Origin of the sequence: Nostoc foliaceum FACHB-393 (genome assembly GCF_014698505.1) — a bacterium.
GTDB lineage: Bacteria > Cyanobacteriota > Cyanobacteriia > Cyanobacteriales > Nostocaceae > Nostoc > Nostoc foliaceum_A.
Window position 1 is genome coordinate 115,343 of record NZ_JACJTD010000010.1, and the last position, 57,671, is coordinate 173,013.

At 41.7% G+C, this 57,671-nt stretch carries 57 protein-coding genes and 1 riboswitch (2 of these 58 running past the window's edge); of the genes, 34 read left to right on the forward strand and 23 right to left on the reverse strand.

Features of this window, described 5'->3' with window-relative positions; translation table 11 throughout:
- A protein-coding gene (locus H6G92_RS11150; RefSeq protein WP_190893763.1) for a vWA domain-containing protein crosses the window boundary here: on the forward strand, positions 1–837 show its 3' portion. The gene continues 1,011 nt to the left of window position 1, outside the view; the window shows 837 of its 1,848 coding nt (coding positions 1,012–1,848); the start codon falls outside the window, past its left edge; it ends in the stop codon at positions 835–837.
- Positions 838–885: 48 nt separating this feature from the next.
- Here the strand turns inward: H6G92_RS11150 and H6G92_RS11155 are convergent, their stop codons facing one another.
- The 3 genes from H6G92_RS11155 to H6G92_RS11165 all read right to left on the reverse strand — a co-directional run bounded on the left by H6G92_RS11155 (position 886) and on the right by H6G92_RS11165 (position 2,587).
- Positions 886–1,584 (reverse strand): DUF6745 domain-containing protein, encoded by a 699-nt coding sequence (locus H6G92_RS11155; RefSeq protein WP_190893764.1) that lies wholly within the window; start codon positions 1,582–1,584, stop codon positions 886–888.
- Positions 1,584–1,925, reverse strand: coding sequence for a hypothetical protein (locus H6G92_RS11160; RefSeq protein WP_190893765.1), 342 nt, complete (start codon positions 1,923–1,925; stop codon positions 1,584–1,586). The genes H6G92_RS11155 and H6G92_RS11160 overlap by 1 nt, the downstream gene beginning before the upstream one ends.
- 77 nt (positions 1,926–2,002) lie before the next feature.
- Complete coding sequence (locus H6G92_RS11165; RefSeq protein WP_190893766.1) at positions 2,003–2,587, reverse strand: hypothetical protein; 585 nt, start codon at positions 2,585–2,587, stop codon at positions 2,003–2,005.
- 350 nt (positions 2,588–2,937) lie between these two features.
- On the opposite strand from H6G92_RS11165, the gene H6G92_RS11170 reads away from it, so the two are divergent.
- Positions 2,938–4,926, forward strand: coding sequence for a S8 family serine peptidase (locus H6G92_RS11170; RefSeq protein WP_190893767.1), 1,989 nt, complete (start codon positions 2,938–2,940; stop codon positions 4,924–4,926).
- Positions 4,927–5,110: 184 nt separating this feature from the next.
- On the opposite strand, the gene thiC is transcribed toward H6G92_RS11170, so the two are convergent.
- On the reverse strand, positions 5,111–6,484 hold the full coding sequence (gene thiC, locus H6G92_RS11175; protein ID WP_190893768.1) for a phosphomethylpyrimidine synthase: 1,374 nt from the start codon (positions 6,482–6,484) through the stop codon (positions 5,111–5,113).
- Positions 6,485–6,491: 7 nt separating this feature from the next.
- Positions 6,492–6,588, reverse strand: a riboswitch (TPP riboswitch).
- A gap of 442 nt (positions 6,589–7,030) precedes the next feature.
- On the reverse strand, positions 7,031–7,510 hold the full coding sequence (locus tag H6G92_RS11180; RefSeq protein ID WP_190893769.1) for a beta-lactamase hydrolase domain-containing protein: 480 nt from the start codon (positions 7,508–7,510) through the stop codon (positions 7,031–7,033).
- Between the two features lie 494 nt (positions 7,511–8,004).
- Between H6G92_RS11180 and H6G92_RS11185 the strand changes: the two genes are divergently transcribed.
- The 6 genes from H6G92_RS11185 to H6G92_RS11210 all read left to right on the forward strand — a co-directional run bounded on the left by H6G92_RS11185 (position 8,005) and on the right by H6G92_RS11210 (position 13,128).
- Positions 8,005–8,721, forward strand: a complete 717-nt coding sequence (locus tag H6G92_RS11185; RefSeq protein WP_190893770.1) for a DJ-1/PfpI family protein — start codon at positions 8,005–8,007, stop codon at positions 8,719–8,721.
- Positions 8,722–8,847: 126 nt separating this feature from the next.
- Positions 8,848–9,345 (forward strand): GNAT family N-acetyltransferase, encoded by a 498-nt coding sequence (locus H6G92_RS11190; protein ID WP_190893771.1) that lies wholly within the window; start codon positions 8,848–8,850, stop codon positions 9,343–9,345.
- A gap of 121 nt (positions 9,346–9,466) precedes the next feature.
- Positions 9,467–10,108, forward strand: a complete 642-nt coding sequence (locus H6G92_RS11195) for a TetR/AcrR family transcriptional regulator (protein ID WP_190893772.1) — start codon at positions 9,467–9,469, stop codon at positions 10,106–10,108.
- Positions 10,109–10,444: 336 nt separating this feature from the next.
- Positions 10,445–10,894, forward strand: coding sequence for a hypothetical protein (locus H6G92_RS11200; RefSeq protein ID WP_190893773.1), 450 nt, complete (start codon positions 10,445–10,447; stop codon positions 10,892–10,894).
- A 186-nt stretch (positions 10,895–11,080) separates the two neighbouring features.
- Positions 11,081–12,100 (forward strand): Npun_R2821/Npun_R2822 family protein, encoded by a 1,020-nt coding sequence (locus H6G92_RS11205; protein WP_190893774.1) that lies wholly within the window; start codon positions 11,081–11,083, stop codon positions 12,098–12,100.
- A gap of 80 nt (positions 12,101–12,180) precedes the next feature.
- Entirely contained in the window at positions 12,181–13,128 is a 948-nt protein-coding gene (locus H6G92_RS11210; protein ID WP_190893775.1) for a glycosyltransferase family 2 protein, read from the forward strand.
- A 262-nt stretch (positions 13,129–13,390) separates the two neighbouring features.
- Here the strand turns inward: H6G92_RS11210 and H6G92_RS11215 are convergent, their stop codons facing one another.
- Both H6G92_RS11215 and H6G92_RS11220 read right to left on the reverse strand, forming a co-directional pair.
- The gene (locus H6G92_RS11215; protein WP_190893776.1) at positions 13,391–14,119 is read right to left on the reverse strand and encodes a ParB/Srx family N-terminal domain-containing protein; all 729 of its coding nucleotides are present in this window, start codon (positions 14,117–14,119) and stop codon (positions 13,391–13,393) included.
- Entirely contained in the window at positions 14,119–15,489 is a 1,371-nt protein-coding gene (locus H6G92_RS11220; RefSeq protein WP_190893777.1) for an AAA family ATPase, read from the reverse strand. Before H6G92_RS11220 ends, H6G92_RS11215 begins: the two co-directional genes overlap by 1 nt.
- 259 nt (positions 15,490–15,748) lie before the next feature.
- On the opposite strand from H6G92_RS11220, the gene H6G92_RS11225 reads away from it, so the two are divergent.
- The 8 genes from H6G92_RS11225 (at position 15,749) to H6G92_RS11260 (ending at position 21,090) form a co-directional block, all read left to right on the forward strand.
- Complete coding sequence (locus H6G92_RS11225; RefSeq protein WP_190893778.1) at positions 15,749–16,120, forward strand: zinc ribbon domain-containing protein; 372 nt, start codon at positions 15,749–15,751, stop codon at positions 16,118–16,120.
- 745 nt (positions 16,121–16,865) lie between these two features.
- Positions 16,866–17,615: a serine O-acetyltransferase gene (cysE, locus tag H6G92_RS11230; RefSeq protein ID WP_190893779.1), complete on the forward strand. Its 750-nt coding sequence runs from the start codon at positions 16,866–16,868 to the stop codon at positions 17,613–17,615.
- 71 nt (positions 17,616–17,686) lie between these two features.
- A complete protein-coding gene (locus tag H6G92_RS11235; RefSeq protein WP_190893780.1) occupies positions 17,687–17,956 on the forward strand; it encodes an Asr1405/Asl0597 family protein in 270 nt (89 codons plus the stop codon).
- A gap of 306 nt (positions 17,957–18,262) precedes the next feature.
- Entirely contained in the window at positions 18,263–18,460 is a 198-nt protein-coding gene (locus H6G92_RS11240) for a DUF2949 domain-containing protein (RefSeq protein ID WP_109012176.1), read from the forward strand.
- Positions 18,461–18,831: 371 nt separating this feature from the next.
- Positions 18,832–19,965: a homocitrate synthase gene (nifV, locus tag H6G92_RS11245; protein ID WP_190893781.1), complete on the forward strand. Its 1,134-nt coding sequence runs from the start codon at positions 18,832–18,834 to the stop codon at positions 19,963–19,965.
- Positions 19,952–20,239: a nitrogen fixation protein NifZ gene (locus H6G92_RS11250; protein WP_012407236.1), complete on the forward strand. Its 288-nt coding sequence runs from the start codon at positions 19,952–19,954 to the stop codon at positions 20,237–20,239. Before nifV ends, H6G92_RS11250 begins: the two co-directional genes overlap by 14 nt.
- Positions 20,214–20,417 (forward strand): putative nitrogen fixation protein NifT, encoded by a 204-nt coding sequence (gene nifT, locus H6G92_RS11255; RefSeq protein WP_114083693.1) that lies wholly within the window; start codon positions 20,214–20,216, stop codon positions 20,415–20,417. Before H6G92_RS11250 ends, nifT begins: the two co-directional genes overlap by 26 nt.
- A 130-nt stretch (positions 20,418–20,547) precedes the next feature.
- Positions 20,548–21,090, forward strand: coding sequence for a (2Fe-2S) ferredoxin domain-containing protein (locus tag H6G92_RS11260; protein WP_190893782.1), 543 nt, complete (start codon positions 20,548–20,550; stop codon positions 21,088–21,090).
- 792 nt (positions 21,091–21,882) lie between these two features.
- On the opposite strand, the gene H6G92_RS11265 is transcribed toward H6G92_RS11260, so the two are convergent.
- Complete coding sequence (locus H6G92_RS11265; RefSeq protein WP_190893783.1) at positions 21,883–22,581, reverse strand: response regulator transcription factor; 699 nt, start codon at positions 22,579–22,581, stop codon at positions 21,883–21,885.
- Between the two features lie 105 nt (positions 22,582–22,686).
- Here H6G92_RS11265 and H6G92_RS11270 point away from each other — a divergent pair, with 105 nt between their 5' ends.
- On the forward strand, positions 22,687–24,075 hold the full coding sequence (locus H6G92_RS11270) for a sensor histidine kinase (RefSeq protein ID WP_190893784.1): 1,389 nt from the start codon (positions 22,687–22,689) through the stop codon (positions 24,073–24,075).
- 7 nt (positions 24,076–24,082) lie between these two features.
- Here the strand turns inward: H6G92_RS11270 and H6G92_RS11275 are convergent, their stop codons facing one another.
- Positions 24,083–25,465, reverse strand: coding sequence for a 1-acyl-sn-glycerol-3-phosphate acyltransferase (locus H6G92_RS11275; protein ID WP_190893785.1), 1,383 nt, complete (start codon positions 25,463–25,465; stop codon positions 24,083–24,085).
- A gap of 150 nt (positions 25,466–25,615) precedes the next feature.
- Between H6G92_RS11275 and H6G92_RS11280 the strand changes: the two genes are divergently transcribed.
- Both H6G92_RS11280 and H6G92_RS11285 read left to right on the forward strand, forming a co-directional pair.
- Positions 25,616–27,430: a proline--tRNA ligase gene (locus H6G92_RS11280; RefSeq protein ID WP_190893786.1), complete on the forward strand. Its 1,815-nt coding sequence runs from the start codon at positions 25,616–25,618 to the stop codon at positions 27,428–27,430.
- A 404-nt stretch (positions 27,431–27,834) separates the two neighbouring features.
- On the forward strand, positions 27,835–28,446 hold the full coding sequence (locus H6G92_RS11285; protein WP_190893787.1) for a GerMN domain-containing protein: 612 nt from the start codon (positions 27,835–27,837) through the stop codon (positions 28,444–28,446).
- A 71-nt stretch (positions 28,447–28,517) separates the two neighbouring features.
- On the opposite strand, the gene H6G92_RS11290 is transcribed toward H6G92_RS11285, so the two are convergent.
- From H6G92_RS11290 to efp, 3 genes are all read right to left on the reverse strand, one after another.
- Complete coding sequence (locus H6G92_RS11290) at positions 28,518–28,865, reverse strand: ArsR/SmtB family transcription factor (protein WP_190893788.1); 348 nt, start codon at positions 28,863–28,865, stop codon at positions 28,518–28,520.
- A gap of 76 nt (positions 28,866–28,941) precedes the next feature.
- Complete coding sequence (accB, locus tag H6G92_RS11295; RefSeq protein ID WP_190893789.1) at positions 28,942–29,499, reverse strand: acetyl-CoA carboxylase biotin carboxyl carrier protein; 558 nt, start codon at positions 29,497–29,499, stop codon at positions 28,942–28,944.
- A gap of 108 nt (positions 29,500–29,607) precedes the next feature.
- Positions 29,608–30,165 carry an elongation factor P gene (gene efp, locus H6G92_RS11300; RefSeq protein WP_114083704.1) on the reverse strand — a complete coding sequence of 186 codons (558 nt, stop codon included), beginning with the start codon at positions 30,163–30,165 and terminating at the stop codon, positions 29,608–29,610.
- Between the two features lie 204 nt (positions 30,166–30,369).
- Between efp and H6G92_RS11305 the strand changes: the two genes are divergently transcribed.
- Complete coding sequence (locus H6G92_RS11305; protein WP_190893790.1) at positions 30,370–31,476, forward strand: peptidylprolyl isomerase; 1,107 nt, start codon at positions 30,370–30,372, stop codon at positions 31,474–31,476.
- A 39-nt stretch (positions 31,477–31,515) separates the two neighbouring features.
- Here H6G92_RS11305 and H6G92_RS11310 read toward each other — a convergent pair whose 3' ends face one another.
- The gene (locus H6G92_RS11310) at positions 31,516–32,103 is read right to left on the reverse strand and encodes a Uma2 family endonuclease (RefSeq protein ID WP_190893791.1); all 588 of its coding nucleotides are present in this window, start codon (positions 32,101–32,103) and stop codon (positions 31,516–31,518) included.
- A gap of 89 nt (positions 32,104–32,192) precedes the next feature.
- On the opposite strand from H6G92_RS11310, the gene thiL reads away from it, so the two are divergent.
- Positions 32,193–33,215 carry a thiamine-phosphate kinase gene (gene thiL / locus H6G92_RS11315; protein WP_190893792.1) on the forward strand — a complete coding sequence of 341 codons (1,023 nt, stop codon included), beginning with the start codon at positions 32,193–32,195 and terminating at the stop codon, positions 33,213–33,215.
- Between the two features lie 102 nt (positions 33,216–33,317).
- On the opposite strand, the gene H6G92_RS11320 is transcribed toward thiL, so the two are convergent.
- On the reverse strand, positions 33,318–34,331 hold the full coding sequence (locus H6G92_RS11320) for a type I glyceraldehyde-3-phosphate dehydrogenase (RefSeq protein WP_190893793.1): 1,014 nt from the start codon (positions 34,329–34,331) through the stop codon (positions 33,318–33,320).
- Positions 34,332–34,447: 116 nt separating this feature from the next.
- Complete coding sequence (gene nadD, locus H6G92_RS11325; RefSeq protein WP_190893794.1) at positions 34,448–35,074, reverse strand: nicotinate (nicotinamide) nucleotide adenylyltransferase; 627 nt, start codon at positions 35,072–35,074, stop codon at positions 34,448–34,450.
- Positions 35,075–35,477: 403 nt separating this feature from the next.
- On the opposite strand from nadD, the gene murC reads away from it, so the two are divergent.
- From murC to H6G92_RS11345, 4 genes are all read left to right on the forward strand, one after another.
- Positions 35,478–36,941 (forward strand): UDP-N-acetylmuramate--L-alanine ligase, encoded by a 1,464-nt coding sequence (gene murC, locus H6G92_RS11330; protein WP_190893795.1) that lies wholly within the window; start codon positions 35,478–35,480, stop codon positions 36,939–36,941.
- 124 nt (positions 36,942–37,065) lie between these two features.
- Positions 37,066–38,064, forward strand: a complete 999-nt coding sequence (gene murB / locus H6G92_RS11335) for a UDP-N-acetylmuramate dehydrogenase (RefSeq protein WP_190893796.1) — start codon at positions 37,066–37,068, stop codon at positions 38,062–38,064.
- Positions 38,065–38,257: 193 nt separating this feature from the next.
- On the forward strand, positions 38,258–38,605 hold the full coding sequence (locus H6G92_RS11340; RefSeq protein ID WP_069070420.1) for a YbaB/EbfC family nucleoid-associated protein: 348 nt from the start codon (positions 38,258–38,260) through the stop codon (positions 38,603–38,605).
- Between the two features lie 62 nt (positions 38,606–38,667).
- Positions 38,668–39,153, forward strand: a complete 486-nt coding sequence (locus tag H6G92_RS11345) for a low molecular weight protein-tyrosine-phosphatase (RefSeq protein WP_190893797.1) — start codon at positions 38,668–38,670, stop codon at positions 39,151–39,153.
- Positions 39,154–39,221: 68 nt separating this feature from the next.
- Here H6G92_RS11345 and H6G92_RS11350 read toward each other — a convergent pair whose 3' ends face one another.
- Positions 39,222–39,905 carry a response regulator transcription factor gene (locus H6G92_RS11350; protein WP_190893798.1) on the reverse strand — a complete coding sequence of 228 codons (684 nt, stop codon included), beginning with the start codon at positions 39,903–39,905 and terminating at the stop codon, positions 39,222–39,224.
- A 646-nt stretch (positions 39,906–40,551) separates the two neighbouring features.
- On the opposite strand from H6G92_RS11350, the gene smpB reads away from it, so the two are divergent.
- Both smpB and H6G92_RS11360 read left to right on the forward strand, forming a co-directional pair.
- Positions 40,552–41,019: an SsrA-binding protein SmpB gene (gene smpB / locus H6G92_RS11355; RefSeq protein ID WP_190893799.1), complete on the forward strand. Its 468-nt coding sequence runs from the start codon at positions 40,552–40,554 to the stop codon at positions 41,017–41,019.
- 181 nt (positions 41,020–41,200) lie between these two features.
- A complete protein-coding gene (locus tag H6G92_RS11360; protein ID WP_190893800.1) occupies positions 41,201–41,482 on the forward strand; it encodes a WGxxGxxG family protein in 282 nt (93 codons plus the stop codon).
- Between the two features lie 62 nt (positions 41,483–41,544).
- On the opposite strand, the gene H6G92_RS11365 is transcribed toward H6G92_RS11360, so the two are convergent.
- Positions 41,545–42,963, reverse strand: a complete 1,419-nt coding sequence (locus tag H6G92_RS11365) for an IctB family putative bicarbonate transporter (protein WP_190893801.1) — start codon at positions 42,961–42,963, stop codon at positions 41,545–41,547.
- A 270-nt stretch (positions 42,964–43,233) separates the two neighbouring features.
- Positions 43,234–44,787, reverse strand: coding sequence for a GAF domain-containing sensor histidine kinase (locus H6G92_RS11370; RefSeq protein WP_190893802.1), 1,554 nt, complete (start codon positions 44,785–44,787; stop codon positions 43,234–43,236).
- Positions 44,788–45,340: 553 nt separating this feature from the next.
- Between H6G92_RS11370 and H6G92_RS11375 the strand changes: the two genes are divergently transcribed.
- The 5 genes from H6G92_RS11375 to H6G92_RS11395 all read left to right on the forward strand — a co-directional run bounded on the left by H6G92_RS11375 (position 45,341) and on the right by H6G92_RS11395 (position 52,202).
- A complete protein-coding gene (locus H6G92_RS11375; protein WP_390625495.1) occupies positions 45,341–46,534 on the forward strand; it encodes a DegT/DnrJ/EryC1/StrS family aminotransferase in 1,194 nt (397 codons plus the stop codon).
- Between the two features lie 103 nt (positions 46,535–46,637).
- On the forward strand, positions 46,638–47,534 hold the full coding sequence (crtB, locus tag H6G92_RS11380) for a cyanoexosortase B (RefSeq protein WP_190893820.1): 897 nt from the start codon (positions 46,638–46,640) through the stop codon (positions 47,532–47,534).
- A 106-nt stretch (positions 47,535–47,640) separates the two neighbouring features.
- Positions 47,641–48,363, forward strand: coding sequence for a cyanoexosortase B system-associated protein (locus H6G92_RS11385; protein WP_190893803.1), 723 nt, complete (start codon positions 47,641–47,643; stop codon positions 48,361–48,363).
- 212 nt (positions 48,364–48,575) lie between these two features.
- Positions 48,576–49,934 (forward strand): polysaccharide biosynthesis/export family protein, encoded by a 1,359-nt coding sequence (locus H6G92_RS11390; protein WP_190893804.1) that lies wholly within the window; start codon positions 48,576–48,578, stop codon positions 49,932–49,934.
- 93 nt (positions 49,935–50,027) lie between these two features.
- Entirely contained in the window at positions 50,028–52,202 is a 2,175-nt protein-coding gene (locus H6G92_RS11395) for a GumC family protein (RefSeq protein WP_190893805.1), read from the forward strand.
- A 282-nt stretch (positions 52,203–52,484) separates the two neighbouring features.
- Here H6G92_RS11395 and H6G92_RS11400 read toward each other — a convergent pair whose 3' ends face one another.
- From H6G92_RS11400 to H6G92_RS11410, 3 genes are all read right to left on the reverse strand, one after another.
- A complete protein-coding gene (locus tag H6G92_RS11400; RefSeq protein WP_190893806.1) occupies positions 52,485–53,156 on the reverse strand; it encodes a rhomboid family intramembrane serine protease in 672 nt (223 codons plus the stop codon).
- Positions 53,157–53,282: 126 nt separating this feature from the next.
- Complete coding sequence (locus H6G92_RS11405; RefSeq protein ID WP_190893807.1) at positions 53,283–54,002, reverse strand: rhomboid family intramembrane serine protease; 720 nt, start codon at positions 54,000–54,002, stop codon at positions 53,283–53,285.
- Positions 54,003–54,095: 93 nt separating this feature from the next.
- Positions 54,096–54,884 (reverse strand): SDR family oxidoreductase, encoded by a 789-nt coding sequence (locus tag H6G92_RS11410; RefSeq protein ID WP_190893808.1) that lies wholly within the window; start codon positions 54,882–54,884, stop codon positions 54,096–54,098.
- A gap of 167 nt (positions 54,885–55,051) precedes the next feature.
- Here H6G92_RS11410 and H6G92_RS11415 point away from each other — a divergent pair, with 167 nt between their 5' ends.
- Positions 55,052–55,672: a tetratricopeptide repeat protein gene (locus H6G92_RS11415; RefSeq protein ID WP_190893809.1), complete on the forward strand. Its 621-nt coding sequence runs from the start codon at positions 55,052–55,054 to the stop codon at positions 55,670–55,672.
- Positions 55,673–55,870: 198 nt separating this feature from the next.
- On the opposite strand, the gene H6G92_RS11420 is transcribed toward H6G92_RS11415, so the two are convergent.
- Together H6G92_RS11420 and H6G92_RS11425 are read right to left on the reverse strand one after the other, a co-directional pair.
- Complete coding sequence (locus H6G92_RS11420) at positions 55,871–56,224, reverse strand: hypothetical protein (RefSeq protein ID WP_190893810.1); 354 nt, start codon at positions 56,222–56,224, stop codon at positions 55,871–55,873.
- A 352-nt stretch (positions 56,225–56,576) separates the two neighbouring features.
- Positions 56,577–57,374 carry a dienelactone hydrolase family protein gene (locus tag H6G92_RS11425; protein WP_190893811.1) on the reverse strand — a complete coding sequence of 266 codons (798 nt, stop codon included), beginning with the start codon at positions 57,372–57,374 and terminating at the stop codon, positions 56,577–56,579.
- Positions 57,375–57,661: 287 nt separating this feature from the next.
- Here H6G92_RS11425 and H6G92_RS11430 point away from each other — a divergent pair, with 287 nt between their 5' ends.
- A protein-coding gene (locus H6G92_RS11430; RefSeq protein ID WP_190893812.1) for a DUF2267 domain-containing protein crosses the window boundary here: on the forward strand, positions 57,662–57,671 show its 5' portion. 530 nt of this gene lie beyond the right edge of the window; only the first 10 of its 540 coding nucleotides appear in the window; its start codon is at positions 57,662–57,664; the stop codon falls past the right edge of the window.

Genomic DNA, 57,671 nt, shown 5'->3' on the forward strand with positions numbered 1-57,671 from the left:
AAAGAGACTGCCCTGAATTTAGCTGAATGTGGCAGACATCAGGAAGCGGAAGAAACCCTCCGTACCCTTGTGAATGATCTTCGGGATAAAGGGTTAAACGAGAATTTTGAAATTGCTGAGGAGATCGATCAGCTTGAGTATTTCGCGGGTCGAATCGCCCAAAAAGCTCTAGGTAATGCCGGACGTAAAGAACTGCGAGATCAGAGTTACCAGACGATGAACCGCAATCGTAGCGATCTGGTGGGTCGCGGTGTCACGGCTGGCGATGAAGTGTACGCGATGCCGATTGTTAATGAAGTCGGTTCAGGTGTTGAATTATACTGCACTCGTGAAGGAGGTAAACTCCGGGTCAAAGTCATTTCCGAAGGCTACGATTCAACCAAGAATGTCCAGTTTCCCCGCGCCATTCGTGCCGAGGGAGCACGCTATGTTGTTGAAGGGCTAGAACTCTCAAGTGAAGGCACTTTCTATCGTGTACGTGGTAATATTAACCGTTTTGCTCAACCCGGTGAAGCAGATATCTTTGTTGCGCCTAGACAATCGCATCTAACTAATACAGGCAAAGCCTCTAAAGGCCCTGCCAGTGCCGCCGATCTTCCCACAACTGATATTGTCGGGGAGAGCATTTTAGTTCAGTGTGTCAAAGATGGCAGCAAGCTACGTGCTAGGGTGGTTTCCGATGGATATGAACCAGATTGGAACATGCGTTTTCCGCGATCGGTTCGTCAGGAAGGGATGCTTTACGTCGTTGATGAAGTCAAAACAGCACCTGATGGCAAATCTTATATTGCGTGTGGTGAAATTAAACGATTTGTCCAACCCAGCACTAGTAATTGAGTTGAAGTTAACCGAACCGTAGTGAACTGACCAACTGCCTCCTTGACATTACGCCTCGATCGCAGGGTTATAATCATCTGGGTTATTAAACCCTGCAATCCAGGCGGCTGCCTGATGACAACTTCGCATGTGAGGGGGAACGCGCAAAATATGAATATGTCCTGTGGATGGACAGGTGACTTTCAAGACCATCAACGGCTCGTCATCCTCAAAAGGAATGTAGACTAGTTGACGTTCTCCACCAGCGTCTCGATCGCGATCGCGGATCAATCCTCCCACTTGCTGCAAAAATGTCTCGTATCCCAGACGCTCAATCAGTACGCGGCGCAACTCAACATTCTCTATATTGAGGATATCCTGCCCCGTTATAGACTGAGATTCAAAGGCAATTTTATCTGTCACCTGCACGCCTCGCCAGCGCCAGACAAAACCATGCCCCGCAGATACACTGCTAATCCCACTTCCGGCCAATTCGATCCAATAAGTGACGTGGAGTCCTGTGGGAAGGGTAGTGAGGTTTACACAGTCGCTGATATCAAGACTTTCACAAGTGAGATTTTCAGGTAGATTGTAAAGATCCAATGCACCGCTTAAATCCAGATGACCCAAAACGCGCATTCCATCCCAAGCGCGATGCTCAAGGATGAGTTTTCGAGCATGTTCAGCCGATACAGGCTCGTGGCTTTGGTTTGGGCGTTGCTGAACTGGTTTATTCGGCACACGTCCATTCGACATGATTTTGAGCATTAGTCCATCACCTCGACGTAAGCATCAGGGCGATATTCACGTTGTTTCCAGACGCGGTAAAGCCCTTGGGGTAATTCAATCGCCCGATGTTCCTCATGAACTAGAGTGGCACTTGGTTCTTTAACCTCAAGAAAAAGGTCACTACCATGTGCCCACAACTGAACAGCATTGGATTGCTGAATGCGATGGCTATGTCCTGTGATTTCACCATGAGCGAGAGTAGCACCTACACGCCTCTGAACACCGACAGGTAAGCTAGAAATACGTCTGATTAGAACGTCGCCATGTCTGTAGAGAACATTAGCTTGGTTAGCCTGGGAGTTATTGCTGTTGTTAAACATCTTGATTTATCGGCTCATCAAATAATTACGAATTACGTTAGCGTAGCGGGGCGAAGCCCATTACGAATTACGAATTATTAACGTCCTAGCCTCAAACCTCTTTCCATAAGCATCTGAGGTTCAATATTCTCAACTTTAGGTATTGCTTCTAACCGAGGAATCCCAGCGATCGCATCAGCAATTTTACCTGATTGGGCACGCAACCAAGCTGTGTGAGGTGCATACTCAAGGCTTCGTGTTATTTCGTAACCGGCTTGATTAATTACCTGACGCTGAGACTCTACATCAACGCCTTCAGCAAAACGGATGAAAACCAGTCCAGTTGGTACTGCTAGGGAACCATTGGGTTGTAGTGTATAAATTGGACTCAGTTTACCCTGCTCTGATTGATTGGGTTCGCCTGGAAAAACTGCGTAGGTGTAGCCCGTCGTAGACATCGCACCGTCGTTAAGTTGTAAAATTGCTCCTGATGCCGCGGTGCTGGGTTGATTGTAATGTATTGCATAGTACCCAGGCTTACGAGTATAAGATACAGCAGTGCTATCGCTGCCAACCCGAATTTGTTCAGGATACTCAGAAAAATAATCGTTTTGAAATTTCACTTCAGCAATCAGGGGTAAAGAATACGCCTGTAGAAAATACTCAGCCGGAAAATAAAACATTTTTCTCAAGTTCTAATTATGTTATAGCGTTTTTCAGTGGTATTGATTACAAATCTTTCATCGGGATGCAAGCTATACGCCTCTATTGATAGTGAAGATTCTTAAAGCAAGCTGACTTTGAATCCCCTCTTTTCTGGAAAGACGAATCAAAGGCTTGTATGAACTTAGAGAGATTAAATTCTGTTTAAACTGTATATTTTTGATGGCGTAATACACATATAGCACATGAGATAAAAAGTATGCATAAACTAAACATAAACTCAGGCTGCGTATAGCAAGCTTTAAAAGTAGTGCATAATACGGTTTCCCAATGCTCAATTTTCAAGACAAATATCCCAGGAGATTAAATTATGGTTCAGGTTCGTTATGGTGGACAGAACGGTAAACAGTATGAACTTGCTATTAGTGATGAACATGTTGTAGTGCGTACCGAAAGCCGCAGTGCTCTTCTCGGTGTAAGACCGTTTGAAGTCGCACCTGTATCACCTACAGCTCGTAGCATTCTCAATCAATTCGAGTTAGCAACGCGGTTTCGGCAAGCGGGTGTAGAAATTTTGCGAGTGAAAGTTCCGGCTCAGGGAGTCGCTTTGCGCGATCGCGCCCGGGAAATTCTCAACCAAGAGTCTGAAGTCCAATTTGCCGGACGTGTCCTTATAGATCCAGTATCCAAACAACCTGTAATTTATACAGAAAACCTCTTCGTTAAATTCGATAACGAAGAAGAGTCAAGGGTCTGCCAAGAGGTCTTAGGACGTTACGGCTTAACAATTAAACGTCAACTTGAATATGCACGAAATGCTTACTTTGTCAGTACACCTGCAAATACTGGTATAGCCGTCTTTGAGATAGCCGAGAGACTTCTGAATGAAGAATCAGTTGAACTGTGCCATCCTGAACTAGTGCGTGAATTACGCCAACGTCAGGTTTTCCCACAGCAGTGGCACTTAAAGCAAACAACAATTAATGGTAAGGTAATTAACGCCCATGCCAACGTTGAGGCAGCTTGGAAGTTGAGCGATGGCACAGGGACGATTATTGCAATTATCGACGACGGTGTGGATCTCGATCATGAAGAGTTCCGTTCCTCTGGAAAAATTGTTGCCCCGCGTGATGTCACACGTAAAACTGACAATCCCAGACCAGGAAACGACAATAACCACGGGACAGCTTGTGCCGGAGTAGCTTGTGGAAACGGTAACTTTGGTGCATCTGGTGTGGCACCTGGTGCAAAGCTCATGCCGATTCGTTTAGCTTCGGCGCTGGGGTCACAGGATGAAGCAGATGCTTTTATTTGGGCGGCTCAAAATGGAGCTGATGTCATCTCTTGCAGCTGGGGGCCAACAGATGGTGTTTGGTTTGAGCCAAACGATCCTGTACACAACCAGAAAGTACCTTTGCCTGACTCCACACGACTTGCTATGGACTTTGCAATCAATAAAGGGCGCAACGGCAAGGGATGTGTAATTTTATTCGCGGCTGGCAATGGTAACGAAAGCGTGGATAACGACGGCTACGCCAGCTATCAAAAGGTGATTGCTGTGGCAGCTTGTAACGACTTCGGTACGAGAAGCGCTTATAGTGACTTTGGTCAGGCGGTCTGGTGCACCTTCCCCAGTAACAATGGTGATAGTTCTCAAACCCCTGGAATTTGGACAACCGATCGCTCTGGTGTACTTGGCTATAATTCGGGTAATCTGAATCTGGGTGATACCGGAGGCAACTACACGAACGAATTCGGCGGAACTTCCAGTGCTTGTCCAGGTGTGGCTGGTGTAGCAGCCCTGATTATTGCCAGAAACCCAAATCTGCGTTGGGACGAAGTGCGAGACATTATTAAACGCTCCTGCGATCGCATTGATCCATCTGGAGGTAAATATGATGCCAATGGTCGCAGCCCCTTCTACGGTTACGGTCGAATCAATGCTCTCAAGGCTGTAGAATTGGCCAAGCCAGCTCAAACATCGCCCATCAGCATATTCAAGGCAGTCCAAGATATCCCAATTAACGATTTGCAAGTATCAACATTGTCGTTGGCGATCGCTAATACCAGCCTCCTGAAATCCATCAAAGTGAATGTAGACATCGAGCATACTTATATTGGGGATCTTGTAGTTACTCTCCTTCCCCCAGTGCAAATAGGTGTACTTCCCATAATTCTGCACGATCGCCAGGGCGGAGCTACAGATAATATCAAAACAACTTATGACGAGGTAAACACCCCAAAACTTGCTGCCTTTAAAGGTAAAAGTCCCCAAGGAACCTGGACTCTGGAAGTTGCAGATAAAGCTAACGCAGATACAGGAAAAATTCGCAGCTTGACCATTGAAATTGAATTTTAACAAGAGAGGCAGGAGGCAGGGGGCAGGAGGAGGAATATTGTCCTCTGTCTCCTGCGACGACCAGAGCGAGCAAGGGTCTAAGTACCCCACCAAATCAGAGATTTGGTGGACTGTAATATAGTGGAGACTTCAGACCCACTATATTACATCCCTTCTGCCTCCTGCCTCCTACCTTCGGTGTCTGTTAGCTTTGAGCCACAGGCTCTTTCGCCAAGAACTTCTCTAATTCTGTCAACGCATCAGCATCAACCTTAGTTTGCATTGGGCAGAACTTAGGCCCACACATCGAACAAAACTCAGCAGTTTTATAGATATCTGCTGGCAAAGTTTCATCGTGATATTCTTTAGCTCTTTCTGGGTCGAGTGATAATTCAAACTGACGGTTCCAATCGAAGTTGTAACGCGCCTTAGAAAGTTCATCGTCTCTATCCCTTGCACCAGGGCGATGTCTAGCAATATCAGCCGCATGAGCTGCAATCTTATAGGCAATCAACCCATTCCGCACATCTTCGGCATTTGGTAGACCCAAATGTTCTTTTGGTGTTACATAGCACAGCATTGCAGTACCGTACCATCCAGCCATCGCTGCTCCAATGGCTGAAGTGATGTGGTCATAACCGGGAGCAATATCTGTCACCAATGGCCCCAAAACATAGAAAGGTGCTTCAGAACACTCTTCCATCTGCTTACGGACATTGAACTCAATTTGATCCATTGGCACATGTCCAGGCCCTTCTACCATCACCTGTACATCATCTTCCCAGGCTTTGCGAGTTAGCTGCCCAAGGGTTTTCAACTCAGCTAATTGTGCTTCATCTGAGGCATCATGGGTGCAGCCAGGACGCAGGGAATCTCCTAAACTGAAGGAGACATCGTACTTTTTGAAAATCTCAATAATGTCTTGGAAGTGGGTATAAAGCGGGTTTTGTTTGTGGTGATGCAACATCCACCGCGCCAAAATACCGCCACCGCGAGAGACAATACCAGTGATGCGGTTTCTCACCAAAGGCAAATGCTCAATCAAAATCCCTGCGTGGATAGTTTGATAGTCTACCCCTTGCTGGGCGTGCTTTTCGATGATATGGAGAAAATCATCAGCAGTCAGGTTCTCGATTGTGCCGTGGACACTTTCTAAAGCTTGGTAAACCGGCACCGTACCAATGGGAACAGGTGAAGCCTTGATGATAGCGGTACGAATTTCATCCAAATTACCGCCGCCTGTGGATAAATCCATCACGGTATCAGCACCGTACTTCACCGCCAAGTTTAGCTTATCAACTTCTTCTTGAAGATTAGAAGAGTTGGGGGAAGCGCCAATATTAGCATTTACCTTACATTTAGAGGCGATGCCAATAGCCATCGGCTCTAAGTTAGTGTGATTTATATTAGCGGGAATAATCATTCGCCCCCGCGCCACTTCCTCACGAATGAGATCAGCAGGGAGATTTTCCCGTTGGGCGACGTAGTGCATTTCTTCGGTGATAACACCTTGGCGGGCGTAGTGCATTTGAGATACATTACCCTGCCCACGCCGTTTAGCAACCCATTCTGTCCGCATATTATAATTCCTCAATAAACAGCTTCCCTCCGCTGGTATTACCCAGACTCAGGTGTTAAGGGTGTGATCTCAGCCTGGTTATGTAGGCACCCCTAGCATGGATGTAGTGTATCACCTTCGTTATATCTGGGAGCAAGGGTGTTAACAATTTATGCTGTTTTTTCGGAGTCTGGCGTAGGCGCAGCCCGTCGTAGACATCGCTGTTTCTGTTGAATAATGTCTAATCTGTATACTGGTGAAATTCTTTCATCGCAATCTGCCTTTGCTTTACTATCGATGAAAGGGATTATTGAGAAACTTTTATAGCAAATGTTCATTAATCTAACAACAGCGATCGCACTCTCACACCCTTAAATCAAAAGCTTTTAACTATGGGTATTGTGGAGCGATCGCCTTTACTTATAAACTGCTGAGTTGCGCGAATTGTACCTGAGTAAAAGAAACCTCTCCCTGGTTTTACTACGCAAAACCGTCCCTCTCCGAGTCGGAGAGGGACAGACTTGAACGACAGTTCAAGGTAGGGAGAGGTTTGTTAAACTCGCTGTTTCAGCGAGTAGGCACACCTACTTTCGCGTGTTTGTTAACGTAGTCCACAAATAATTGCTTCAGTCGGGGACTAACACCAGCGTGTTCAAAGAATCCAAAACCCAGATTCCTAGCTTTTGCTAAGGTTTCTTCTGGTGTTAATCCTTCCTGAATAGCGATACTTAAAAGCGCAATTCCAGTCGATCGCATCCCGGCTGCACAATGCACAACTGCTGGTTTAGGGATTTGTTCTAATATCGTAAGGATTTTGGTAATGGCCTCTTCATTCAAATTTTTTAAATCCACCTTGAGTGGGACATTCCTATAATGCAGCCCCAATGCTTCCGCCACTTTTTGTTCATTTTGGGAAAATCCTAGCTCATCAGGCGATCGCAGATTTAAAACGGACTTAAAACCTTCTTGGATAGCTTGCTCAAGCTGTTTTGGTATGACTTGTCCTGTTGTTGTCAAGTTTTCGTTAATCTGTATGGCGTTGATCACATTCACTCCTTTTCACTTTCTAATGGCTTCCAGCTTGATAGATACTCGAATCAGCAAGCTTTGAGAGGATATTCAATTAAAAACGGCAAAATTAGCTAAATATCGAATGATATTGCTTTATTACTTCAAAATATGAATCTTGAAGTTGGTTATTTTATTGCTTTATTTATAATATACGGTTTGTCGATAGAGTTGCTGTTATTTGGAAATCCATTATACGTTTTCTCGATACATTTACAGTAATTTACACTTCGAGAGTTATACTATTAAGCAAGTTGGATAAGCAATTGGCTCAAAATTTTCGCAAAATAGTATAATTATATACAATAAAATTTGCCCAACTTACTACCAGTAGTAGTAAATCGGTACTAATAACTTTAGCGAAAGTTCACATAGATTAAGCAGTAATGATACTTAATCAACCATGCAAGAAATTTTAGGCTTTAAGCATCAGTAATTTTTCTTATTTATGAGAGTGAACCAGGAAATAAATAGTGACTGTTAAAGAACAACTTTCTTCTATATCCATTGGGATAGTATTGTTCCCTAATGTGACGCAGTTAGATTTCACGGGGCCCTATGAAGTCTTTGCAAAATTGCCAAACGTGCAACTATATCTGCTGGCGGAAACACTCGAACCCATTCGCAGCGATTGTGGCCTTACTTTTCTCGCTGATACAACCTTTGCTCAAGCCCCAGCCTTAGATGTGTTATTTGTACCAGGAGGTCCAGGCATCAACGCCAAAATGGAAGATGAGAAGTTTCTCGGCTTCTTAAAAACTCAAGGGAAACAAGCCCGTTACGTTACATCTGTCTGCACTGGTTCTCTGTTACTGGCGGCGGCGGGGTTACTTCAGGGCTATCGCGCCACTACTCACTGGCTATCGTTAGATTTACTTGAGATGCTGGGAGTTGAGACAGTTGCACAAAGAGTTGTCATTGATCGCAATCGAATTACAGGCGGTGGTGTGACAGCTGGCATTGATTTTGGGCTGGCTCTAGTTGCTGAGTTATTTGGGGAAGCGATCGCTCAAGCAATTCAACTACAGATTGAATACAATCCTCAACCCCCTTTTAACAGTGGTTCTCCCCAAACTGCCCCTGCGGCTGTAGTTGCTAGCGTTACCGCAGCGAGTCACAATGTTCAGGAAATCAGACGGCAAATTGTCCAGCGAGTTGTGACTCAATTGCAAACTGCTAATATTCAGTAAAGCAGTGAGAATTTAGCTAGTTGATCTGTTGCGATGTCTACGACGGGCTACGCCACGCAACTAAAATTTCTCATAACATACCAAAAAGTCAAACAGGCATGTAATCTGGATGCTAGTCCTGAATCTATGAGCACTAACGAAATATCTCTTAGGCCTGCCCAGGAAACAGATGCGTGGGTGCTGAGTGCAATTCATATTGCTGCGATTAAAGCTCTGCCTGCAACTTTTTACACCCAACAAGAACTTTTAGCTTGGCGTAATAACCGCGACAAACCTGATGGCTCAAATATCTTAAAGAATATGAAAGTGGAAACTTTCTGGGTTGCGATCGAGGGAGATGTCGTTATAGGTTTTGCTCGTTTTATTGTTGATGAACTCATCGGGCTGTATGTCCATCCTAAATATCAAGGTAAAGGGATCGGGCGTGCTTTAGTTCAACATTTTTGCAATGAAGCAACTGAGCAAGGTATAGATAAGGTAATTACAACTGCTAGCCTTTATGCTGAAGGGTTTTATTTACGACTGGGATTTACTGCCATCCAAAGAGCGCCTCATTATTTAAGAAGTGGGGTAGTTGTTCCAGTTACTAAAATGAGTAAAACATTAACTACCACACTGAAATAAATTTGACAGGGTGAAGATTTTCAATAAATTTAAAAATGCTCTGGTATCAAGATCATTTTCCTCAAGTTACAACCACTTTTTCCACATAACCTATGATGTAAGTAAGTACTTGCCAGTATAAATGAATAAAACCATCCGTTCATCAACTCTAACCCGTACACGTTTGATAGAAGCCGCCTCGCAGGTATTTGCCAGTTTAGGTGTTCAAGGAGCAACTACCCGTGAAATAGCTCGTGTTGCTGGGGTGAATGAGGTGACTTTATTTCGCCACTTTGCTAGCAAAGAACAACTTCTGGGAGCAGTAATCAAAAATGCCTTGGCACTCCAGACAGAAGCCCTTGCACACCCCCAAGCGTGGACGCAGGATTTAAAAATTGATTTAATACAGTATGCCCACCTTTACAATACTATGCTTGAGGCACAGGAAGACTTAATTCGTACCTTCATTGGAGAAGCAAAACGTCATCCTGAGGCAGCAAAACAAGTGATTCAAGAAGCTGCCAAACCCTTAAGAGAAAAACTAGTAGCTTACCTGCAATCGAGTCAGAGACAAGGCACTGTCAGAGCAGACCTTGATCCATTTCCAGCAGTCGATATGTTTACAGGAATGCTGTTAGCTGGAATGCTATGCCGCAGTGCAAAATTCAATCAGGGCAGCTATAGCTGTGAGGATTATATCGAAACCTGTGTAGATATTTTTGTGCGCGGTATCAGTGCTACTCCCAGCTCTCAATTTAATGTTCTTGTCCCGTCGGTGGAATAAGGATTTCGTTGACACTAACGCGCGATGGCTGGGTAACGGCATGAACGATGTCTACGACGGGCTACGCCTACGCAGCAGGCGCTTCGTTGATCAGAAATGTTCTAGATGAATTGAAAAATGCAGAGGCACCGACTTCTCAATCAGCAAGACTGGCTTTTCTACTTGTCATATATTTGGTAGAGTACCTAGATACTCTTAACTCCAGACTCCTTCGACTATATCAACGATAGTGTTCAATAAAACCCGGTAACTTGATGGAGTTACTGTATTTATTCTAGTTAGCAAACTATCATAGACAACTCCAAGAAGCAAGCTCTAGAGGTTTTCGTATAAGCAATGACTCAAAAAGCTGCCTTATCTCGATTTGCATTAGCATTTATTGCAGGCTTTATATCTGTTTTGCTATTTCACCAAGGGATGTTGGCGCTGCTACATGCAGTGAATTTCACGCCTCGCGCCCCCTATCCAACTGCACCGACACCACCATTCGGAATCCCGCAAATTTGGTCAAGCGCATTCTGGGGAGGGGTTTGGGGACTGATTTGGGTGGCATTCGCGCCTCGTTTTCGACATGATAAAAGCTATTGGTTAGCTGCATTGGTATTTGGTGCAATTTTCCCGACAGTAGTCGCTTGGTTTATAGTCGCACCACTCAAGGGTCAGCCCATCGCTGGAGGCTGGAAAATTGTGGGAATAGTCACAGGTTTATTGGTTAATGGTGCTTGGGGTGTTGGAACCGCCGGGTTGCTGAGATTATTCTCTAGAAGGCAATTATTCAACAGCTAGACTTATTAGCAAGTAGTCCCGCGTAAAATTTATCGTTGGGATGAGACAGGAGGGAAGAGGGTTTTAGCCTAGTTTATCTTTCTTTACATAGTTTGGTTTTATTATGCCAACTTAACTTAGCTCAGAAAATAACGATAATATTATTTGAGTTATTCTGTAACTTAAATATAAAAAGGTTTAATAAAAATGGATTCTTTCGGTATTTACACACTTGCTAATGATGTGGTGTTTGACCAACTAGTAGCTTTGCTAAACAGCATTGAGGTAAATGTTAGCGCAGATATTCCTATTTGTATTATTCCCTATGATGAGCGGTTAGACCTAGTTAGGCAAGAAGTTAGTGCTCGAAAGAATGTAATCCTGTTTGATAATTGGGACGTAATTCAACGCTGGGAAGAATTTGCTCATCAGGTTTGGGCTGCTCATCCCAGAGAAAAAGATAAAAAATTATCACGTCCTAGTTGGTATAAAAGTCATTTACAAAGAAAGTTTGTTGCCTTTGAGGGTATTTTTGATAAATTTGTATTTTATGACGGTGATAGTTTGGCAATGAAGCCAGTCAATAATGTAATTGACAAGCTAGAAACATCCGATTTTATTTTTGATGATTGGGAACACCTTAAGGATAGACGTGTTGCAGCGTTGAATATTTCCGTTATAGAAAAAACTGGACTATATACAGAAGCAGATATACGTCCTAAGCTGCATTGTTCTAGCTTTTTTGGATCTAAACGGGGGTTATTTACTGTTAAAGAAATTGAAATAATGAAGGAGCGATTAATTACCCATAGGGAAGTTGAATGGATTAATGGACATGGATGGTGGGATGATGCTTTTTTGTTTAATTATATGACTTTGTGCTGCGATCGCCCGATTTTTAACTTTACACTTAGCCCGAATGGCGAAGATAGAACAGGCAACTGTGCCAATGCAGATCCCTTCGTCAATATTAATAATGTTCTTTATAATCAAGATGGCTTAAAACCAATTCACCGCATCCATTATATGAGTTATTCTTCTCGTGATTTTGCTTACTTGTGTCAAGGAAAAGATATTAATATCTGTTATGCAAATGAGTTTTTACACTATCGGTTTCTCAAACAGCCAGAACAAAAACCAAAACAGCTAAAACCACTTAGTATGATTGCAAAAACTAATCAATTTCTCAACAGAACAATGAATAAAATTCAAAGAGCTATCCGCTAAATATAGCTTTATTGGCGATAGATTAAATTAACAATTGATTAAACTTTCTATTTTGTATATTTTATAGATTAATATGTAATATGCCTAAAATTACTGTTTGCGTTCCTACTTTTAATCGTGTTAATCTCCTTCCTTATGCCATAGAGAGTGTACTCAATCAGTCTGAGCAAGATTTTGAACTAATTGTTTGTGATGATGGTTCTAGCGATGGTACACCTGAGTTGATGTCACAGTACACAGACCAACGCATTAAATATATCCGTCATCTGCAAAATATTGGTAAAAGTAATAATATGCGCTCTGGCTTTGATGCTGCCAGTGGTGAATATTTTATTAAATTTGATGATGATGATCGGTTAACACCCGATTTTCTCGCAAGTACTGCAACTATTCTTACTCAAGACTCTAGCATTGATTTTGTTGGCACAGACCATTGGATAATTGATATTAACAATGTGCGAGATGAAGCCAAAACTCAAGAAAATTCTCATCGCTGGGGTAGGAAGAATTTACCAGTAGGTGTTGTAGATAATTTGTTGGAAGTTGTATTTATTCAGCAAAGCTTTCAAATTGGAGCAACATTATTTCGCCGTAAAGCATTGCAAGAATTAGGATATATGCAGCCAAATCTGCAAAATTGCGAGGACAATGATTTATTTGTGCGTCTGGCGTTGGCTGGCAAAAATGGCTATTACTTACCAGAATTATTGATGGAATATCGCTCACATGCAGAACAGCAAGGTATCAATCGGGCTATTCCTTATTTATTTGATAAAATCCGATATTTAGAAAGTTATAAATTTGAATCTGACAAAATAGAGAAAATTAGGAAAAATCGTCTCACTGAAACGCAATTATTATTAGGTTTGCGTTTAATTGAAAAGGGTGAAACGCAAAAAGGCAGAGAGCTAGTTTTGGCGGGACAGTCTTTTTCGACTGCTAAAGCTTGGACTGGTTTAGGTTTATCGTTGTTACCAGTTGGGTTGCGAGGTAAGGCGTTTAATGCACTGCGACAGGTGCGGGGTTAAGCTATAGGAATGTCTTAGTACAGCCCACCGCAGGCATCGTTTTTTATATCCCAATACAGTTCAGTTAAGCATTTCTTTCTTCTCTTTGCGTCCTTTGCGTCCTTGGCGGTTCGTTAAAAAAATTGACTTTGACAAAGAGTTTTAGCCTTAACTGAACCGTATTGTTTTATATCCTAGTGGATAATGTCTCACACAAAGGCGCAAAGAAAATTATCTATTTTACACTGCGTTAACATACTTTACTAAGTTAATCTTCAGTCAATTATTTTCCTGACCACTGATCAACTATTTCAAGCATTTTTTCACTACTTATGGCTTTAATCATCTTTTTGCCATGTGGTATTTTAATCCTTTCTACTATATCATTCAAGGATTTAAACTGTTGAGCATTTCGTTCATTTTCTACTATTTCTGCTATCTGAGAAGCTTTTTTTTGATTAAAACCAGCATTACGTAATTTGGAAGCAATTTCAACTGGACTAAACGTTTTAAAAACTTCTATCAGTTCAGTCTTCTCAGCCATTTGCTTTTTAATATCTTTGACTTCATTTTCTAACTTTGCATTAGTAGTTGCTTGCTCAAATAGTTGCTTAGTTATTTTTTCAAAACGTGACTCCAAATTGATTAAAAACTGTTCAATATCTTTTGATTCCAATGCTACTTTTTCTGAAAAATCAGCTTTTGACTGTCTAAATAATTCAACTTGCTTTTTTAAAGTCTCCTCATTTTCAGACTCAATAATAAATACCCCAATCATTTCAGCTTTACGAGGATCTATTTCTCTTGCCCTAGTAGCAGCGTGATACTCAAAATGTCCATCAACGACCTCAAAGGAATCGATGCTTGAACGACGAATAATTATAGGGTTAATAACTCCTGCCGCTTCTAGAATAAGATTTGCTGCTTGTTCTAGCTGATCATCTATAAAACTTGATCGAGCTACAGTAGAAGTAATTTTTTTAATAGCAACTAGTGATGTAGATAATTTCATTAAGTCAACCCTATCTTTTGTAAAACTTCTATTGCCAATAATTCAAATTCTTGTGCAGCAGTTGAATCGGGCTTAAAATCAAGCACAGAAATTGGATCAGCTACTTCAATATCTCCTATAATCAGAAACTTTTCAGCGCATTTTGCTAAGTCATCTCTGTCATAAATCACTGTATTCATGACCTCGAAATCATATCGTTTTGGAATAGCTTCTAATCTTTTAGTTAAAGTATGTTTTACAAATTGATTGTTAGTAGATATTTTACAAGCAAGTACACCTAAAATTTCAAGTTGAGGCTTTCTTATTTGTTTTCTAAATCCATTTATTTTTTTGATAAATTCCCTAACATTTATTAGTCCTTGATTAGCAAATGGTTTTAGATCGGAAGGAATAATAAGGTAGTCAGCAGTAATTAGAGCAATCCTAGCATACAGATTTAATGAAGGTGGGGTATCAATCAATACTACATCATATTGTTCTGCTACTGCACTGAGTTTTTGAGCAAGCATCATCTTACTGTCTTCTTGCTGAATTAACTCATTTTCATAATTCATTAAACTAATATGAGAAGGAACAACACTAATTTCTGGATTTGTGAATTGAGATTTTCTAGCGACTTCCTCTATAGGATAAAAATCTTCTGATTGCAAAATATGACGAATATTAGAATCTTTGATATCATCGAATTCTTCATCATCAAATTTGACTAAACCTGTAGCAAATGTTGTATTTGCTTGACTGTCAAGATCAATTACCAAAACTTTTTTACCTTTTTTTCTAATAGCAGCAGCTAAATTAACTACAGTAGTTGTCTTACCTACGCCGCCTTTATTGTGGTAAATCGCAATTATTTTCATTATATGTTGCCTCTTACTCTTAGTTTCAAAAATAAATTTTTCTTCAGTTATTTGAACTTCTGGTTTATCTATTAACTGTCCTTCTTTCAAACTCTCTCTACCAATTACACCTTTAATCTTTTCTAGTTTCGGCTCGACTTCTTTCCCAGAACATTGAAATACTAGTTGAATATCAGTCTGCAATTTTTGATAAATTCTAATCTCTTTGCCGTTAGTCAACAAACCATACCTGACATTCAAGCTGGTTAAATAATGCCTGAGTCGGGGGACATGATTATTTAAGTTTTGTTTGGGATGCTTTGCCTCCATTACGACACTCAGCGGTGAGTTAGCATCTAAGACAAAGGGAATCACTTGTGCGGCAAATGCTAAGAAATCTAAGCGGATGCTACCAACGGCAACTTCTTGATGCCAGGTGTCAGGAGTATAACCTAGCTGTGGTAGCAAATATTGCACTATGAGTTTGCTTTCAACTTCGCTTTCGTTACGGCATAGCTCAGGATTAAAAGGCAATATTTTTCTACCTCAAAATAATTATTGGACTTGGGATAAAACCTGATATTTGCTAGATTATCACATAGCCTTAACTGTATTGAGTGATATAAATCACTTAGAAAAACATAAATAATCATCATAAGATTAGTACTTTTGCTGATACAATAACCATTTCTGACAGCTAGCCATATTCAAAAGAAACAGGCTACGTATGTATTTCCCCATTACCTTTATAAATGGATAGAATCAAAGTGTTTACCTATTTGCGCTAAAAGTTTTGGCTACTGTATCTTGTCCCCACTGCCATCAACTCGTTGATAGACAAGCTATTAGTTGTCCCTATTGCCGGACGACACTCAAAGCTTACGGTCATCCCGGTATTCCATTGCACCGCGCCACTGGGGACGGGTATCTGTGCGACACCTGCACTTATCACGCTGATGATACTTGCAATTTTCCCCAGCGTCCCTATGCCAAAGATTGTACCCTCTACCAAAATATTGAAGATACAAAGTTGGATTTGCAACAGCAGCGTTACACTAACAGTTTTGCGGTAACTGTGAAAACTTGGGTAAAACGCAATCAGGGTTTGCTGTTGCTATTAGGTTTATTATTGGTTTGTTTATTGTTTGTTGTATTAAGGTCTTGATTTGTGTTGACTGGGAAGTGGGGAATATAGCGCTTATCGGATGAGTCCAATACAGACCTAACCCCCAGCCCCGGTCCTCGCAACTCCAATACATCTATAGGACTAGTATTTGATTTTTGAAAAGATACGTAGGGTGCGTTAGCGACAGCGTAACGCACCATTCTTAAGGCTTTGGTGCGTTACGGCTTACGCCTAACACACCCTACAAATACTTAGATTTTTTCAGAAATCAAATATGATTCCTATATATAATAATAAAATAGTCACTATGAGCGATCGCTATATTTTGAAACGTATATATACATACAGACAGGAAATCATAAAAGAAAATAAAGAAACCTGTCTTTCGCCTCACGAAATAATAAGATACTAATAGTAGTAGCATATACAGAAAATCAATTTTTAGCCCTATAAAACTCATATTTGAGTGCATCTGAGTACAGCTTAATATATTGCAAAATATCTTGACGAAATCTTAGTAAAAGCTTACAGGTAAAGTTTCTTGTAGCGAGCACAGAAATTCTTAACCCCTGTCCCCAAAATACTAGCACCCCCATCCTTAAACACTAGCGCCCCTACCCCAAGAGAAATTTTAAGTTTATCTTGAGTCGGGGTTTCGGCGTTTGAGTACAACCTTAATCAATCCAATAAATCCAATCAGCATTGGGTTTCCTATCGAGTTGGAAGTCGCCTGATATAAGCATAAAAATAGCACATGGCTCTTTCTACCAGATAGACATTACCGATGCAACAGTCTTTAGACAGTATTAGCGATCCCCCAACTACCAAAACGCAGGATTCTGCACATACATCCATGCTGAAAAAGTTACTCTCTGGCGTTTTTTTTGAGCCATTATTGAGTGATTTTCGCATTATTTTTGAGCGCGATCCAGCAGCACGGAATTGGCTAGAGGTGGTGTTTTGCTATCCAGGATTGCACGCACTCTGTTTGCATCGTCTTGCTCACTGGTTACATGGTCGAGGAGTCGGTTTTATCCCCCGGTTTATTTCTCACTTGGGACGATTTTTAACGGGAATTGAAATTCACCCAGGTGCAGAGATTGGTCAGGGTGTGTTTATCGACCACGGAATGGGTGTTGTCATTGGCGAAACTGCGATCGTGGGCGACTATACACTGATTTACCAAGGCGTCACCCTTGGCGGAACTGGTAAAGAAACTGGTAAGCGTCATCCCACAGTGGGCAAAAATGCAGTGATCGGCGCGGGTGCGAAAGTTTTGGGTAATCTGCAAATTGGCGATCGCGTCCGTATTGGCGCAGGTTCCATTGTCTTGCGGGATATCCCCAACGATTGCACAGTTGTGGGAGTTCCCGGTCGCATTATTTCTCGGAATCAAAACGCCAGCCTTTCTCCTTTAGAACATGGAAAGCTACCCGATGTGGAAGCAACCGTGATTCGTTCTTTGCTCTCGCGCATTGAGCAACTCGAAAAACAACTGCAAACTTTAAGACAAGAGTTAGGAGTTAAGAGTTAAGAGTTAAGAGTTAAGAGTTAGTAATTATTCCCCTTATCGCCCTCATCTACCTCACTCCCCCCACTGCCAAAATGAGAAAATTAAACGCCTCACAACTTAATTCCGATCCTTTAGGCGATCAAGTTTTGCAGATTCCTTTGAGCGATCGCTGGCGAATCTATCACCGTTTACAAGAGTTAAAAATTAATAGCTCTTGTCCCCCCGATGGTTCTTTACGAGTGCAAGTGAACAATTTGGTAGAAGCGATTTTAATTCGCAGTACTGTTATGCAATTTCTTGCTTCTCGTCATGAATTATTAGAGTGGTTAGAGCGTTGCTGGGATTACAGTGATGAGTCATGAGTCTTTCAAAAAGACCTAATTCAGACACGATTAATCTTGAATTCATGACGCAAGGACTGCACTTCATCCTTTTTGTTCATAGATGCACAAAGCTCGAATAGGTTTAGAAGTTGAAGTTACTGTAAGCTAGCAGAATTTGTTGCAGACTGAGGGAGATTAACCGAGTTTTAGATTTTATCCAGTCTACTAAATCTGAAATTTCCCTGACATATAGCAACAATTAAAAAGGCGAAATTACCAAACCAGACTGGGGATTTCTGATTTTTAATTTTTTCCCAAATTAAGAAATTGAAAGTTCAATCAATTATGGCGACTCGTAACAGAGATATAAAACTCCTCAATTTTTTGCACAACGAACTTGAACTTTCAAATGCCGATATTGCTGTAGCTCTGCGACACCGTGAATTAGAAAATGGGCCACTACCGATGCTCCTCTGGCAGTATGGTTTAGTTGACTTGGAGCAGCTAGGAAAGATTTTTGATTGGCTAGCAGAACAAAGTTAGCTAATTTGAACCCTTTAACTTTAAGTACCATTACCTGCCTAAATTACACACCAATGCTCTAGAAAATTTGAGGTTACTAAGATGATTACATCATTAATTGCTGGATTCTGTGTTTTACTTTGTTCAGGGTTCGCTAATAGTTATATTAGTTCATTGCTACTCGAACAAATTTCACCTGACATCGGTAAAAACGATTAGTAAATTATACATGGTTTTAGTTCCCTGTCATACAGATGTGATGCTGCTAATAGGTCAATAATTAAGGATCATGTATCCTACATTATGAATTGTGATATTTTTAGCATTTACCATCGCGGGGAATTGTAGAGAGAAAGGATATTAAGAATACTTCCAAGAGAGGGATATTTGCAATGAATCAAATCATAATTAATGACACTACATTACGTGATGGCGAACAAGCAGCAGGTGTTGCTTTTAACCTAGAAGAAAAAGTAGCGATCGCTAAGTTTCTCGATGCTATTGGTATCCCAGAATTAGAAGTCGGTATACCGGCAATGGGTGACGAAGAAACCCGTGCGATCGCAGCAATTTCTGACTTGGGTTTACAAGCAAAACTCCTGGGCTGGAACCGTGCTGTCATCTCAGATATTAAGGCTTCTATCGCTTGCGGTCTGAACCGGGTGCATATTGCCATTCCCGTTTCTGGTATCCAAATCGCCGCTAAATTTCATGGTCAATGGCGAGTAAGTTTGCAAAAACTCAAAGACTGTATCAGCTTCGCTGTCGATCAAGGTCTTTGGGTAGCAGTCGGCGGAGAAGATTCTTCCAGGGCTGATGAAAACTTCCTCTTAGATGTAGCGCTTTATGCTCAAGAATGGGGTGCATCCCGGTTCCGCTTCTGCGACACCGTAGGAGTTCTCGACCCTTTCACCACCTACACCAAGGTTAAACGGCTGGTTTCAGCTTTGATGATTCCCCTAGAAATCCACACCCACAATGATTTTGGTCTGGCAACTGCCAACGCTCTTGCGGGTATCAAAGCTGGAGCCTTATCAGTGAATACCACAGTCAACGGATTAGGTGAAAGGGCGGGAAATGCAGCTTTAGAAGAAGTTGTGATGGCGATTAAACGCATCTACGGCGTTGATTTAGGCATCGACACTCCCAGTTTGCTGGAACTGTCTCAACTAGTTGCAGCCGCATCAGGAGCTAGCGTACCACCTTGGAAAGCGATCGTTGGCGAAAATACCTTTGCTCACGAATCTGGCATCCATGCTCACGGGGTATTGCAAAACCCTATTACCTATGAACCATTTGCTCCCGAAGAGGTGGGTTGGGAACGGCGTTTAGTATTAGGTAAACATTCTGGACGGCATTTGGTTTCAAACTTGCTAGAACAGCATGGAATTTTCTTGAACTCCCAAGAAACCCAATCTGTTTTAGACGCAGTGCGCCATCAATCGGTACAGAAAAAACGCAGCCTGACGACAGAAGAACTATTGAATTTGGTCAGAGAACAGAGGTACTCTCATGCAACGCGATGAATTAGAACTAAACTTGCCACCTGCTTTTGAAATTGGTGAAAAAGTCAGAGTTCGGAAACTGCTCAAAAACGATGGTACCTTTCCTGGTAAAGAAGTCGGGCAAGTTTTAGTGAACAAAGGAGATATCGGCTACATAGCCAGTATAGGAACATATTTGCAGACTTCCTATATTTATGCTGTGCATTTCTTGGAAACAGGATTCGTCGTCGGCTGTAAGAAAAAAGAACTAGAATCTGTTGAGGAATCTCATGAAAGTAATGCTACGCATGAATGATGCCGGTACTTTAGTAGTTTACGTTGCTAAAAAAGACCTTGAAGAAGAAGTAGTCAAACAAACCGATGGAAATGATGGCAAGATTCTTACCCTAGCAAATGGTTGGGAATTGGAATTTCGTGATTTGCCAGACACAGCAAATTTACCCCAAACAGTAGAAGCTAAACGCCTCGCTTAAAAACAGTTAGGAGTTAAGAGTTATGAGTTATGAGTTATAAGTTTTAACTCCTAATTCCTCACTCCTAACTCCTCACTCCTAACTCCTCACTTTTAACTCCCCACTCCTCACACCTAACTTTTTATCAATCATGGGTAACAAGTATTTGACGTTATCAGAATTGAATCTTGAGGGACAGTTACTAGGTTTTGTTGGTGGTGAACCAGGAAAATATAAATACTTGCAATTAGCAGTTCCATCTGGAAATGTAGAAATTAAACTGCCTAAGGAATTGCGCCGTTTACTAAGTTCATCCTTAGTTCCTGGCCAGAAAATTCGCGTTTGTGGTCATAGTAAGCTAGACTCGCGTACAAGTAAAATAAAAATTAAAGCCTATCGAGTGACACCAATTGATGCGTGTCCAAATCAAGAATTACCGCCTCAAATCAAAGCGAGGATTATGGTATGTCAAAAGTCTGGTTGCCTGAAACGTGGTGGTAAAGGGTTATTATCAGATTTAGAAAAAACTTTGTGCGATCGCGGTTTGTTAGACAAAGTTACTATTGAACATACTGGTTGCCAAAAATGCTGTGGCAGCGCCCCCAACTGTGTTTTACACCTTGGTAAAAAGAAATACAAGAATATTCATCCTGATGCGATCGCATCCTTGCTAGAAAGTCATTTAACTCAATAATAACCTTCTCTAGCTTTTCTTAAGAAAATACACAGCTTTGTAGGGGTAAGAATTTTACCCCTATTTGTTATAAGTATCGTATAGTATCATCCTTAAAAGATGATTTCACTTGATTAAAAATCTTGAGTTTGTCTTTACGACATTTAAGTATAAGGATAGAAATTATATATACAAGTACTGTACAAATTTTGTGTAGCTAGTAAACAGGAGCTACAACAGGATATTAAAATATAGCTATTATATAGTTTGAGTATATTTAGTTCTCAAGCAATATAGTTTCAATAAGTTTAAGCCCACAAGCTCAAGCTTGGGGCTAGATATTAATACAGTTGAATTAAGGTTGATAAATGTAATTGGAATCCAGATAATGAGAGGTCTAATCCACTATCTAAAATCTACCACTACCACGAGCATAGCTTTTGCTTTTAATATCCATGAAAAGTTTTGACTCCATTTAATGAAAAAAGTGTAGTCTTATGCATCCTGTATACTTGCTTAAATATTCAATAGTCTAATCTCACTTTAAAAATCGCAACAATAACCAAAAGTTTTGCTCGCTAATATTTTTTCTTTACTCATTGATTAGTATTTTAGCTTTTTTCTGTGTACAAATAATCAAGATATAACCTATGTATACAATTACTGTGCAGAATTCGTGTAGAACTTGTGTAGATAAAAAATCACAATAAATTTATGTAATAAATTACGAAATATTAAATGTATTATTATATTTATATAAGTTCAAAAAGTATTAGAAAGTACTATGATAATTGTTATATTTTCGGAGAAAGATTATTTCTGTTTGAGACGATAGCCTAATCCATGAACCGTTTCAATAAAATTTTCTGGCGCACCTAAAGCTCTGAGCTTTTGTCGAAGACATCTAATATGAGAGCGAACAGTCTCCTCTACTGGAGAATCATCTACTGCCCAAACCTGCTCAATAATGCTAGAACGACTTAGTACACGTCTGCCATTAGCAACCAACAATTCTAAAATGGCATATTCTTTTAGTGTTAATGTCAAAGGATAAGAATCATAAGTAGCCTCATAAGTACTGAGATTTAGGTGTAACTTCTCCCAAGATAAATTCATTGTGCTTGCAGAATTACCACGTCTGAGTAAGGCACGTATACGAGCCATTAACTCTTCTAAATCAAACGGTTTAGCAACATAATCATCTGCTCCTGCATCTAAACCAGCAATTTTGTCAGCTACAGTATCACGAGCTGTCAACATCAGCACTGGGGCGCTAGTATTTCGGTATACTGGATTAGTACTGCTAGCAGTACGCAACCGTTGACAAAACCGGATGCCATCTAGCCTTGGTAGCGTTACATCCAATACCACCAAGTCGTACTTAAATAATTCTGCTGAATTCCAAGCTGCTTCTCCATCTTTGGCAACATCTACTACATACTGCCGTCTACTTAAAGCTTCTGTAAGTACCTCTGCCAGTTGAATATCATCTTCAACTACAAGAATTCGCATAATTTATTCCTTTATTTAGCAGTAGGTAAGTATTAGTTTAAATTTATCACGTATGCTCTGATATAATATTCAATCTTTTTCTTTTTTAGACAATCTCTTGACTTTATGATGTGGCAATTTATCAAATGGTTTCCCCAACGAAAATGGATTGCTGGAGGTTTTGCTTTAACTTTATTGCTTATGGGAATAGTTAGTTTTGCTTCTTTTAAGAATGCAACTGAAATCAAACAGGGAGCTAATAAGGTGCAGAATACTTATCAGACTCTCAATACTTTGACAAATTTTTCTGCGGCAATGACATCGGCAGAATCAGCACGACGAGGATACATATTTTTGGGAAGTAAACAAGATTTAAAGCGTTATCAAAATGAAATAATAACTATGCAATCTCAACTCAAGCTGTTAAAAGAACAAATACATACTAGTTTGAGTCAACAACAGAAATTTACACAGATGAACTCGTTAGTTAATGAAAGATTAGTTCTTTTGAAAGAATCAATAAAACTTTATCAAAAAGATAAAACAGCATTAGAAGCACAAACTAATATTACTGATCGTAGTGTTAAGCTTCGACAAGAAATCTTACGTATAATAGCAGATATTGAAGCTGAAGAACAACGTTATTTACAAAGTTTTCTAGAAGAATCTGAGAACAGCGTGCACTTGAGAATCCTAATGGAAATAGTAGGAACTATTTTAAGTGTTGCAGTAATTGTTATTTTATGTATTATTCTTAATCAGCAATGGATAAAACGTGAAAAAATTGAGTCTTTAGAATTTTCCCTAGCGCAAGAGAAAGAATTTGGAGAATTAAAAATCCGCCTGTTCTCGATGATTTCTCATGAATTTCGTACACCTTTAAGCATCATTTTACTATCATCTCAATTATTGCAAGAGATTCTTGAAGAATTGGTAGATGAGAAGCAGTTAAAAAATCTTTATCGGATTCAGTCTTCAGCTAAATTAATGAATCATCTGCTAACGGATATATTGACCTTAACAAGATCGGAAGCGGGAAAGTTGGATTATAAACCTCAATTAATTAATCTAGAAAATTTCTGCTTAAATTTGGTAGAAGATTTACAACTTTTTGGTACAACCCCACATTTAATAGAGTTTAGGAATTATGGGCAGTGTTTTCGAGCTAATCTAGATGAAAAACTTCTGTATTCCATTCTTAGTAACTTACTTCTAAATGCTATTAAGTACTCATCTCCTGGAAGTAAGATATACTTAATTCTGAACTCAGAAGCAGAGGCTGTATTTTTTCAAGTAATAGACCACGGAATAGGTATTTCAAAAACAGAACAGGAAAAAATTTACGAGCCTTTCTATCGAGGTCAAAATGTGAATAATATTGTTGGTACTGGACTAGGTTTAGCTGTTGTTAAAAAATGTGTAGAACGGCACAAAGGAGAAATTTATTTAGAAAGTAAAGTAGGAGTTGGAACTACCTTTACTGTTAAGATTCCTCATGAAAATATCGTAACATAAGTTTAAATTAAATCAATCCTTCCAATGCGTGCTGCAAATCGTTCGTTACATCAGCAACAGCTTGTCTAGCAGATAAACGATTTTCTTTATACGCCGAGTAACGCTCAGAAATAGATATAGGTTCACCCACAGATATTTTTACGTTTTGCTTACCCAAATGTGGACGCTGCACACCTTTAATGCCTTTGATTTTAGCAATCATTTGCCATAAAATTAAAGTTGTCTCAGCAAACCTTTCTACTGTGGGATTTTCTCGAATATAATTACCAGAAACAGTTACAAAACTTTCTACTAAACGCATGTGCCACATCCGCGCATTCGCTTCTTCAGCAACGCGATCGCCTAAAGCTCTTTCAACAGCAGATACCCCTTTTACATCCTTAAATTCTTCTCTAAATATATAATTCCAACCCGCTTGTTCTACCCTCCGGCAACGGTCACTTAAACTACCTTTTGACTGCAAATTAAAATACTGTTCTGATATTTGTAGTGCAGCATTTAACAAAGCTTGTAAACGAACTGCTAACGCTTCATTTCTATCTTCAATTCCTTCTACTGCTGTTTTGGCATCTGCCAGCTTTAGATGATAAAATCGCGTGTAAAATTTTTCCATCAACGAAAGTAAATGTTCTGCCAAGGTTAACAATCGGGGATAAAGCGACTCTATAGAAGCATGTTCTGGTGGATTCACAGGTAAACCACTAGCCGCTTCCAATTCACTTAAAAGATTTGCGATCGCACCCCAAGGAGCATCAACGTAACTATATTTAATCCCAACTGGTACAATTAGAACCTGTTCGGGGCGTTCAGCTTTGTGCAAATCTTCAGCACACCAAAAGCCTAATTGGGCGATACCAGGTTCTAAGGGGCTGATATTCTCCGATAAACCATTGGTTGCACCCTCTGGCGCAGCCGCCATCGGAAATCTCCCATTAGCAAACAAGTCACGCGCCGAACGTAACCCCGTCCAGTCAGCTTTACCTCGCTGAATCGGAGTACCACCTAAATGAGAAGCAATCCAGCCAACGTGGGAACCTGCCCATAGAGGAATGCCGCGATCGTAGATAAAATGAGCATGAATGGGATGTTGTAGTGCTGTGCCTTGCGATCGCGCTACCTTTGGCACGAGTTGAGACAGCAAGTAGGTCAAACAATATGGATCGTCTGTTTTCGGATGGCGAAATGCCAGCATAAAACGGATCTTACCCTCCTGAAACTGGCGATAGAGATCCACCAGAACCTCTACGTTGTCTGCTTCAATTTGGGTAATAGCTGTTTGCCAGTTTATCCAACTGGGTAGCAACAGATGGACGAATCGTAGAAATAAGGGGTTAAACGCCGGAGGAATAAATTCTAAGGGTGCCTGTGCTTGATAAATGACATCTGCCAAGGTAGTTTTCTCCTAAAGTTGCGATCAAAAAAGGCGGAAGGCTATAAGTAAAAATGAAAAAGAAATAACGCTGTGTACTTTGTACTTCATCCTTAATACTTCATACTTTAGTTGACATAGAAATTAGCGATCAAAGAAAGGCTATAAACGATGCGACTTTCACAAATGTTATTCGTTACACTCCGGGATGATCCAGCTGATGCTGAGATTCCTAGCCATAAATTATTACTCCGTGCAGGCTACATTCGTCGCATCGGTAGTGGTCTTTATGCTTATTTGCCTTTAATGTGGCGGGTATTGCAAAAAGTTTCCCAGATTGTGCGGGAAGAAATGAACGCTACAGGCGCACAAGAATGTCTTTTACCACAATTACAACCTGCTGATTTATGGAAGGAATCAGAACGCTGGGACACTTACACCAAAGCTGAGGGGATCATGTTTTCCCTAATTGACCGCCGTGAGCAACAATTAGGATTAGGCCCAACTCATGAAGAAGTAGTCACAGCGATCGCTCGTGATATGATTCGCTCTTATCGCCAGCTACCACTACATCTCTACCAAATTCAAACCAAATTCCGTGATGAAATTCGTCCCCGCTTTGGTTTGATGCGCGGACGAGAATTTATCATGAAGGACGGCTACTCTTTCCATACCGATGAAGCCAGCCTCAAAGAAACTTACCAGGATATGTATAAAGCCTACAGCAATATCCTGCGACGTTCTGGTTTAGCTTTTCGGGCAGTGGAAGCTGATTCTGGTGCAATTGGTGGTTCTGGTTCCACAGAATTTATGATTTTAGCGGAAGCTGGTGAAGACGAAGTTCTCTACACTGAGGATGGTAAATACGCCGCTAACGTAGAAAAGGCTGTTTCTTTACCAATTGATGCCGAAAGCTCACGGTTTACAACCTATGAAAAACGCGATACACCTGGAACAGAAACGATTGAAAAGGTGTGTCAACTCCTCAACTGTTCTCCCACTCAATTGGTGAAAAATGTCCTTTATCAGACAGTTTATGATAATGGTACAACGGTGTTAGTTCTGGTAAGCATCCGAGGCGATCAGGAAGTTAATGAAGTCAAATTGCAAAATGAATTGACCAAATTAGCTTCTGAATATGGTGCTAAAACTATTATTAGTTTGAATGTACCAAATGTAGAAGCCCAACAAGCATGGACAGCTAAATCTCTACCTTTAGGCTACATTGCGCCAGACATCACAGATGAGTATATTACCGCCAATAAACAGATCCATCCCAAGTTTTTGCGCTTGGTGGATCAAACAGCGGTTGATTTAAAAAACTTTGTTACAGGCGCGAATGAAACTGGTTATCACGTAGTTGGTGCTAATTGGGGCGAGCAATTTCCACTACCAAGCGGTGTAGTAGATATACGAAAAGCAAGACCAGGCGATCGCGCCATCCATAACCCAGAACAAACTCTTGCAAGCGCCCGTGGAATTGAAGCAGGTCACATCTTCCAATTAGGCACTAAATATTCCCAAGCGATGGGTGCAACTTATACCAATGAACAGGGTGAAGAAAAGCCCCTATTTATGGGTTGTTTTGGTGTAGGTGTATCGCGGTTAGCACAAGCTGCCGTAGAGCAATCTTACGATAAAGATGGGATTATTTGGCCAGTTGCGATCGCACCTTATCACGCGATCGTCACAATTCCTAACATCAAGGATGCTCAACAAATAGAAATTGCCCAAAAACTTTACACGGAACTTAATCAAGCGGGAATTGAAACCCTCCTAGATGACCGCGATGAACGGGCGGGAGTGAAATTTAAAGATGCTGACTTGATTGGTATCCCTTACAGAATTGTAACTGGGCGTGCGATCGCTAATGGAAAAGTCGAAGTTGTAGAAAGAGCTACCCGTAAATCTCAAGAAATTGTCATTGATGAAGTTACAACTACACTCAAACAGTGGATTACTGAAGCAATAGAAGGAAGTAGATAGTAGAAAATTCTCCATTCCCAACCTAACTTTTCACGTCATTTGGAAAGATCCACAAAAAACCTAACCCCCTAAACCTGCTTCTCACAACAGAAGGGGAAAATTCAAAGTCTCTCTCCTAGAAGGAGAGAGAAATAGAAGTGAGGTTTTCCAGATACCGTGAAAAGTCAGATCCCTCATCCCCCTCATCTCCCCACTCCCCAAAACTTACATAATTTGGCAGGTGACGGATTAGAAGTAAAAATTCTAAAATTGAATCAAGGACTTGCAAAATTAAAAAATAATCGCCTTTGAGACATAAAGTCTCCTCCAGGTTGTGGGAAACTCTCCACCTATAAGTATCGTCTTTAACCAGGCTGCTCCTCACATAACTACCATATCAGCCCTCAGTTAGGAAGGTTTTGAACATGAAAGACCAACAAGGATCTAATCGTATTTCTTCAGGCGTAATTGCAGCCGTCTCAGCGGCGGTTGTAGCGGTAGGTGGCGGTGTGGCTTGGTTTACTTCACAATCCAGCAATACTCCCACACCATCAAACCCCTCTGGGCGAATCGCTCAACCAGCACAGCCATCAACTAGGCAGCCAAGTAATGAGCAAACCCCAAACGTTTATTGGCTCCGACCAACAGATAAAAGTGTTACTTTGGTTCCCCAACCTGTTAAAGTAGCTTCTATACGAGCCAACCAGCCTTTAGAAGCAGCTTTCCAAAGTTTGTTAGCAGGCCCAACAGAAGGGACAGATTCCACAACTATCCCCAAAGGAACAAAGCTGTTGGGGCTGAAGACAGAAAATGATGAAGTTCACGTTAATTTATCCGAAGATTTTACCAGCGGTGGTGGTAGCACCTCAATGATGGGTCGTGTGGGACAAGTTGTTTATACTGCGACAACTTTAAATCCCAAAGCCAAAGTGTACATTGATGTGAACGGCAAACCGTTAGATGTTTTAGGCGGTGAAGGTGTAGAGTTACAACAACCGCTAACTCGTGAAAGCTTTCAGAAAAACTATCCGCTTTAAAAAAGTTAGGAGTTACAAGTTAGGAGTGAGGAGTTTTAACTCATAACTCATAACTCATAACTCTCTTAGAATTACCGTTTGCTATTTAAAACACGAAAATTACGGGCTTGTTCTTCTAACCTTGTGGCGAGGCGATCGCAAACCCGATTACACAAATCAAAAATCATTTGATCTTCCACCCGGTAATAGGCGCAAGTTCCTTCACTGCGGCGGCTAAGAATACCCGCTTGCCACATTACCTTCAGGTGTTTCGATACATTTGCCTGAGAAGTCTGTGTTGCCTCTACCAACTCTTGCACGCATTTTTCTTCATCCCGTAATAAGTGGAGCAGCCGCAGGCGCATTGGCTCACTTAACAGGCTGAAGTATTCAGCTACTTGTTGCACCACTTCTGGTGGTAAAGGCAACGTTTGTTTCATCAGGATTGACCCACAAGGACTGAAAATTTTAACGATGACTCATTTGGGATGACTCATTTGATATATAGATTAATACTTAATCAGGGTTAATTCGCATCAAAGGTTGACCATATTCTACTGGGTCACCATTTTGGAGGAGAATTTCCATCACCTGTCCAGAGACTTCGGCTTCGATTTCATTCATCAGCTTCATGGCCTCAATAATACAGACTGTTTGACCCTTGCGAACGCGATCGCCCACTTCCACAAATGCCGCTTCCCCTGGTGCAGGAGCGCGATAAAACGTTCCCACCATTGGGGAAGGCACTTCTAATAATCTCTGGTCAATGGTTAAGGGTGCATTTACTGACAACTGTAATTGTGTGCTAGTTCCAGTATTCTCAAACACCCGAGATGTGGATACCTCCGTTACCTGACTCGCGTTCACCTGGTTTCCCCCAGATGAACCCGATGTCAAGCCAGAACCTACCACACCGCCGAAGGTCGCTTGACCTACCGACAACATCTGATTGCTGACGCTCACAGCCTTACGGACTGTTAGTTCAAAATCATCGCTTTTGAGCGTGACTTCTGCAATATCTGTTTGTGCGATAGTTGCCAGTAGTTGGCGGATTTCATTAAAGTCCAATGGCACAGTTTTTATTACCTCGACCTATCTGTAAATTAGCATCTTAAGTGTGGCAGGGATTTAATCCCTATATAGGGATTTCAATCGGGACTTACATCTCCATAGAGATGAAAGTTATTCCCTGCTGATATACTTATCTTCCTGAGTATCAACTTTGATGCGTTCTCCTTGGGAAATAAACAAAGGAACCATCACAATTGCACCAGTTTCCAGAGTTGCTGGTTTTGAGCCACCTGTGGCAGTGTCACCTTTTAAACCTGGATCTGTTTGTACAATTTCCAGAACCACAGACTTAGGCAATTCTACTCCCAGCACCTGGTCGCCCCACTTAATAACTTCAGCTTCCATACCTTCCTTGAGGTATTTGACGCGATCGCCAATTTGTGCGCGGGTCAATCTGCCTTCTTCGTAGGTTTCCATATCCATAAAGACGAACTCATCGCCCTCTTTATAGGTATGCTGCATCGTGCTTTTTTCTAGCGTGGCTTGCGGCACTGTTTCCCCTGCTCGGAACGTTTTTTCCATCACGCTCCCACTCTGGACATTTTTTAACTTAGTTCGTACAAAGGCGGAACCTTTGCCTGGCTTGACGTGCAAGAATTCGAGCACTCGCCATACAGACCCATCTAATACAATGGAAACACCGGGTCGAAAGTCGTTACTGGAGATCATGAAACTTTCAAATTTTGGAAGACAATCGGCATTTATTGTACCCTTCTAGGGTCGTCATTGGGCATTTGTCATTAGTTAGTTGTCATTTGTCATTTGTCATTTGTTCCCCTGGACTAGACCTCTGCTCCACTCATCACCTAACGTGGGAAGATTATTTATGGGTTACGTCCAGTCAACAATTTAATACTGCATTTGAGTTATCCCATGCTTAACTTATTAAAATCCTGGCTGAAGAACAGCCTAATGGCAATACTGCTGGTAACAATATTTTTAGGCATAACTACAGCTGGGTGGACTCCCTCCAGTAGCGCCGCACTGCCAGCCGGCAATGCAATTACCGATGGCAAAGCTTTGTTGCGGTATGCACTCCCGATAGATAACAAACCTGTGCGGCAACTACAAGCCAGTTTAGAGGACATCTCTGCCCAACTTCGGGCAAATCGGCGTTGGGGTGCTATTTCCAAAGACATCAGCAAAGCATCCCGCATTCTCGATAAACCTTCCCAAATCTTAACAAGCGTTCCCACAGAACGCCAACCCCAAGCCGAAGCTTGGATTAACGAGTTGAAATCTGGGGTGGGTAAATTGGAAGAATTGGCGAAGAGTAAAGATAAAGAACAAATTCTGCAAGAGAGAGGTAAACTGCTAAATCTAGTTACTCAGTTAGAAGAGTCAATGGTGAAAGAATTCCCTTTTGAAGTGCCTACTGAGTACAGCAACCTGCCGCAACTTAAAGGTCGTGCAACTGTAGAATTCAAAACCAACAAAGGCGATTTGACTGTGGTTGTAGACGGTTACAGCGCCCCTGTGACTGCTGGTAATTTTGTAGATTTGGTACAGAGGGGTTTTTATAATGGCTTAGAATTTACCCGTTCTGAAGAATCTTACTTTCTCCAAACTGGAGATCCTGCTGGAAAAGATGTCGGTTTTATTGATCCAAAAACGGGTAAATATCGCGCTATTCCCTTAGAAGTCTTAGTTCAAGGCGATAAAACCCCTACTTATGGCATTACTCTAGAAGAAGCTGGACGTTACGTTGATATGCCAGTTCTGCCTTTCTCTGCCTTTGGTGCAGTGGTGATGGCTCGTCCCGAAAGTGAAGTGAATGGAGGTTCATCGCAATTCTTCTTCTTCCTCTTTGAACCAGAACTCACCCCCGCCGGACGCAACCTATTGGATGGTCGTTATGCCGTTTTTGGTTATCTCACCGAAGGCAGAGAAGTTTTGGATAAACTGAAGGCGGGTGACAAAATTGAATCGGCAAAAGTGGTTAAGGGAATAGAAAATCTGGTTGAGCCGCAAGCAGCATAAGAAGAGAGTAGGGGGAGAATAATTCCTGTACAGACGCGATTAATCGCGTCTCCCCTGATTCAGATTTCCAGCAATGAATATCTGATCAACTGCAATAGCTAATTCTGGAAAAGTCCGTGATACAATTTGCTGAGTAGCTGTAAAAAGTGTTTCTTCGTAAAATCCATCTTCCAGTAGTAACACCGAAACTTTTGCTTTTAGTGGGTCTACAATCCAATATTCAGGAACCTCTAAGGCCGCATATTCCGAGCGTTTATAACGATAGTCCCGCTTCACAGACTCTGGACTGACCACCTCGACAATTAGTAACGGTGGTGACTCAAATACTGCTGAAGCATTCAACAATTCTCTAGCTTGCTCCACTGTCACTACACACAAATCAGTCAACCTAGATTTATTTCTACCCGTTCTCACCCCACTTTCCCGAAAACACAGCCAAGTAGAGTTACAACGTTTGATTTCTGCTTTCAAGGCAGTATCCAAAAAATCGACAATCAGAAAATGTTCAATAGTAGGTGGATTCATTAGCTCTAGCTTTCCATCCACCAATTCATAATGAAAATCGCTACCATCATCATAGGTTAAGTACTCTTCAAATGTGATGCTGGTTACTGGTGTTGTTACCATCCCAACTGTCTCCTAGACGATACCCTTATCTTAAACAGTAAAGTAAATCATCAGTTTTTTTCGTAATTTTGCAACACGGAAAACCGATTGTGAACAGTGAGTTATCTTCTCAACAAGTACAAGATATTGGAGAACAAGGTCTTTTAGAAAGATTACAACGCTTCTGTCCTCCAGAAATTATCGGTGATGATGCCGCAGTACTTGAAACTACACCAGGGAAATCTTTGGTAGTGACTACAGATGTACTGATTGACGGCGTACATTTTAGCAACCTCACCACTTCCCCAGAAGATGCTGGTTGGCGAGCTGCTGCTGCCAATTTATCAGATTTAGCCGCGATGGGCGCTTCTCCACTAGGAATTACCGTCGGTTTGGGACTCCCCGGTGAAGTTAGGGTGAGTTGGGTTGAGCAACTTTACCAAGGAATGACAGAATGCTTGCAAAAATACAATACCTCAATTGTCGGGGGCGATGTGGTGCGATCGCCTGTGACTACTCTGGCAATTACTGCTTTTGGTCAAGTTAACCCTAGTCAAATTATCCGGCGTTCTGCTGCTATAGTGGGAGATGCAATCGTCGTTACAGGCGTTCATGGAGCCTCCCATGCTGGCTTAGAACTGCTCTTGCATCCCGAATTACAACAAAGCCTCAAAGATCAAGAAAAGACGGCTTTAATCCGCACACACCAGCGCCCACAACCACGATTAGATGTCTTGCCAATCCTCTGGAAAATCTTAACTCCTAACTCCCGATTCCCCCTTGCTGGTATGGATAGCAGCGATGGTTTGGCAGATGCAATTATCCAAATTTGCCGCGCCAGTTGTGTTGGCGCTGTCCTAGAACGCAGACAAATTTCCTTGCCACCAGCTTTTGACAATTGGCTCACACAAGAGCAAGCGTTGGAATATGCTCTGTATGGTGGCGAAGACTTTGAATTAGTGTTGTGCTTGCCACAAGAGTCAGCGTTAGCCTTAGTACGACATCTTGGTCAAGGTGCTGCGATCGTAGGCAAGATTACACTCGGATCAACAGTACTATTGCACGACGAACAAAAAAAATTCCCTGACCAAGTTCTAAGTCTTAGCCAGGGATTTCAACACTTCAAGAGTTAGGAGTTAGGAGTTAGAAGTTAGGAGTTAGGTAGTTATGAGTTTTAATTCCTCACTCTTGACTCCTTATTCCTAATTCTTCACTCCTCACTCCTAACTTTTTAATTAAACCCACTTTGCAGCTACTAATTCTGCTAAATCCAAGACTCGTTGGCTGTAACCCCACTCATTGTCATACCACGCCATAACTTTCACTAGGTCATTACCCATAACCAAAGTCAAGCTGGAATCAACAATCGAAGAAGCATCACTACCTTGATAATCGGAAGATACCAGTTCTAGTTCGCTATAGTCCAAAATGCCTTTAAGTGGGCCTTCGGCAGCATCTTTGAGAGCTTGATTAACTTCTTCAGTAATAGTACGCTTCTCAACCTGAACTACGAAATCTACCATTGAGACGTTCGGGGTTGGTACGCGTAAGGCAACGCCATTTAGCTTGCCTCTGAGGTCTGGGATAACCAATGCCACTGCTTTTGCTGCACCAGTAGAGGTGGGTACAATGTTTATCGCTGCTGCCCTCGCCCGTCGCAAATCCCGGTGAGAAGCGTCTAGCAAACGCTGGTCACCTGTATAACTGTGGGTGGTGGTCATCGTACCTTTAATGATACCGAACTTATCGTTCAACACCTTGGCGATTGGTGCCAAGCAGTTGGTAGTACAGCTAGCATTACTGATAATGTGGTGTTTGTTGTGGTCATAGTCGTGATGATTCACACCAACCACAAAAGTGCCATCCTCGTTTTTACCAGGAGCGGTAATCAGAACTTTTTTGGCTCCAGCATTCACATGCTTGAGCGCTCCTTCTTTGCTAGTAAATACCCCGGTTGCTTCGATAATTAGGTCAATTCCCCAATCTTTCCAGGGCAAGTTTTCTGGGTTGCGATCGGATACGCACTTAATGGTCTTACCGTTAACGATGATAGAGTTATCATCGGCACTAATCTCAGCACCCTTGATCTTCCCTAGCATTGAGTCATACTTGAGCAGGTGAGCATTGGTTCTAGGGTCTGAAGTGTCATTAATAGCGACAAGATCGATTTGACTGTTCTCTCTACCCACCCAGCAACGCGCAAAGTTACGTCCAATCCGCCCGAAACCGTTGATTGCAACTCTAATCACAGTGTCTTGCCCTCTGTATTTATGCTTATATGTTGATATCGTTGACCCCAATCATATCGCAAAGGGGGGGGGCACTTTTAACCATAAAGTGTTAGATCAATAAAAAAACACATAATTTATTCAGATTTGTGGGAGTAGAGATTGTTGTTAGTGATATATGATCTAACCGATTCCGGGACTAAATAACGAATTGACTGGCCTTCACGGCAAAATTTGCGAATTAGACTTGACGAAACTCCTACTAAAGGTATATTCAAGAGTTGCCAGTGAATGGTATGTGACTGCTCCTTAAGTTGTTGCTCCACTTGCTTGCAGATTAATTTGCTTTGAGTTATAGTCTCACCACCTAGCAGTCGGGGTGCGATTAACCAATCACACATTTGTGCTAGTTCGTGTCCACGGTACCAACGGGGTAGGGTTTGGAAAGTATCCAAGCCCACAATCCAGTACCAGTGAGTATTTGGGTAAGAAGCAGATAAGTCTATCAGGGTGTTAATGCCATAGGAAGTCCCAGAGCGATTTGCCTCCACTAGTGAGACAGTAAACCCTGGGTTATCTTTTATGGCTAATTGCAGCATTCCCACACGATGCTCAAACAAAGTTGCTTCTTTGTGGGGAAGATTTAGGGATGGCACCCAAATTACCTTTTCAAGAGATACTTCTTGCATTGCTGTCTCGGCTACAAGCAGGTGTCCCCAATGAATTGGATCAAATGTGCCACCAAAAATTGCTAGTTGCTGCATCCAGTTATGCGTGGGTTTTATGCAATTGAAAAATAGTTTCATTACCAATGTACTATTGTAGTCAATTCATGCCTATACTTGATGCAATTTAAAATCAGTTTCACTAAACAATGTATTATGTAGCCAATTCCAGTAAGGTAGCCAAAAATATGTATTTGACATTACAAGAATTTCTTTCCCGATGTTGCAAAAATTTTCAGAATAATCTTAACAACAGTTCAGAAATAGTAAAAACCTCTAACCAAGGTAAAATCATTCTGAACAAGGAAAACCAGAGCAGAAACATCTTTTGGGCATTAAACACGAACATGATATAGGAGCAGTTACGGTAAAAATCAAATTCCTGTTATGATACGCGTGTCATTTGTGATTATGGTGTGGTGTGGTGTAAGAGGAGCAATAAATGAGTAATTCTGTAGATTTTAGTGGTAGACCATTTCATTTCATTGGCATCGGTGGTATAGGTATGTCTGCTCTGGCATACGTTCTCGCCAAGCGTCAATTTCCAGTATCAGGTTCGGATCTTCGTCCTAACCACATTACGCACAAGTTGGAATCTATCGGTGCTCATATTTTTGGTAGACAAGAGGCAAGCAATCTTGAATTCTTTCGCCCTCAGGTATTGGCGAATGCAGTAGTATTAAATTCACAAGAAGAATTATCTACTGTTACTAACTCAAAACTGCCTCAAGTCATTTGTTCAACAGCAATTAACACGAATAATTTAGAATACAAAGCAGCCCTGGAATTAGGTTGCCCAATTCTACATCGTTCAGATGTACTAGCAGCTTTAATTGCCGATTATCACAGTATTGCAGTGGCAGGAACACACGGCAAAACTACAACCAGTAGCATGATTGGCTATATGCTTCTGGAAGCAGGTCTAGACCCAACTATTTTAGTAGGTGGCGAAGTTAATGCTTGGGAAGGTAATGCTCGATTGGGACAAAGCCAATATTTGGTAGCCGAAGCAGATGAATCTGATGGTTCCTTGGTAAAACATGCTCCAGAGATTGGCATCATCACCAATATTGAACTCGATCATCCTGACCATTACGATACATTAGAAGAAGTCATTGATATCTTCCAGACATTTGCTAAGGGTTGTAAAACGTTAATAGGTAGCATTGACTGTGCTACGGTGCGCGATCGCTTGAAACCCACAATCAGCTACAGCTTACACTCAGATACCGACGCTGACTACACCGTTACTAATATCGATTATCGTGCTGATGGCACTACGGCTCTAGTTTGGGAAAGAGGCAAAGCTTTGGGCGTGTTGAAGTTGCGCCTGCTAAGTCGACACAATCTCAGCAATGCTCTAGCAGCAGTGGCTGTTGGTCGCGCCTTGGGCTTAGAATTTGGAGAAATTGCCAAAGGTATCGCCACCTTTGAAGGAGCAAGACGCCGCTTTGAGTTCCGGGGTGAAGTCGATGGTATTACCTTCATAGATGACTATGCTCATCATCCCAGCGAGATTCGCGCTACTCTCGCCGCAGCACGTTTACAAGCAAGACCAGGGCAAAGAGTTGTTGCCATCTTCCAACCCCATCGCTATAGCCGTACACTGACTTTTTTAGAAGAATTTGCCGAGTCGTTTACCCATGCTGATTTGGTTGTGCTGACTGATATTTACAGTGCTGGTGAACCCAATTTAGGGCAAATTAGTGGTGAAGATCTGGCGGCGGAAATTGCTAAACAGCATTCGCAGGTAGTTTATCAACCAACTTTACCCTCAGTGTGTGAGTTCTTGCTGCAAACACTACGCCCAGGAGACTTGGCGCTGTTTTTAGGGGCTGGGAACTTGAATCAGGTAATTCCTGAAATAATTACGGCACTTTGTGAGCCTGCTAAAGCCACATCTTAAGTGGAAACTTTGCGAAGTTTTATTTCTGAGCAAAGTGCTCTTCTAGCAACGGTTCCCTAGGTTAACTCTATTACCGTATATTGACGGTAAATAAATGTAAAAATTTTACCAATACAAAGTAAAGATGACAATTTCCCAGGCAGCTGGAAACGTCTGCACAGTTTCTGCTTTGAATACAAAGAAACATCAAACAACTAATTCAGTGGAGAGTGAAGTAATTTACTTACCTAGTACTGATTGTGCAATTAAGTCCCAGGCGTCCTTGTCAGCGTTCACTTCCTATAGAGTTGGGGGAGCAGCTGATTTGTACGTTGCCCCCCGAAACTTAGAAGCACTGCAAGCAAGTCTTAAATACGCGAAAGAACGTGATTTAAAGGTGACAACACTGGGAGCAGGTTCTAACTTGCTAGTGAGCGATGGTGGTATATCAGGTTTGGTGATTGCTACTCGTCATCTCCGCTTCAGCAACTTTGACCCAAATACAGGTCAATTAACCGTTGCTGCTGGAGAATCAATTCCTAGCTTGGCATGGGCAGCAGCAGAATTAGGGTGGCAAGGATTGGAGTGGGCTGTTGGTATCCCTGGAACAGCCGGAGGTGCCGTGGTGATGAATGCAGGGGCACATAATAGCTGTATTGCAGATATGTTAGTTAGCGCCCAGGTACTTTCACCCGATGGTACACTGGAAACTCTTACCCCTGAACAGTTAGGTTATAGTTACCGGACTTCATTATTGCAAGGTGGCGATCGCATAGTTACCCAAGCCACCTTACAACTTGCGCCAGGTGCAGACCCAGCAAAAGTTGTGGCAATCACGAAAGAACACAAAAAGCATCGGTTGAGCACCCAACCATACAATTTCCCCAGTTGTGGCAGTGTATTCCGCAATCCCAAACCTTACAGTGCTGGCTGGTTAATTGAACAAACTGGTCTGAAAGGTTACCAAATTGGTGGAGCACAAGTAGCACTACTCCATGCTAATTTTATCGTTAACCGTGGTGGGGCAAAAGCTAGTGATATCTTCTGTCTCATTCGCCACATCCAACATCAAGTACAAGAACGTTGGTCTATTAATTTAGAGCCAGAAGTCAAAATGCTCGGAGAGTTTCAAGGTGCTTGTTGAAACTTTTAATTCAGGAAATGAGGAAATGGGGAATTGGGGAAGAAACTTTATACTTTATTCTCTACCCCCTACTCCTTATTCCCTATTCCGTATTCAAGAATGCATTAATTATTGGTAAAAAAAGAGGCAAATTACTTACCGCATCTATAATTGAATTTGATTTGTTATTCAACGCACAAGCGTACAAATAATTATGACAGGAAAAGGACAGGGATTCGGCTTTGGCTTAGGAAAAATGAAGGAACTGGCCGAAGCTTTTAAGAAAGCACAGCAAGTTCAAGAAGGCGCAAAGAGACTCCAAGAAGAATTGGAGCAAATGGAGATTCTAGGAGAATCTGGCGGTGGTCTGGTGAAGGTAATTGTCAGTGGTAACCAAGAACCCAAACGGGTAGAAATTTCTCCAGATGCTCTAGGGGAAGGTGCAGAAGTTCTTTCTGATCTCGTGACAGTGGCAATGAAAGAAGCCTACAACAAGTCCACAGCAACAATGCGCGAACGTATGGAAGAATTGACCAGTGGACTGGAACTTCCTGGATTTTAGTCAAGAGTCATTGGTCATTGGTCAAATGACAAATGACTCTTGACAAATGACAAAAAATATCTATGGCTTACAAGTTGCTGTTTGTCTGCTTAGGTAATATCTGCCGATCGCCATCGGCAGAAAACATCATGCATCATCTAATTGAGCAGGCTGGTCTGAGCGATCGCATCCTCTGTGACTCTGCTGGTACATCTAGTTATCACGTTGGTAGCCCGCCTGACAGACGCATGAGTGCTGCGGCTGCTACAAAGTTGGGAATTAAGCTGCGTGGTCGAGCACGCCAGTTTCAAAAGTTAGACTTTCAAGACTTTGATTTGATTTTAGCGATGGATCAAGAAAATTATGAGAACATCCTCACTCTTGATCAAACTAAGCAGTATCAGCATAAAGTGCGTTTGATATGCGAGTTTTGCTCTCGACATACGCTGAAGGAAGTTCCAGATCCCTATTACGGTGGTCAAGAGGGATTTAATCGGGTTATTGATTTACTGATCGATGCTTGTGAAGGTCTGCTTACATACGTTAATAGCCAACAATCGATAATTTAAAGTTATGAGTGAGGAGTTAGGAGTTAAGAGTTACCTCTTTTCTTGTTAACTCCTCACTCATAACTTTTTTATTCCACCAAACCATGCTTCATTGCAAAACGCACTAATTCCGCTCGGTTGCTGGTTGAAGTTTTTCTCAATAAACTACTAACGTACTTTTCCACTGTTCGAGGACTCAGGTGTAGCTGATGACCCATTTCAGCATTAGAAAGACCATGAGTTAATAACTCTAGAACTTCCTGTTCTCTATGAGTCAGCGATGAGTGCAGATGGGATTTTTGAATTTGAGTGGACAGAGAATTATGGGCATCCCCCGCTTTTGTCGAGGCGGAAATGCCCAAACTCTCTTTATGAGAAAATCTATACTCCGATTGAATAATTTGCGATCGCTCCAAAAGATTGCGGATTGCTGCTGCTAACTCTTCCAGTTCAAAAGGCTTGGGTAAATATAAATCACACCCTGATTGGTAGCCCAAAATTCTTTCCTGGGTTTTAGTCCGGGCGGTTAATAAAATTACAGGCAATAACCGAAACACTGGTTGTTGACGCACCCGACGCACTAGTTCGTAGCCATTCATCTGCGGCATCACGATATCCGTAACAATCAAATCCGGATGATACTCATCCACCATGACCAAAGCCTCTTGACCGTCATTAGCCGTGATCACAGAGTAGCCAGACAGTTCAAGATAGTCACTAACAGACAGACGAGTGCCCAAATCATCATCCACTACAAGGATCGTCAAGGGCATGGACAATACACCCCTAGCATTTTTTTTACCCAGAAATTTGCTTCTACGCGCTTCATCAGTGAACACAGGCAAAAATAGTGTTCTTATGTTTCATCCTATGACAGGATTACCAGCTAATGACTGCCTACAGGGTTGATTTATAAAGAAAATCTTAAAACTTTAGGAAGGGTTAACGAAGTTTAACTCTCCTTTGAGTCGCTCTGTTTGGGAGGCATAGAGAGCTTTGTAATTTGTAACAACTCATCAATAAGGCAGAGTAAATACCCATTATAGTGTAAATTAATATTAAATTAATCAATAATTTCCCAAAAGCTAAGTAAGGATAAATATCTTTTGTTTTTTATCCTTTGTAATTAATCCTTAGCCAATCACTAATGATTATTGGTATCATACCAATTCTTTGTGAAACTACACAAAATCAGGCTTAGTCAGACTTGGTGCTTGAGCAACTGATTCTATCGAACCTCACGGGTAATCTCGGTATCAGATAACTTAAAAGTTGCCAGAAAACTCTTAATTATGAACTTAGAAAAGCTAAATTAGTGATATACAGTTCAGCATTTATAGCGGTTCTAAGATCCACCCCATAATTCACAAGCCAATCCAAATAATTTTTTAGGTACATTTAAAGCACACAAAATTATCAATGAGCGACAAGAACGAAGGTTACAAAGTTATTAGCGACAATCGTCAAGCCCGTTATTTGTATGAAATTCTGGAAACTTACGAAGCTGGAATTGAATTGACAGGAACCGAGGTTAAGTCGATTCGTGCGGGTAAAGTCAATCTCCAAGATGGCTATGCTTTGCTTCGCAATGGTGAAGCATGGTTGATCAATGTGCATATCTCGCCTTATAACGCTAGTGGACAATATTTTAATCATGAACCACGGCGTACACGCAAGCTGCTGTTGCATCGCAAAGAACTCCGCAAGCTAATTGGCACAGTAGAACAGCAGGGTTTAACTTTAATCCCTTTGAAAATGTATCTCAAACGAGGCTGGGTAAAAGTGAGTATAGCCCTTGGCAAAGGTAAAAAGCTCCACGATAAGCGAGAAGACCTGAAACGACGCCAAGACCAGCGTGACATTCAACGGGCAATGAAAAATTATTAAGCATCAGTATCGCCGGACTACCACACCAGAGTGAGAAACGGATTGAGGTAAAAAGTATGTTGTATATCCACAGCGTGAGTTATGAAAATGCCCAGTTTATAGCCGCAGATTGATTTTGTTAGGGTTGGGAATCGATACAGTGGTGAGTAACTTCGGATGGCATAAGGAATTGTCACAACTTATGAAAAGTAATTTCATTACAGCTGTTGGTGCTGGCGTTCTCACCTTGAGTATAGGAATTTTACCCTTAACTCTATCCGCACAAGCTCAGACGACAACTGACCCCGGAGTAAATACTACTCCAAGAACGACCACTTACGATAATCGCGATGGTTTTGATTGGGGTTGGCTAGGATTAATTGGTCTATTAGGTCTAGCTGGTTTAGCTGGCAAAAAGCGTGACGATGAACCGACCCGTTATCGTGACCCTAATGCTCCAGGAGCCACTACCTACAGGGACTAGACAATTCAAAATTTAAAAGTTGTCAGTTGTTGAGTAGAAAAACAACTGACAATTTAGTCATGTTAGTTTACTGTTGGTTCTGAGTTAGATGAATTTGTTTGGTTTTGAGCTAAAGGTGTCCAATAGCTGGCAATTAAGGCAACAATGAGCCACCAGAGGGTATTAACCTCAGGACGATACCAGACAGTATCTACAGTGCCGTGAGCTAGCATACCCAACAAAATAGCGATCGCTCCAATTAACCAAAATCCCTCTACACTTCTGAATTGTCGCAGTCGTCGCACTTGTAGAAATGCCGTATTAAATGTGACAATTATTAGCCAGAGAAAGCAGGCTAAACCAACAAAGCCAGTTTCTACAGTCACTTCAAAGAAAATCGAATAAGCACTCAAAGCAGTGAAACGAGGGCGTTGGTAGAGGGGATAAACTTTATTAAAAGAGTTGTGACCAGGGCCAATGCCGAAAATCGGGCGATCGCGAATCATCTCAAAGACAGCATCCCACACATTTAGGCGAAAATTATTACTGCTATCTTTACGGTCAGCAAAAATACTGAACACTCGCTGGTTGAATGCGGGTATAAATATCACCGCTAGTACTAATACCCCGATCAAACCTCCCAAGACAATCGGTAGCGACCAAGTACGCCAAAAACGAGGCATTTCCACGCTTTTCCAATAAACTAGCAATGCCATCACAGCCAAAACTGCCACCACCAGTCCAATCCAACCGCCACGGCTAAAAGTGAGGATCAGGCAAGCAGTATTGACAAGTAGCATTGTTAATGCTAGGGCTTTTTTGAGCCAGCTTTGCCATGCAAAAATTGCCACTAAGCTAAAAATTACTGCTGGTAGGAGATATCCAGCCAATAAGTTGGGATTACCTAAATAACTGTAGACTCTGGTAGTTTTAGACAGAGGAGATTCTGGGTCAACCCAAGTTGCCAGAGCTGTGGCTCCAAAAAACCATTGCCGCAACCCATATACACTGACAATTAACGATATGTGCAGGTAAACGATGATAATCCAAGAGCGGAGGCGAGGCGACCTTAGTACCCTGGCACAAAGGGCAAATAGTAGCAAATACAAGGTCAACGTTGCCAAGTCGTTAAGTGCCGCCTTTTTTACTGGTGATAATGCTGTTGCGACTGCGGCAATTCCCCAGTACAGCAATACCAGTAGGTGAATGGGAGTGACTGAAGAGACATTTGTTGGTGTTGCTTCATCAGATAAAGTCAACAACAGCCAAAATCCTACACAAGCCACCAGCAACAAGCCCACCAATGTACTCGAAGCAAAAGGTGCAAGCGCATATACTAAGCTGAGTAAAGCAGCTGCGATCGCATCTCCCCACTGAATCAAGACGCTGGTTTGCCGCCAAGAACTTAACAGTCCTACCAGAAAACGGTGTACGTAACTGGTAGCAAGATATTCTTTGACCGATAAAGATGATAAAGTAAATCGTTGCCAGACTAAATTCATAAAAAACATTGCGATCAATTAGCCTGCCGACGCAGAACTTGGAATTGATCATAATGCGTATGGCTATAAAAAGGTAATAATGTAGATTGAAATTTAGTGATGACGCTCTTACTCATAGCCATCAGCCACCACCTGTAATCTAAAGCACTTCAATTAATACTAAGTGAAGACAGCCGTTGATCAACCTTTCACGTACTTAGTACATAACAAAGCATGAATCTGTATTTCCCTATCCTCTATCACCTGTAATCTGTTCCCTAATAACTCTAATCAGACATCGCCAATTGCTTGTGAGGGAGTCGCCAGTTGCAGTGGTAAAGAAAGCACATAACGATATCCTGATTCTGGTGAACCTTGAATCAAAATGTGTCCACTATGCAACTCTGCCAGTTGGCAACTTAGCAATAGACCTAAGCTTTCACGAGAAATACTTCCATGTGATTTAGCTAAATTTATACCTGAACTAGCAGCAAAGAAATTTGAGTGATTCTCACTCAAGTTTTGGGAATTATCCACTGCTACTGATGAAATATCCCGTTGCTCCTGGCTTTCTGTGTGAGTATTATAAGTTGCTACCTCACCTGTCAGCTCCAGCAGCGACAAAGAATTGAGACGGAAGTAGGGATCAACCTCAGTGATGCCGTCCCCCAGCCAAGGATGGGAAACCCAAATAGTAATGTTGAGCGTATCTTCCTTGTAAGAGACATGAATACGAACAATGCTACCTGTAGCCGACAGTTGAATCACACTGAAAACTAGGTGATAGAGGATTTGCCGCACCTTGTCTTTATCTAAAGGCCAAATGCGATTGCGTCCCGGTTCAATAGAGAGGCGAATATCTTGCTCGCGGCGATTAGCCGCTTCTTCTAGGGTATTGATAGCTTGTTGACAGAGCATTTCAATATCCACAGGAGCTATATTCAGCACAGTTGAGTTTTCATCCATAGCTCCTAGTTCGGTAATTTCGTTTACTAGGGAAAGTAAGTACCGACCACTGTGTTGGATAATTTCCAAATATTCTCTCTGCTTAGTCGTCAAAGGCCCATAAATCTCACGTCCTAAAACACTAGCCATACCGAGTACAGATGTTAGGGGCGTGCGTAGTTCCTGAGTTAGCTGATCCAAAAGTTCCAGTTTCAGTTGCTTAGTAGAAACAGAGTCGCTATCTTTAGTGGCTGGGGTGATTTTAATCTCTGTGTTACGTTCGTCATTGAGTGAAAATATAGGAGCGCTCTTGGGAGTGCTTGATTCGAGTTTCCCTTGCAGGAGTCGGTTACGCTCAAATTCACTCATGCTCCAACGAGCTATAATTTGTAAAAACTCAATGTCTCGGTTTGTAAAATTGCGCGGTACTAAATCCATCACCGCCAATGAACCCAAACAATGTCCCTCAGCATCAATCAGTGGCGCTCCTAAGTAAGCACGAATACCATAATCCTGCACCAATTTGCTACTAGCAAGTACTGGGTCTGTAAGTTTATGCGTATCATTAATTACAAATATTTGAAAACTCTCTACTACCTGAGTGCAAAAGGATTCCCGGCGTGCTAGTTGGCGGCTTTGTGCCAAATGATTCATGAGTCCCAACCTAGATAAGCCCACCGCCGATTTGAACCAATGGCGTTCTTGATCCACAAATCCCAATATGGAAATTGGTGCTTCCAAAAAGTGGGCAGCAGTCTGTGTAGCTTCTTCAAAAACCGGAATCGTTTCTGGTTGCCGCAAACCTAAATCTGACAAAGCTTTGAGGCGTTGTTGTTCTCTTGTTTCATGAGAATCCCAACCATCCTTTAGGGCAAATAATTTGTTTTCAGGCTCTACCATTGCCACTGCTACCTTAATAATTTCTCGATACTGTAATTGATATAAGTCCTATTTCTAGGTTATCAATTGCTATTTTTAAGCATTCCCTAATTTTGCCTCTGACAAACAAGTTGGGGGCAAAAATTTTCTACCGCTTCCATTAAGTCGGTAATGCGGCCTTTACCAGTTACTAGTTACTGGTGCTGAATGTTCTCTGTTTAGCACTGTTTTAGTCTCTATTGCTTGAGATTTTGCAATCAGACTGCGTTAGATTTGGATTTAGTCAGGGTAACCTAAGGCTAAGGATACAATACCAAAGGTCTGTCATTGTTTATGTACAGAAGGGAAAAATCTTATTGCGATATTCAGCGTAATTTTACTTACAATAATTATATTTATGTAATTTTTATAGCCATTCTTACTCATGACAGCTAGTAGCGATGACTGACAATCCTAGATAGTTAATAAAACTCTTCATCCGATAGATTGAACCTATTACAATTTCACACTGAAAATTGTGCAGGCTTTTCTATATTTTTCATCCGAGTAAATCTCTTTTTGAGGACAACTGGTAATGAATAAAATGACTATTAGAGTTCCTTTTGTAGACCTGAAGTTACAACACGAACCAATTCAAATGCAATTGCAAGAAGCAATCCAATCTGTATTGGAACAGGGAGATTTTATTTTAGGGCAAGCAGTCTCAGATTTTGAAGCAGCATTTGCGGCAGCGTCTGGGGCAGCTTATGGAGTTGGTGTTGCATCAGGAACAGATGCGATCGCTCTGGGATTGCAAGCGTGTAATATTGGTGCTGGCGATGAAGTGATTTTACCAGCAAACACTTTTGTAGCAACCTTAATTGGGGTACTACGCGCTGGTGCCAAGCCAATTCTGGTAGATTGCGATCGCCAAACAGCTTTAATTGACTTAAGAGAAGCAGCAAAAGCAATTACGCCTCATACCAAAGCAATTATCCCTGTGCATCTCTATGGTCAAATGGTATCACCACTTGAACTATTCAACTTTGCCGATACCTACAAACTACTAATTTTTGAAGATGCCGCCCAAGCACACCTCGCCCAAAGAGATGGATATCACGCTGGTTCAGTAGGTATAGCAGCAGCTTTTAGTTTCTATCCCAGCAAAAATTTGGGAGCATTTGGGGATGGGGGAATGCTGCTGACACGAGATTCAGATGTAGCCCAGAAGATGGTGCGTTTGCGAAATTATGGCGCATCGCAAAAGTATTTTCATACTGAACCAGGTACAAATAGCCGCTTAGATACTTTACAAGCAGCAGTTTTGCACGAGAAACTACCATATTTGCCACAGTGGAATCGCGATCGCCTGACTATTGCCCAGCAGTATGATAACGAACTAGCACCCTTGGCAACTGCTGGCATTATCCCTATGGAAAACCAAAGTGGTACAGGACACGTTTATCATCTCTATGTCATTAAAGTAGATGACTCTTGCCCAATAGAACGCCAGCAACTCCAGGAAAAACTCACAGCAGTAGGAATTCAAACTGGCATTCACTACCCAATCCCCTGTCATCTCCAGCCGGCATTCACCAATTTAGGCTATCAGCCTGGAGATTTTCCCCAAGCAGAAAAACTGTCACAGCAAATATTATCATTACCAATGTATCCTGGTTTGAGCAGTAGCCAAGTCAAAGAAGTTGTCGCAGCGATCGCCAATGCAGTCTCAACAATTTCTGAGGCAGATAAACCCTCCCCTACTGAACTTGGAAGCGTGGTAGCCTAAAGTTAATTCATACCTAACGTGCATCTAAAATTAGACATTTGTCATTATGTGCTTTGTCTAAAACTAATGACCAATGACCAAAGTTTTTGAAATACTGAAAATCATGGCACTCCGGCAACAAGTTAAAAACAGAAACGCCTCAGGCTTATTAAATCTAGCTATTTTAGGTGTTTTGCTGCTGCTTTATGCTCCTATATTGCTACACTGGCTGGATGGTTGGCTGCACAAAAATATCAGTACAGAACACGAATATTTCAGCCACGGGATTATTGGTTTACCATTTGCGGCTTATCTGGCCTGGATAAACCGGAAACAGTGGACACGTTTACCAGATACCATGCATCCTTTGAGCACTGTTTTCTTGTTATTAGGGGCAGTTTTTTATATTAGCGGTGTTACAGAGTGGGTTAACCTTTCCTTGCCCGTTATGCTAGCAGGATTATGCTTGTGGTTTAAGGGAATAGCAGGTTTGCGATCGCAAGGATTCCCCCTGCTACTAGTATTTCTGGCAACCCCAACGGCAGTCCCCTATCTCATTGCTCCCTATACCTTGCCTCTCCAAAGCTTCATCGCTGGCACAGCAGGCTTTATACTGAATCAATTTGGTATGGACGTAACCGTAGATGAGATAAATCTCTACGTAGGAGGACGGATTGTGGAAGTTGCCCCCTATTGTGCAGGGCTGAAAATGTTGTTTACTACTCTCTACGTCGGCTTGATGCTGCTGTATTGGACAGACGCTTTGTCTTCACGCCGTACAACTATATCGTTTTTATCTCTTGCTGCGATCGTTAGTACTACTGCCAATATCATTCGTAATACTTTACTGACTTTCTTTCACGGCACAGGTCAAGAAGCGGCTTTTAAATGGCTGCATGATGGTTGGGGTGGTGACCTCTACTCTGCTTGTATGCTGGTGTCATTAGTGCCCTTACTGAATTGGATTAATAGCTATTTTTCAGCATCTCTAGAAACTCAGCAAGAAGGGGAAAGTCATTAGTCATTTCTTCTCTGCTCCCCTGCTTCTTCTCTACTCATAAATATTACTGAACTCATGGTGTGATTTTATGAAGTAAAATTTTGCCTAAGTATTATAAATTTTACTGATGATTTCCATCTCCAAGTTTTTCAAGGAAAACCAACTGAGTCAGGTAGCAGCACTTTTGTTATTGCTACTATTGTTGGCAATAGGAGGGGTTCCCGGATACCTGACAGGGCGCTGGCAATGGAAACAGCCGCCACCTGTTACTACCCTCAACGAGTTAAGGCAGATCCGCAAGACTGGTTTAGCCCTTCCTGGTTGGCAAACTATTGAACAAGCAGAACAGCAAATTGGCGAACATAAATGGTCTTTGCAGGTAATTAAAAAAGAAGCTTCCCAATTCCAGGCAATCCTGCTTTTGCTGCCACAAAATGGCCCTATGGATCAACCAGAGGTGGAGTGGACAGACGTTAACGGCTGGGGAAGATCACGCTGGGGAAAGTGGGATGTAGCTCAATCTCGTTCTGCTGAATTTACTGTAAAACCGTCTGCAAAGTTGGCTTCAAATGGCGATACGAAAGTAGAAGCTAGGTTTTTTCGCGCCTCCACACCACAGCAAACCTTCGCTGTCTTACAATGGTACGCTATGCCAGACGGCGGAAATCCATCACCTTTCCACTGGTTTTTGGCAGATCAATTGGCCCAGTGGCGTAAGCAACGCACTCCTTGGGTGGGCGTGAGTATTCTGATTCCAATGGAACCTTTGGGACAGGTAGAAACATCTTGGTCTTTAGCCAAGTCTATCGGCGAAACAGTTCAAGCTGTATTGATGGCAGGCCCTTTGTAGAGCCTGTTACAAATGCATTTATGCAAAGATTATTCAGAAGTACCTCTACAATTGCGTTCAGGTTACAAATATGAACTTATAAATTAAAATTGGCAAAAGTTTTCTACTTTTTGTTGGTAAAATACTTGCAGATAAAAAAGACATTTAGGAAATTTTTAGAGTAAGATTACCACTCGGCGCGACTAATTTTTATATTCAGTTTTGCTGCACCGATGTTCATAGATCCTAATTCTTATATGCGTGGATTCAGCGCCCTGTGTTTTGTCAGTCTTCAAGTCGGAGTTTTCTTAACAACACCTATCCAGCTTGTTGTTGCCCAGCCTTTTCCACCTCAAGGACAATCACCAGGGCAACCCCCTTCGCCTGTGCCAGGTACTGAGGTTGTGCCTCCAGGTGCAAATGACGAAATTTCCCCCCAACTCAGCCGCTACCTCTTGGGGCCAGGAGATGTAATTGGTGTTGTGCTTCAGCGTCCTCCTGGCCCATACCGCTTAGGAATAGGAGATGGAATTAGCGTTTCGGTTCAGCGCTTTCCAGATTTGAGCTTTCAAGCTTTAATCAACCCCGAAGGTAATATTGTGGTGCCGCTACTGGGAACAGTTTCTTTACAAGGTTTAACTTTGGAAGAAGCTCAAGAAAAAATTCGCTTGGGTTTAAATCGTTATGTAGTTGATCCAGTAATAGTTTTAGGTCTAGCCTCGCAGCGTCAAGACTTAAGTTTTCAAGCTGTAATTAGTCCAGAAGGCAACATCGTAGTACCGCAAGTGGGAACGGTTTCATTACAAGGTTTAACTTTGGAAGAAGCTCAAGAAAAAATTCGCTTGGGTTTAAGTCGGATTTTACCAGATCCAATCGTAGTAGTATCCTTGGCAGGGACGCGACCAGTTCAAGTTACCATTAGTGGAGAAATATTTAGACCAGGAATTTATCCGATTAATTCAACAACACCCCGTGTTGCTGATGCCTTGCTAGTATCTGGTGGTTCAACGTTAAATGCAGACCTGCGACAAGTGCAAGTACGCCGGAAATTAATCGATGGTTCTGTGATTTCACAAACTATTGACTTATATGCAGCACTGCAAAATGGCGGTTCAATTCCTAATTTACGCTTACAAGACGGAGATGCAATACTCATCCCCCGTCGTGAAGTTGGTAATGATGATGGTTATGATCGCAATTTGGTAGCACGTTCATCCTTGGCTACACCACAGATTAGAGTCCGGGTTTTAAACTACGCTGCGGGAGGTATTGCCATTCAAGCACTGCCTAACGGCAGTACATTTGTAGATGCTTTGGGAGGAGTAAATCTCGACACTGCTAACCTGCGAGATATCGCTCTGGTTCGCTTTGATCCTGAACAAGGTAAAGCTGTTACCCAGAAACTTGATGCTAAAAAAGCTCTAGGAGGCGATGCATCTCAAAATGTGGCACTTCAAGATAATGATGTTATTGTTGTTGGTCGGAACCTCATCGGTAGAATTACTAATTTCTTGACTACCATTACCCAACCCTTCTTCAATGTCCAGTCCTTTCTCCGATTTTTTGACAACTTCGGTAGTGGTTCAAATTAGTGACTCTTACCTCTTTTGCTAGATGGAAGAGATAATGGTGACCAATAGCAAATAAAAATTGACAACTGATTACTGATTCTATATCCCCCTACCATGACCCCACCAATTGTTAAGCGCTATCTTATTGCTTTTGAAAAATACAAATGGATTGGACTAGCTAGTTTTGGTTTAGTTGTAGCGGGGTCAACGGTGGTGGCTATGCAGCCAGAGCCAGCTACTAACTATATAGCATCTGCCGCACTTACCTATTCTGGCCCACCAGTTTCTTTCTCTGCAACTGGTACTCAAATCCAACAGCAAGGAAAGGAACTGAATGAGGAAGTTTTATTATCAAACCAAATAATTGCGACAGTGGCAGAGAAAGTAAACATCAAACCGAAACAGTTAGGTACAAGTGTTGTCCTTTCTCTACCGAAAAAGAATGCCAGGACTGGAGAATTAGAATCGAGTATCTTTGAACTGAAATATGTAGATAGTGACCCCAAACGAGCCATAGAGGTCTTGGGGGAATTGATGCAATCAATGATTAAGTTGAGCAGTGAGATCAATACTGGGCGATTACAAGCAATTATTGAAAAGATTAACGAGCGCTTACCACAAGCTAAACAGGAATTACAAGTTGCTGAAAAGAAGCTGGAACAGTACGATCGCATAGAACGAACTGCAATATTGGCAGCGGAGAATGGCAGCTTGCTAAATGCCATTACTACCAGCCAAAATCTACAACGGCAAATTCAATTAACTATTTCTGGGGTTGATGGTCAAGTTAACAGTTTAGAAAATAAGTTAGGCTTAACAGTCGGACAGGCTTATATTTCTTCTGCTTTGAGTGCAGATCCAATTATTGGTAATTTGCGATCGCAAATTTATCAAAGTGAGTCGCAAATCGCCGTACTCAGAAAAGATTTACGACCGGAACACCCAACGATGATTCAATTGTTGCGTCAGAAACAAGCTGCTGAAGAATTGCTGCAACAACGCGCTACAGAGGTGTTAGGTGGTGATGGAACGGCGGCTCCGCTTCGGGGTAACATTGCAGGTATTCGCGCCCAAAGTAGCTTAGATCCAGCCCGTCAGCAGTTGGCAAACCAAATGGTGTCTTTGCAAACCCAACGCGAGACGCTGCAACAACAACTAGTTCAAGAGATCCAACAAGAAGCGCGACTACGGCGAGAGTATTCTCTGATACCCAATAAGCAATTAGAGCGATCGCGTTTAGAACAAGAGGTTGCACTCAAAAAAGCCATATATGACCAAATGCAGGCGAAGCTAACCGATTCTAAAACCGCAGAGGCCGAAACTACCAGCAGCCTCAGCATTGCCAGACGTCCCACAGCAGCTGCGGACATCAAACCCCCCAAGAGTGTGCCTATTACCCTTGCTGTGGGTGGGTTCTTAGGTGTGTTGATTGGTGGCGGGGTGATATTTTTGTTGGGATCACTGGAAGGTACTTTCAAAACCAGGGAGGATATCCGCGAGAGCCTCAAGCAACGGGAAGTGGCACTGTTGGGAGAATTGCCTTTAATGCCAGTTGATGATTTGGATCAAGAAGCCGTGCCGGTAGTACTCTCTGCGGATTCTCCTTATTTAGAATATTATGAGAAGTTCCGCAGTAATCTGCGCCGGATTGGTGGTAAAGCCTTAAAGGTGGTGTTGATTACTAGCACCAGTAGCCTAGAGGGTAAGACAGCAAGTGCATATAACTTGGGTATAGCTTCAGCCCGTGCTGGTAAAAGAACCTTGATAATCGAAACAGATTTGCGATCGCCTTCGCGTTGTACATCCTTGAATGTAATTCCTGACCCCGATGCCACTATTGAACCCCTGCGTTATTACGCTAATTTAAGTGAATGTATTCGTTTGGTCCCTGATGTGGAAAATTTATACATTCTTCCGAGTCCTGGCCCTGTGCGGCAATCAGCTGCGATTCTTGAATCTAGCGAAATGCGGCGGCTGATTGAGGATGTCCGCGAACGGTTTGATCTAGTTATTTTAGACACTAGCCCCCTCAGCATATCTAATGACCCTTTGTTAATCCAACCCTACAGCGATGGCATCGTACTAGTGGCGCGACCCCACTATACACAAGAGAACATGCTAGGTGAAGCTATTGATCAATTGGTTGAATCGGAACTGGGGTTATTGGGAGCAATTATCAACGGTGCTGATATCATTGTTTCTCTACCTGAAGAAGTCGTACAATCATCAACTTTTACATCTGAAGTACAAGAATCAGAAGAAGTTTCAGCGGCTGCGGGTAAAAACTAATAAGCTGTTAAGCATTTAATTTGCACATTGAGATCGCAGGGGGGCAGGGAGCAAGGGAGAGGGTTTGCAGCTTTTATTACCATGAAAATGATGCAATTTAAATGACGATTAGCTTAGTTTCCCAAATAGTGGATTGCCAAGATAGCATCTCCTCATTTTGAATTGCTTAGTACAGCTTTGGGTAAAACCGTGATGAATCAAAGGTGGAAATTTCAACGCAGAGGATACGCAGAGGATTGATAGGTAGCAATTATTCTGCTATAAATTTCGGAAATTATATACTTAGTCCTGCCTAAACAACCCAAATAGGGGAGCGAGAATCACCCCAAAAACAAAACCACCGATGTGCGCCCAATAGGCAACTCCACCAGTTTGTACGCTCATGTTAGCCGCTGTTTGCAGCGTAGCAAGACCGGAGATTACATTCTGCACAAAGAAAAGTCCAATTATTACTAGCGCTGGCACTCTAATTGTGGTGACGAAAATCCCCAAAAATACTAGGGTCATGACTCTAGCTTGGGGAAAGCGGATAATGTAGGCACCTAAAACCCCAGAAATTGCACCACTTGCTCCCAAGGAAGGAATCTCAGAATTTATGCCAATAAACCATTGGCACAAAGCAGCTAAAGCACCACATGCCAAATAAAAAACCAGATATTTGGCATGACCTAATCGGTCTTCGATATTGTTGCCAAAAACCCAGAGAAACAACATATTTGAGATTAAGTGCCACCAACCACCGTGTAAGAATTGCGACGTAAATAACGTTATCCACTCTGCGCTCCAATTGGTGGTTAACTCTTGAGGTATCACTGCATACTGATTTAAAAACTGACTCAATTGTGCATTTGACAGGCTCACCTCGTGAAGAAAAACTAAAATATTCATGCCAATTAACCCGTAGGTGAAATACGGGGTGATTCGCGTCGGATTTTCGTCGTAGAGGGGAAACACAGGTGTTTTTCCTAATTTATTCACTAACTGCAATATAGCTTGTAAGGCTAGCAGTTGCGAAGCTTAGGCAATTTCACCTATTTAATCAATCAGCTTGATTGAAAGTAATAATGATGTACTGAAGAATTAATTATACCAAGATTCTTCCTGTGATTTATCGTTAAACAAACCCAACAATGGGCCAATAATTGCCCCAAAGATAAACCCGCCTGCGTGTGCCCAGTAGGCAATACCGCCGCTTTCCATGCCGATGTTGGTACGTGTTTCGAGACTAGCAAGCCCGTAGAAGGCTTGTTCGAGAAACCAGAATCCCAAAAAGAAATATGCCGGGACACGGAAAGTCGGGAAGAAAATGCCTAAGGGCACTATGCCGAGAACTTCGGCATTGGGAAAGCGCAGAATGTATGCTCCTAGAATACCTGCGATCGCACCACTTGCACCCAAAGAAGGAATGCTAGAATCTTGAGCGAAGAACCACTGGGTTAAGGATGCCAAAACTCCACAAGATAAATAGAACAGCAAATATTTGGCATGGCCCAACTTATCTTCAACGTTGTTACCAAAAATCCAGAGAAACAACATATTGCCGCCTAAATGCAATAAACCACCGTGCAAAAATTGCGAGGTAATCAAAGTTGCCCACTCTGGCACTGGTTGATTTACAGAGATACCACCAAAGCTTAAGGTAAGTTCTCGTGGAACCACAGCCGCAAGGTGTAAAAATCCATTTAATGCTTGTGGCGGAAGACTTGCTTCATAAAGGAAAGCAAGGACATTGGCAGCAATCAGTCCATAAGTTACATAAGGCGTGATTACTGTGGGATTATTATCTCTAATGGGTACCACGGGCGTTTTTTCCAGATTTTAACACATTAGTACCACAATACTGAATTTCGTAAGTAGTTTCTTCTACCTCGTGGATGGATCTCGCTTTGGCACTTAAAAACCGAAAGCCAAAAATCCACCATCGACGGTGATACATTGTCCAGTGATAAAAGATGCCGCAGGCATACAAAGAAATGCCACTAAACCTGCTACTTCTTCTGGTTGACCAACTCTACCCATAGGTGTTTGTGATAGAACTAATTTGAGAAAATCTTGGTTATCGAGTACAGACTCGGTTAGAGGCGTGCGAATAGCCCAAGGTGCTACGGTATTTACCCTAATATTATCTGAAGCCCATTCAACTGATAGCGATCGCGTCAGTTGATTTATAGCCGCTTTAGTCATACCATAAGGAGCGCCTGTACGATTCGAGACTAAACCCGCCACAGAACTTATATTCACAATGCTGCTGTTTTCCCCATTTTGAAGCAGAGGGTAAAACAGACGGCACATCTCAAAAATTGATGTCTGGTTTGTCTGGATAATGAACTCATACTCAGCGGCTGTGTAGTCTACTACTTTTTTGCTAATATTGGTTCCCACATTATTTACCAGGATGTCTAATTTATCGCAGGTTTTGCCAACTTGCTCAAAAATGGCTTGTCGCCCATCAGGGGTTGCAACATCTGCCGTAATCCCATAAACAGGTAATCCTGCTTGTTTCCAGATACTGAGTTGCCGGCCAACATCCTGAGAATTCCTTGCCACAATTATGACTTGTGCACCCAGAGATAAAAACTCATTGGCAACAGCTAGTCCAATGCCTTTGGTGGCACCTGTAACCAGTGCTTTCTTTCCTGTTAATGTCCAGCGTAGGCGTAGCCCGCCGTAGGCATCGCTCATTTGTAATTCTGCGGATTTTTTTATTTTAAAGCTATCAATAACCTAAGAGTTTATCTTATAGGTGCCCAATGCGATCGCCTTTTATCGTAATGTAGATGATCGAAATCTCTAAACCATTCACCGCATTTGATTCCAATTCAATAGCTGACAAACCCACTTAAAAACTCATGTTTTTTTCAAATTCTCTGGAAAATCAACTCCAGCGGTGGAACGAAACCATTCGCAATCAGCCGAAAAACCCTAATGCTTACATTCGCCGGGGCATGGTTAACTTTCATCTAGCTAAAATTGATGAATCTATTCAAGATTTTGACATGGCAGAGCAATTGGATGCCCGTATTAAACCTTACCTCTGGCAACGGGGACTATCGTATTATTATGTAGAAAGATTTGCTGAAGGTGCTCAACAATTTGAGATAGATTTGACTGTGAATGCTCAAGATGTAGAAGAAACAGTATGGCGATATCTCTGCATAGCTCGTTCGTTAGGTGTTGAAGAGGCACGTAATTCTTTACTAACTGTGAAGAATGACCCTCGACGAATCATGCAGTGCGTATATGATTTGTATGCAGGAAATTGTACAACAGATGATGTTTTAACTGTTGGTCAATCAGAAGGGATAAAGGGAAATTTTTACAGTCATCTTTACTTGGGATTATATTACGAAGCCGAGAATAATCTTGATTTAGCTCAAGATTATATAGTTCAAGCTGCTGATAATTACAAAATTGATGATTATATGTGGTATCTAGCATCGGTACATAAGAAGTTACGAGGATGGTCTTGATTTGCTCAATAGTAAATAAATTAAGCGTTATGGAAAGGGAAGAGTATAAAATTTTTAGTACAAAGGTGATTTATCTAATTAGAAGCTGGTTTTTAGCGTGTGCAAATTTACTAGTTTTTTAGACGAGGTGTTTACATCTCTTCCGAAGGTATTTGTCTAACAAAAAGGTTTCAACAACTCCAAAAAGGTAACTTTCGTCTATGAAATACTGAACCAAATATTTAATTTTGCAGATTCAGAACTGCTTTCAGAACTTAATATATAGATGCCGCGAAACACTTGGGTTTTCAAGTTGCTACTACTTAGCTGTTTACTAAAGAAGTCATTCCAATAAGCATCATAAACATCAATTTCCCTAGAGCTATTTCTACCTAAATCTAACTTGAATTTCTTTCCAATGTGTCCTGTTATCTTTTCTTCTCCTATTTCCTGTACTCTGGGGAACTCTAAAACCTCTGTAAGACCAAGGGATAAACAATCAATAAAGTGATTTCTATCTCTACCAAGATAAAAACCATGAACAAAAATAACAGCTTCTCGTTGGGATGCCATGTGCTATGCAACTCATAGTAACAAAAGACTCTATTCTATGATGATGACCACCTGTTGTAGTTCAGTACGCTACTGAGCGTATTGTTACTAACTATTGCTCTATTTCTGCGTTAGCAACTTTCAATGCTTTACTTATTGTTAAGTTATCTCGCTGGTAGTATGATATACAAAGTTTTGGTGCTCATACCATTTCCGTATGAAGACGCATAGAAAGAACCCCACCACCTGCGACACCTCCCCTTATCAAAGGGAGGTTGGGAGGGGTCAAAATAATGTGCAACTTCGCAGAAAATTGGTATTATTGCGATCGCATGTTTGAGAGGTGATTATAAAGTAAACCTTAAACTGTGTTTTACAAGTGTTTTTGAAATAGTTCTAGAACATGTTTCCAAGCATCAGGAGCAGCTTCAGGATTGTAACTTGGGTGTTGTTCCATAAATGGGTACTTGTCTTTGAAAAATCCCGCAAAGAATCCATGTCCGGCATCGTATCGAAATACACGATGATTGATTTGATGTTTCTTTAATTCTGCCTCAATTTGCTCGTTTTCTTGCTGGGAAACTAATGTATCTCTTGTACCAAAAAAGGCATAAATAGTACCTTTGATTTTTGAAGTCCGATTAATGGTTGGAGTCTCTTCGCCATAACTAGAAGTGGTAATCCCACCACCGTAAAACGAAGCTGTTGCTTTGATATCAGGGAAAGTTGCAGCAATGTAAGCAACATGACCGCCAAAACAGAAACCCATAACACCAATTGCATCATTTTTGATATTGGGTAAAGTTTTTAAGTAGGCGATCGCAGCTTGAATATCACTTAAGATATCTTGATACTTTACTTGTTGATAGTATTCCAACCCCAGCCTATAGCTTTCTGGACTAAACCCAACGTCTTCAGGGCTAAAATCAGCCTCAAAACCGGGAGCAATACGTTGATACATGGCTGGAGCTATTGCTACATAACCTTGTTTAGCGATTAGTTCGGTGATATCTCGAATGTTGCTGTTGATTCCAAAAATTTCTGGAAAAACTATAACCGCGCCAAAGGTTCCTTTATGTGCTGGTTGAGCTAAATAAGCATCGATTTCTAAGTCATTGTTAGGTACTTTGACATAGCAAGTGTTAATTTCGATGTTTGTTGTTTCTACCATCTTTGTTTCGGTTGATTTTATACCAATTCATCTATTCTGACTGTTTTTCGACACCAATGGGTGATGTCTACAATGGGCATAAACGCACGAGTATTGCTCTGCTCAGTGAAGGGAAATTGCTTACCCTCAAGCATGACCTTCCTGCTTTGCGACGCAGATTAGATGAATTTCTAACTTTTGAATAGATCGTAGTTCAAACTTCTGGATGATGTTAAGGGTTTTTGATTTGTGCGACCTTACATAAAGTAAGCATAAAGACTCAAAATTAATAACCACAAGCAAAAACAATGCCCGATC

What these genes read in the sequence shown, in the direction of transcription:
- H6G92_RS11155 (WP_190893764.1), bottom strand. Translation starts at nt 1,584, where the DNA reads ATGCTCAAAATCATGTCGAATGGACGTGTGCCGAATAAACCAGTTCAG.
- H6G92_RS11160 (WP_190893765.1), bottom strand. Translation starts at nt 1,925, where the DNA reads ATGTTTAACAACAGCAATAACTCCCAGGCTAACCAAGCTAATGTTCTC.
- H6G92_RS11165 (WP_190893766.1), bottom strand. Translation starts at nt 2,587, where the DNA reads ATGTTTTATTTTCCGGCTGAGTATTTTCTACAGGCGTATTCTTTACCC.
- H6G92_RS11170 (WP_190893767.1), top strand. Translation starts at nt 2,938, where the DNA reads ATGGTTCAGGTTCGTTATGGTGGACAGAACGGTAAACAGTATGAACTT.
- thiC (WP_190893768.1), bottom strand. Translation starts at nt 6,484, where the DNA reads ATGCGGACAGAATGGGTTGCTAAACGGCGTGGGCAGGGTAATGTATCT.
- H6G92_RS11190 (WP_190893771.1), top strand. Translation starts at nt 8,848, where the DNA reads ATGAGCACTAACGAAATATCTCTTAGGCCTGCCCAGGAAACAGATGCG.
- H6G92_RS11195 (WP_190893772.1), top strand. Translation starts at nt 9,467, where the DNA reads ATGAATAAAACCATCCGTTCATCAACTCTAACCCGTACACGTTTGATA.
- H6G92_RS11200 (WP_190893773.1), top strand. Translation starts at nt 10,445, where the DNA reads ATGACTCAAAAAGCTGCCTTATCTCGATTTGCATTAGCATTTATTGCA.
- H6G92_RS11205 (WP_190893774.1), top strand. Translation starts at nt 11,081, where the DNA reads ATGGATTCTTTCGGTATTTACACACTTGCTAATGATGTGGTGTTTGAC.
- H6G92_RS11210 (WP_190893775.1), top strand. Translation starts at nt 12,181, where the DNA reads ATGCCTAAAATTACTGTTTGCGTTCCTACTTTTAATCGTGTTAATCTC.
- H6G92_RS11215 (WP_190893776.1), bottom strand. Translation starts at nt 14,119, where the DNA reads ATGAAATTATCTACATCACTAGTTGCTATTAAAAAAATTACTTCTACT.
- cysE (WP_190893779.1), top strand. Translation starts at nt 16,866, where the DNA reads ATGCAACAGTCTTTAGACAGTATTAGCGATCCCCCAACTACCAAAACG.
- H6G92_RS11235 (WP_190893780.1), top strand. Translation starts at nt 17,687, where the DNA reads ATGAGAAAATTAAACGCCTCACAACTTAATTCCGATCCTTTAGGCGAT.
- H6G92_RS11240 (WP_109012176.1), top strand. Translation starts at nt 18,263, where the DNA reads ATGGCGACTCGTAACAGAGATATAAAACTCCTCAATTTTTTGCACAAC.
- nifV (WP_190893781.1), top strand. Translation starts at nt 18,832, where the DNA reads ATGAATCAAATCATAATTAATGACACTACATTACGTGATGGCGAACAA.
- H6G92_RS11250 (WP_012407236.1), top strand. Translation starts at nt 19,952, where the DNA reads ATGCAACGCGATGAATTAGAACTAAACTTGCCACCTGCTTTTGAAATT.
- nifT (WP_114083693.1), top strand. Translation starts at nt 20,214, where the DNA reads ATGAAAGTAATGCTACGCATGAATGATGCCGGTACTTTAGTAGTTTAC.
- H6G92_RS11260 (WP_190893782.1), top strand. Translation starts at nt 20,548, where the DNA reads ATGGGTAACAAGTATTTGACGTTATCAGAATTGAATCTTGAGGGACAG.
- H6G92_RS11265 (WP_190893783.1), bottom strand. Translation starts at nt 22,581, where the DNA reads ATGCGAATTCTTGTAGTTGAAGATGATATTCAACTGGCAGAGGTACTT.
- H6G92_RS11270 (WP_190893784.1), top strand. Translation starts at nt 22,687, where the DNA reads ATGATGTGGCAATTTATCAAATGGTTTCCCCAACGAAAATGGATTGCT.
- H6G92_RS11280 (WP_190893786.1), top strand. Translation starts at nt 25,616, where the DNA reads ATGCGACTTTCACAAATGTTATTCGTTACACTCCGGGATGATCCAGCT.
- H6G92_RS11285 (WP_190893787.1), top strand. Translation starts at nt 27,835, where the DNA reads ATGAAAGACCAACAAGGATCTAATCGTATTTCTTCAGGCGTAATTGCA.
- H6G92_RS11290 (WP_190893788.1), bottom strand. Translation starts at nt 28,865, where the DNA reads ATGAAACAAACGTTGCCTTTACCACCAGAAGTGGTGCAACAAGTAGCT.
- efp (WP_114083704.1), bottom strand. Translation starts at nt 30,165, where the DNA reads ATGATCTCCAGTAACGACTTTCGACCCGGTGTTTCCATTGTATTAGAT.
- H6G92_RS11305 (WP_190893790.1), top strand. Translation starts at nt 30,370, where the DNA reads ATGCTTAACTTATTAAAATCCTGGCTGAAGAACAGCCTAATGGCAATA.
- H6G92_RS11310 (WP_190893791.1), bottom strand. Translation starts at nt 32,103, where the DNA reads ATGGTAACAACACCAGTAACCAGCATCACATTTGAAGAGTACTTAACC.
- nadD (WP_190893794.1), bottom strand. Translation starts at nt 35,074, where the DNA reads ATGCAGCAACTAGCAATTTTTGGTGGCACATTTGATCCAATTCATTGG.
- murC (WP_190893795.1), top strand. Translation starts at nt 35,478, where the DNA reads ATGAGTAATTCTGTAGATTTTAGTGGTAGACCATTTCATTTCATTGGC.
- murB (WP_190893796.1), top strand. Translation starts at nt 37,066, where the DNA reads ATGACAATTTCCCAGGCAGCTGGAAACGTCTGCACAGTTTCTGCTTTG.
- H6G92_RS11340 (WP_069070420.1), top strand. Translation starts at nt 38,258, where the DNA reads ATGACAGGAAAAGGACAGGGATTCGGCTTTGGCTTAGGAAAAATGAAG.
- H6G92_RS11345 (WP_190893797.1), top strand. Translation starts at nt 38,668, where the DNA reads ATGGCTTACAAGTTGCTGTTTGTCTGCTTAGGTAATATCTGCCGATCG.
- H6G92_RS11350 (WP_190893798.1), bottom strand. Translation starts at nt 39,905, where the DNA reads ATGCCCTTGACGATCCTTGTAGTGGATGATGATTTGGGCACTCGTCTG.
- smpB (WP_190893799.1), top strand. Translation starts at nt 40,552, where the DNA reads ATGAGCGACAAGAACGAAGGTTACAAAGTTATTAGCGACAATCGTCAA.
- H6G92_RS11360 (WP_190893800.1), top strand. Translation starts at nt 41,201, where the DNA reads ATGAAAAGTAATTTCATTACAGCTGTTGGTGCTGGCGTTCTCACCTTG.
- H6G92_RS11365 (WP_190893801.1), bottom strand. Translation starts at nt 42,963, where the DNA reads ATGAATTTAGTCTGGCAACGATTTACTTTATCATCTTTATCGGTCAAA.
- H6G92_RS11370 (WP_190893802.1), bottom strand. Translation starts at nt 44,787, where the DNA reads ATGGTAGAGCCTGAAAACAAATTATTTGCCCTAAAGGATGGTTGGGAT.
- H6G92_RS11375 (WP_390625495.1), top strand. Translation starts at nt 45,341, where the DNA reads ATGAATAAAATGACTATTAGAGTTCCTTTTGTAGACCTGAAGTTACAA.
- crtB (WP_190893820.1), top strand. Translation starts at nt 46,638, where the DNA reads ATGGCACTCCGGCAACAAGTTAAAAACAGAAACGCCTCAGGCTTATTA.
- H6G92_RS11385 (WP_190893803.1), top strand. Translation starts at nt 47,641, where the DNA reads ATGATTTCCATCTCCAAGTTTTTCAAGGAAAACCAACTGAGTCAGGTA.
- H6G92_RS11390 (WP_190893804.1), top strand. Translation starts at nt 48,576, where the DNA reads ATGTTCATAGATCCTAATTCTTATATGCGTGGATTCAGCGCCCTGTGT.
- H6G92_RS11395 (WP_190893805.1), top strand. Translation starts at nt 50,028, where the DNA reads ATGACCCCACCAATTGTTAAGCGCTATCTTATTGCTTTTGAAAAATAC.
- H6G92_RS11410 (WP_190893808.1), bottom strand. Translation starts at nt 54,884, where the DNA reads ATGAGCGATGCCTACGGCGGGCTACGCCTACGCTGGACATTAACAGGA.
- H6G92_RS11415 (WP_190893809.1), top strand. Translation starts at nt 55,052, where the DNA reads ATGTTTTTTTCAAATTCTCTGGAAAATCAACTCCAGCGGTGGAACGAA.
- H6G92_RS11420 (WP_190893810.1), bottom strand. Translation starts at nt 56,224, where the DNA reads ATGGCATCCCAACGAGAAGCTGTTATTTTTGTTCATGGTTTTTATCTT.
- H6G92_RS11425 (WP_190893811.1), bottom strand. Translation starts at nt 57,374, where the DNA reads ATGGTAGAAACAACAAACATCGAAATTAACACTTGCTATGTCAAAGTA.